A 56,538-nucleotide genomic window follows, 5' to 3' on the forward strand; every position below is an offset into this window, starting at 1 on the left:
CATCCAGGCCGGCCAAAACGCTCGCCTCGCGTTCAACCTCGATAAAACCGTCTTCTTCGATCCAAATACCCAAGCAAGAATAGCTTGAGGGGGGTGGCTGACATCGGCACCTCGGCAGCCTAGAAGATCACATTCCCCGAACGAGACCGGCGCTGCGTCCAGCAGCCGGTCTCACGCGCGATGTCTATGGCGCCGACCTCCACGATTGGCGACGGCTTTCATGCATGGCCTTTCGAGGCACCGGTGAACGGCAGGTACAGAGGCGTACCATCTATCGGATGAGGAAAGACCATCGCCTCGATGCCGAAGACCGTTTGGATGAGATCAGGGGTGAGCAGACGAGTGGGGCTGCCCACGGCATGGATGCCACCATCGGCGACCGCGACCAGATGGTCCGCATATTGGGCGGCATGATTGAGATCATGGATCACCATGACGATCGTGCGGCCCTGATCGGCGTTGAGCTTCCTAGCTCTGTCCGCGCGCATGAAGGACACCCATATTGTTTTGCGCCGAAGAATGCCCTTGTTCAGCCTCAGCGCGCCATATGGCCAATGCCTGGTCATAACGGCCCTTCTCATAGAGGTCGTCCGTGCCCGGGGCTGCTCCCTTGGCAATCAGGAGCCAGGTCATCTTCGCGCCGTCTTCGGCTGAACTACCCGTCCTTCGCAGGCCTCCGCTTGAAACAACCATGGCTGATCGGCCCAGTTGCGAGCCATTTTCTCATGAGCGCGGGCGCACGAGGATCTTCGCTCCAGGAACGGACAGCCGATCCTTCACGAACCCCAAAACCTTCATCTGCGGCCCATCGTCTATCGTCAGGCGACCGTCCGTGACCGGTTGCCTTATCCAGGGTTCCATGACGACATTGTCGTTGATCACTATCTGCACCTGCCGACCAATCGCCGCCTGGGTGAACGCCCGAAACTTCTCTGCGCTCTCCGGCGTGAGCACGATATTCAGTGCAAACCCGTAGGGATTGGAAGCAGAGACCACCTCGGCGCTCTTCACCTCAAGCCAGATCGGCGTAATCGACTTGGCCTGATCGTTGCTGGTCACGACCGCCGTGTCTTGCTCTGCCGGCGCCTCGGATGTTGAAAGCTCATCGAGGACACCCGGCCCGGCATTGACCGGCGGCAGCGGTTCGACATGCAGGTTCGGCGTCGGCTGGACCGCCGCCGTCAGGATCGGCGGCACCTGCAGGCTGGCTGGCACGTCTTCGCGTCGCATGTAGGTGTAGGTGCGCAATGTCGTGCCCGCCATCGCGATCGTTACGACTTCCGACGCCTCAACCACGGAACCATCGTTCAGCGACACCACGAACTTCGCAATCCGCTTCTTGTCGGCGCGCCTGACGGAAGCCAGCTGATCGGCCGTAAGGCTCTTCACCTGCTCGTCAAAGGCAGCCATGAGCTTGGCGATCACCTCCTGCTGCGACTGGCTGAGTACCGCCGGATCATATGCATCCGTCACCGAAAGGGTCGCTGTGCGCGCCGCCGCGTCAGTGGAGTCCAGCACCCAGGTCGATGTTACCGGGACACTCACGCCGCCATAATCCTCGTTGCGCGATGCCGCCAAGGCCTGCCCGACTTCCATAGCCTCATCCTGATAGGATTGCCCGGAGGCCAGCAATTGCGCTTCCGGCACCAGGGCGGTGACAATGAGAACGGGGTTTTGCTCTATTCTGTCGATGATGTTGTCGACACTGCTTTCCGGCACGGCGACCGCTCCGCCCGGTCCATTTGCCGCCATCTGCCGCATATGCGCCAATATCTGATCAGCGCCGGGCAGGCTGCGCGGATAGCCGTTCAAATCCGTTTCGAGTTCGAGCGCGCTAACGCCATAGGCAGTGAGAGAATTGCGATAAAGCAAGTTCATTTGATAGGTATCGGCAGCACCTCCGATGCCATTCGGCAGGTCGGCGCTGAGCGACCAGCGAACTCGCATGCCCTGTTCGTCTCGCGACAGAACGGTCATCTTCTGGCGAAAATCCCCGCGTGTGATCAGCGGCGTGGCGCCTGATTTGTCGAACCAGAACGACATGTCGTTCTCGGTCGCCTTTTGGACGCGATAGCTGTGCTCAACCCCGGTTGCCGGTGCATAGCCGGGGACCGTAACGCTCTCATTGGACCGGGCAGCGCTCGACAAGGCGGTGAAAACGCCAAGGCAGACGAGCGTTGCTCTCAGGCGCGCTGCCCTCATTGCGATCTCCGCGGCCCGACAATTGTCGCCACTCCGAACGGGTTGAACTTATATTCGGTCTCCTCGTAGCGAGTATCGTCCGATAGGGTGACATGACGCTTCGCCAGGGCTGCTTCAACGCCGTCGCGCGTCATTTCCTCGGCCACTTCATCAATCAGCGCGGCGATCTTCAGCTGTTCTTCATTGGTGGACGGCGACTGACCATCCTTACGGTCAAGCTTGACCAGCACGTCAGGCAAGCCAACCAGATGAAACCCGACGCTGGCCATTCCCTCAGCATCGTCTCCAATCGGTCGGCGGGCGAAGGCGAGACGGCAAGCCTTTGCAAGTGCCAGTGAATCGCCGGAAGCGGCGGCATCACGCGCCTGCTCGAAAAGCTCCCTCCATCGTCGCGCGCCATGTGCTACGCCCGCGCTTTCGCCTTTTGCCGCAATCGCATCGTGATCGAGCATGTATTGCACGAACATCAGGGCCTTTGCCGTTGTCGCTACGGTTGTCTCCGGCTCCATCGGCGGGCCGAGGACGTAGAGAACCGATCCGTGAACGGCGACAGCATCCTCGTCGGCTTCCTCATAGGCGTCGGGGTCGACGCGGTCCCAGCAGATATTGAATGACCGCACCATCCGATCATCGGGCTCATCCCGCGAAAATTCCTCGTCGACGGTAAAGATATCGCCGAACATGCCGATGGCGGCGCGCGCACTCACCTGCAAGGCCGCAAGCCGATTCTCCTTGCCGAGAAAGCAAAGGATGTGGCGGGGGGTGTAACTGGAGCGCGATGTGGCAAATGCCGGCGTTTTGCTCGCCGGGCTGCCGAAAGATGGTTTTGCCAGTATGAGACCCCCCAAGAACGCAAGAACGCGACGACGCACTGAGTTCATTCCCCGTTTCCCCATGGTTTCCAATCGATGGAACTGAATGTCGTCACCCACACGCTATCCAGGCCGCGCCACAGCTTCTACCCTATTTACGCTACAACTTGATTTCAACTTATCACAGCCGATTGGTTGTATTCCGCGCCCGCAATCCAACTAACGCCCAGGGCCTTGATCCCTTGCCGCAGGAAGGTCGTCATGAGCACATCCTCGCTCAATGGGATATCTGACGCCGTCACACCGAGCATGCTATTGATACCGCCGACACGAGCCGCTGCGGTCAGGCGGCGCATATGTTCGCAGAGCAATGCCGCCAGCAGTCGGGATATTGGAGAATCGGCTGGATGCGGCACCTCATCGACCACTGGCCATCATGTTGAAAGAAAGTAGCGCGCGCGATCAGAAGGCAATGCTGAGCCCCGCGGATTGAACGCTGAGACCATCATGAACGATACGAGCGCCACCCAGGTCCGGAAAATCATCCATGTGGACATGGATGCGTTCTACGCATCGGTCGAACAGCGGGATCATCCCGAACTCCGCGGCAAGCCACTGGCCGTCGGCGGATCCGCAGCGCGCGGCGTGGTGGCCGCTGCGAGCTACGAGGCCCGCGCCTTCGGCGTTCACTCCGCCATGCCTTCGGTGACTGCAAAGCGCAAATGCCCGGATCTGATTTTTGTGCCGCCTCGCTTCGACGTCTACAGGGCGGTATCGCAACAGATCCGCGAGATCTTCGCCGAATACACGCCCTTGATCGAACCGCTCTCGCTTGACGAGGCCTATCTCGACGTCACCCAGAACCTCAAGGGCATGGACATTGCCACCGAGATCGCTCTGGAGATCAGGGCGAAGATCAAGCACGTCACCGGGCTCAATGCCTCTGCAGGCATTTCCTACAACAAGTTCCTCGCCAAGATGGCAAGCGACCTGAACAAGCCCAACGGCCAGGCCGTGATCACGCCGAAGAATGGACCGGCGTTTGTCGAGGCTCTTCCGGTCAACAAATTCCATGGCGTCGGGCCGGCAACCGCCGAGCGTATGCGCTCATACGGGATCGAGACCGGGCTCGATCTGAAATCGAAATCTCTTGCCTTCCTGCAGGAACATTTTGGAAAATCGGGGCCGTATTTCTACGGCATCGCCCGCGGCATCGACGAACGCCAGGTAAGGCCCAACCGGATTCGGAAATCCATCGGTGCCGAAGACACCTTCGTCGAGGATATCGACGATCTCGAGCTGGCAACGGCGGAGTTGCTCCCCCTGGCCGAGAAGGTCTGGCGCTACTGTGAGACGGGTGGCATCAGCGGCAAGACGGTGACCGTGAAGATCAAATATGCGGACTTCACTCAGGCAACACGCAGCCGGACCAGCCCGCTTCCGGTTGCAAACGTGAGTGACGTCCTTGAGGCGGCATCCGCGCTTCTGGCAACCGTCTACCCGTTCAGGCGTCCCGTCCGCCTGCTCGGCATTACCCTTTCGTCTCTGACGAATGAGGAAGCCGATGAAGCTGAGCCGCAGTCCCAGCTCAATCTCGACATCTGAAGATCGGCAATCAAGTGCAAAGGCCTGCACCGAGAAGGGGCCGCGTTGCTCCTATCCCTTTATTCCAGCCGACAGCATGATGGCCCGCGTGATCTGCCTTTGGAAGACAAGGTAGAGAATGGCGACGGGAAGACCGGCCAGCACCGCAGCGGCCATGTCCTTGGCAAAACGCACGCCGAAGACATCCTTTACCTGGGTGATGCCGACGGGAATGGTGATCGTCGCGTCCGAAGTCGCGACCAGGAATGGCCACAGGAAGTTGTTCCATGCCGCGATAAAGGTGGTGATGCCAAGGGCGGTGATTACGCCCCAATTCATCGGCACGTAGATCTTCCACAGCGTCCTCAAATGGCCGGCATTATCGAGCATCGCGGCCTCGCGGAACTCCCTGGGGATCTGGTCGAAGAACTGTTTGAGGATGATGATGACCGAAGGCACCACCAGCTGCGGCAGGATGATGCCGCCCCAGCTGTTGATGAGCCCGAATGAGTTCATCAATACGAAATGATTGATGATGAGCGCCTCCGCCGGAACCATGACCGAGGCGATCAACGCACCATAGATCAACCGGCGGCCGGGAAACTGAATCTGGCTCAGCGCATAGGCGCAGCAGACGCTGATCACCAAGACCACCAAGGCGATGATCGTCGATGTGCCGACCGAGTTGACATACCATTGCACGATGCTGGAGCGACCGATCACGTAGAGATAGGGCTCGATCGTTGGTGCCTTCGGCAAGAGCCCCGGCGTCGGGCTTACCACCTCGGTGTCGGACTTCAGCGACGTCACGATCGCCCAGTAAAGCGGGAAGAACCAGATCAATGCCCCGACCACGGTTAGCGTGGTCAGCGCTCGGCTGCTCCACCTGCCCGCCGCGATGCCACCGCTTGCCCGTTCCGGGCTCGCCTGCCGATCGGGTGTCGAAACGCTCACTTTTCACCTCGCGCACGCAGGAACTGATATTGGAAGACCGAGGCAATCAGGATGATGGCGAAAAGAATGGTGGCGACGGCTGCGCCCTCGCCGCCCTTGTTCTGCTTGAAGGCGAGATCGTAGATCACGGACATGACCACGGATTGCGCGTCAGCCGGCGTATGGGCGAAGTAGCCAAGCAGGTAGGGCTGCGCAAAAATCTTGAATTGAGCAATCAGCTGCAGCGTCAGCACCAGCGCCGTGACCGGCCAGATCAGCGGCCAGGTTATTTTTGAGAAGACCCGCCAGCGGCTGGCATTGTCGAGCGCCGCTGCCTCGTAGATGTCGGGCGAAATGCTGCGCAGGGCGGCGAGAAAGAGCAGAATGTTGAAGCCGATCGTCCACCAGATGGTGACGACGGCGACGGAAGGCATGAAATAGGCTGGTGAACGCAAGAGCGGCAGCGGCCGGCCACCAGTAAACAGCCCGACGACATCCTGGATGACGCCGTATTGCATGTTCGCGATCCAGGTCCAGATCTGCGTCACCACGGACACCGGCAGAATGGACGGTAGGAAGAAGCAGGCGAGGACAAACATCTGTATGCGTCCGGCGAGGCGATTGACGCCCATGGCGATGAACAGCGCGAGAAATGTGCCCGGGATGACGGTCAGGACGATGAAGTACAGCGTGTTCAGAAGCGCCTTTTGCAGCTGAGGCGAGAAGAGCTGGCGCGCATAATTGTCGAACCCGACCCACTCGCCGGGGCCGATCAATGGCGCATTGGTGAAGCTCATCGCCACCATGCGCCATGTCGGATAGGCGAAGATCACCATAAACGCGATGACGGCCGGAGCGACCAGCAGCGCTGCAATCAGGCTATCCTGCTTCTTGTTGCTCACCGCACCCATCCGTCACCCGCCTTGCTTATGCGCTCCCGGAGCCCGAGCAGCCCCGGAAGCTGTTGAACGGAACCGATCACTGAGCGTTCATGTGATCGCGGAACTTTTCCAGCGTCTCCTTCAGGTCGCCTTCGCCGTTCAGCGGCCCGGACGCCATGTTCTGCCAGTCATCGTCAAATTTGGAGGCAGCACCGGTCAGCGGCGTCTTCGGCATGTAGAAGGCGTTGAGCGCCATGGCGGCATAGTCGGCCTGCGGCTTGAGCGCCTTGTACGCGTCCGATGTGCTGACCGGCAGATAGGCCGGGATATGGCCGGCGGCAGCCCATTCCAGCGAATTCACATTCATCCACCGGATGACCTCGAGAACCGCGGCGCGCTTTTCCGGGGACATGGTGACGCCGACATTGTTGGGGATCACGAAGGAATGCGAGTCCGACCAGTTGGCGGGCTTGCCCATCCAGGCCGGAATGTTGACCATGCCGTAGCTGAAGCCATTGCCTTTCGCCACTTCGGTTTCCATGGTCGGCAATTCCCAATTGCCATTCAGGAAGAAGGCGGATTGGCCGGCCAGAAAGGTCGGCGTGATGGTTTCAGAATCGACATAGGGCTGCGCCCAGCCTTGCTTCACCCAATCCGTGACCTCGGCATAGGCCTTCTCCATCTTGTCGAAGTTGTCGCCCTGCAGGAACTTGCCGTCCGCGGTCAATTGGCCGCCCAACTGACCGAACAAGGTATAGATGTCGCGCAAATCGCCGCTGGATGATGCGATGACGACGCCGTTCTTGCCGGCCTCCTTGGCCTTGGCCAACAGCGCGCGCCAGCCTTCCAGCGTATCGATGCCGGTCGGCTTGCCGTCCGGGCCCAGCGCCCCCAGCTCCTTCAGCACATTCTTGTTGTAGTAGAGGACCTCGCCATGCACGTCGAAGGGAACGGCGTAGCGCACATTGTCGACCGTCGAGGCGGCAATCGCATTCGGCGGATAGTCGCCGTCTTTCAGGCCAACCGCCTCAAGCTCCTTCGGATCGATCGGCGATACGGTCTTGGCCGAAACAGCAGCCGCCAGGCGCGACAGGTGGTAGGTCGCAATGTCCGGTCCCTGGCCGACGGCCGCCGATGTCTGCAGCTTGGTGTAATAGGGAATGCCCCATTCAAGAGTCGTACCCTTGATCTGGATCTTGTCCTTGTGCTCATCGTTGAAACGCTGGATCAGCGCCTTCATTCGCACGCCGTCGCCTCCCGACAGGAAGTCCCACCAGACCACATTTTCGACCGCGAATGCGGGGAAGGCAACCATGACGGCTAGCGCCGCAATCGATGTTCTCAACAGGTTACGCATTTTCACTCCTCCAGAATGATCGGTTTTCCTGCCGGGGCCTCCCGGCCTTCTTGTCTTGCGTCGCAGCGTGGGAAGCAGATGAGCTCCCATCTGTCTTGGCCACCTGGACCTCCTCCCGGTCACACGGCGGCTTCACTCCATTGGCTGCCTAGGAGGCGGCCGTTTCAATAACTCCATCCAGCAAGGCTGCCGCCACCGGATCGGCGCCAGCAGGTTCGCGCATCAGGCCAAAGGTCGTGGCGACGATGCGGCCTGCGCCGACCCGTCGCTCGGCAATGGTCGCGCAGGGCTTGTGAATCCAGCCCGCCATCGTGCCGGCATGGACGAGGCCATCGAAATGGATCGGCCGGAAGCCGGTGATGACGCGGTTGGGATTGACGCCGACGAAGGAAAGGTCGGTGAGCGGCCCCCCCGGCAGCCGTGCAAATACCCCGGAACGCTTCACCCAGCTAAAGCCGGTGACCCAGTTGCCTTTCCAGATGGTGCCGTTGCGCTCGGTGACGCGCATCTGCGGCATCGGCTGCCCGCGATCGCCTCCGGTCGGATAATTCCAGTTCGGCTGGTCATTGCGCAGGTTGCCAAACGGTGCGGGCGCGATATCGGCAAGCGACACGTAGCGGGCGCCGTGCTCCATGGCGTCGATATCGGCCTGGCTCAGCGTCGATGCAACCCGCACATCCGCCTCGTCGGCACCGACGACCTCATAGCCGAGCGCGGCCAGATAGGCTGCAATCTCGGGCTCACCAGAGAAAACGGAAAGCGCGGGCTTGGACCTTTGGGCGTAGACGCTGATGTCGAGACTGTTGCGCGCAAGCTCCTTGCCACCGGCGGTGAGCGTGAACTGGACGCTGATCTGCTTGCCGGCCTTTTCCGCCCCAAAAGACAGATTGAGCGCTGGCAGGCGGTGCACGGACGTTGCGTCCGCTGCTGCGACCGCCATCCTGCCCGTATCTGCGCCATCGATGCTCCAGCTCAGCTCGGTGGCGGGCAGCGCCTTGCCGCCGGTTGAGATTTCAAGCTCGATGCCGGCCGTGTCACCGGCCCAGACCGCATAGCGCTGCATGCGCGGCACGATGACGACATCGGTGTTAATCTCGTGGAAGCGGCTGTGATAGGCACGCGTATTGCGCTCCATGTCCATGAGGCCATTGGCCTCCCAGTGCAGATCGGTCAGCTCGGTGATGACATAGCCCTGGATCGAGGCATGCCGGCGCATTTCCTCGATCTCGAACTTCAGCGCATTGAACTGATGCCATTGCGCATCCTCGATAAAAGTATCGAAGGACGAAAAGACCTTGTCGAACTGGTAGGTGCGGAAGCGCTGCTGGACGCCATGCGGATAGGTCGCGCCTTCGCTATCCCATTCCAGGCCATTGATGAACCAGAACGGCTCCTTGCCGTCCTGCAGCAGCTTGTCGGGATGCGGCAGCCCCCAGACGCCGAATTCGGAGACGACGAGCGGTTCGTCGCCGCGCCGCTTCGCATCGCCGTTCGGCGAATAGGACCAGTCGGGCCGCTTGGCGAAGGCCGAGACCCAATCGGCCCATTCACGCGCCATTTCCGGCACCGAGGCGTAGTAATGGTAGTCATCGATGTCGGAGACGATGTGGAAGTTCGGAACGCAGGCCGAATTGTCGACCACGAGCCGGGTCGGGTCCTTCTTCTTCAGCCAATGATAGGCGCTATACAACCACGAGCGCTGATCGGCGCTTTCGACAAGGCGCGTGCCCCAGTCTTCGTTGATGATGGTCCAGATGACGATGGAGGGGTGGTTGCCGTCGCGGCGCAGGATGCCTTCCATCGTGTCGAGCAGGCGCTTGGCCGAGGCCTCTGTGAATGTCTGAATATTGGGAATTTCCGTCCAGACCAGCAGGCCGAAGCGATCAGCCACATCATAATAGCGGGGATCGGGAACCTTGATATGGCAGCGCAACAGGTTGAGCCCGAGTTCCTTCGACTTACGCGCCTGATCCTCCAGAAACTCCAGCGACGGCGGCGTGTAGATGCCTTCCGGGTAATAATCCTGATCGAGCGCGCCGCGCATGTAGAATGGCTGGCCGTTCAGGAAGAATTTTCCGTCTCTCGCCTCGAAGCTGCGAAAACCGAAATTCTCGGCCACGGCATCGATGACGGCGCCACCCTCGGAAAGTTCAACCACAGCCCGGTAAAGCGCTGGATCATCTGGCGACCAGGCCTTGACCTTGGCAACTTTGAGCGTGACTGAAGCTTGGGTCGCGACATCGAGGGCAAGCTCTTGCGACGCTGCCACCGCACCGTTGCGATCCAGAAGCGTGATGTTCAAAGCACCGGTAAAGGCCGAGGCCAGCTCGACATCGACAGTCACATCCCCAGTGGCGAGATCGGCGCGAATGGACTGGTGCGCGACATGCGCCTCGCTGCGGCATTCGAGCCAGACCGACTGCCAGATACCGCCCAGCATGCCGTACCAGCTCTGCTTGCCGTGCGGGATTTCGTCGAACGGAAAGTCGGGGAAAGCCTTGGCATCGGCACTCGGCAGGGTGACCCTTACTTCAAGACGCAATTCGCTACTTAGCACATCCGCAGGGATGACAAATTCAAACGGCAGGTAGCCGCCCTCATGAGAGCCGAGGCGGCGGCCATTGACCGAAACTTCGGCGAAATAGTTCACCGCGCCAAAATGCACGACCACCTGACGTCCCAGCCACTCCTCCGGCACGACCAGCGAGCGCGAATAAGTCGCCACGCCGGCGGCGGCGCGCAGATCCGGAAAATGCGCCTGCCAGGGGGCCGGCACCGCAATCGTCGTCTGCCTTTGCCCCTCCAGCTGAAAATCCCAGATCCCATCAAGTGACAGGCTTGCACGCGGCCCGGAATGGGTGTCGGCGAAACGGCGGGAGGCGATGGTCATGGGCCGCAAGCTTTCCAGTTGGATTTAGTCACAAAATAAGTTACATACAAGTTTCGTAACTTAAAAATGTAACACTCGCAAGACCTGCCGCTTCACATTGTCCGCCAGATTTTCTAACGTGCCGGCCAGTTGCCTCAGAAAGAAACCGCGTGAACGACAAGATAACGAAACGACCGACAATGTCCGATATCGCTGCAAAGGTCGGCGTTTCGCATGCGACGGTTTCACTCGTATTGAACGAGGCGCCCGGCAAGCGGGTTTCGGAGGAGATGCGCAATCGTGTGCTGGCCGTGGCCGAGGAGCTTGGCTACCAAAAGGCCACGCCTGCCAATCACTCGCTCGGCGGCATCATCGTACTCCTCATCGATGATCTGATGGCTTCGCATCACGCCGCGCCGCTGATCGAAGGCGTGCGCGAGGCGGCCGAAGAGCGCGGCTTGGCGGCGGTGACCGTGGTGACCGGCGGACAGGTCGAGTTCGCGGAAACCATTCTCGACTATATGGGCCGGCGGCAGATCGTCGGCGTCATTTACGCCACGCTCATCACCCAATTGGCGCCGGTGCTGCCGTCCAAACTTTCCAACTATCCAACCGTACTCCTCAACTGCCATCAGCAGCGCGCCGAGTTCTCCTCCATCATCCCCGGCGATCTTGCCGGCGGCTTTGCGGCGACGGAGGCGCTGATAAAGGCCGGGCATCGCCGCATCGCCATGATCGACGCGGGCAAGGATCGACTGGAAGCGGCCCGCGATCGCCTGAGCGGTTACCGTCAGGCGCTTACCACCTATGACATGGCCGTCGATCCGGAATTGATCGTCTCCGGTGCCTGGTCACTCGATCTTGGCCGCGAGAAGATGCTGCAGCTGCTTGATCTACCATTACCGCCGACGGCGGTGTTCTGTTTTTCAGACCGGGTGGCGATGGGCGCCTATGACGCCATCAGGATGCGCGGCCTGAAGATCCCCGACGATATTTCCGTCGTCGGCTTCGATGACGAAAGCCTTGCCCGAAAGATTCTGCCGCCGCTCACCACCTTGAAGCTGCCGCATGAGGATATGGGCCAATGGGCAGTGGCTGAGCTTCTGGAAAAGATAGCGCAGCCAAAGAAGCCGCCCGTGCGGCTGAAGATGGAATGCCGGCTAATCTTGCGCGCTTCCATCGCCCCGCCCCGTTGAAGCCCGCAGGCAAACAAGGACAAGATGATTGTCCGAACAGGAATGAAAAGCTCCGAACGTCGAGGCGGCGGCGGGCTGTCCCTGTAGCTCGCCGCCGCCTGTATGAATCCCGATGGATCGGAGACTTGTGAGCCCTGCCTCACGAGAACGGATAGGGTGTATAATCGGCGTTGTAGCCGAAATAGCGCGGTCCGACGAGTGCGATACCGGCGGGCGTCAGCCACTGCGGATTGCACGGAAAGGCCAGAGCCACCAGCCGAAGCCCATAGCGAAGCGAGTCCGCGGTAACGGGATTGCCGCTTTCCGCCTCGAGCAACGTGATCAGATCCGGTGTGGAGCAGATCATCTCTCCGTCGCGCTCGGCCATCAGGAATTCGTTCTGGAAGTCGAGCTTGAAGCTATGCCCCTTCCAGGTCTCCAGGCCGTCGAAACGGGCGCTGCCACGTGCAAACCCGCCAACGGTGCGGCGATCGATATCCCTGACGCGGCCGTTGAAAATGATACTGGCTCCAAGCATCTTCGTGATCGCCGTGACCGGATCGGCATGGGCCGCCCGGGTTTCACGCAGTGTCCGGCCAAGATTGGCGCAGAGTGAGAGCGTGCCGCGGACCACCGCCTTCTTCGCGATGTCTCCGCTCATCGGGTAGAATGCCAGCAGCGCCGAACCACCCATTTCGACGGTTGCGGCGCGTGCCAGCCGCTCGGTCCAGCCATTGCTGACTGTTTCAAGAACCAGCGAATTGCCCTTGTCGTCGCAGAGCACCATCGGGGTCGCCGACACGCCATGCATCGTGAAGGTCACCATCTGCAGCTCGGGATAGGCGCGCCCCATGCCGTCGCCATCGACAAGCGGCAGGCCGGTTGCGGCCGCGACCACAAAGGGCGTCGTCGAATTGACGCCGCCGGCCTCGCCGCACAGAACCGCGTCGATCTTGCGACCGAGGAGCTGTTCGAGCTTGCGGAAGGCGGTGACCAGCTCGTCGCCCTGCGGCAGCTTCTCCGTCATCACCGTCGGCGCGCCCATCATGCAGACGGGCACGACGAGAGCATCGTCGGGCAAGTCCTCGACATCGACAAGTTTGACCGGCCCGTGCTTGCGGATCGCTTCCTGTGCCATAAGCTTGCCGACATAGGGGTCGCCACCGCCGCCGGTACCAAGAATGGCGCCGCCGATTGCGATGTCTTCAAGATCCTCGGCATAGATCGTTCTGAGAATTTTCATGGCCGCCCCTATTCCGCTGCCTGACGAACCAGCAAAGGCTCAAACGTCAATTCCGGAAAGCCAAAGGCTTTCGGCCCGACGATTTCGAGCGCCCGCGGCGTTTTCAAAAGGTCATGGGCCGGCAGGCCGATAACGGCGACGCGCTGGCCGTAGCGCAGCATCTCCGTGGTGATGGGCTCGCCGGTGTCTATTTCAAGGTTCATGATCAGGTCCGGCACCATGACGGCAGGCTGCTCATCGATCCAAAGGACGAGGTTTTCGTTCTGGATGGCGATGCGTGCTTGTGAACCCGTCCAGTCCCCCGTGCCTGCTATGATCGCATGCCCGCGCGCAAAGCCGCCGGTGAGTTCGCGACGAATGTCAACGATCTTGCCGGTGAAGAACAGCTTGGCCCCGGTGGTCTCGACGACGCGCTCGACGACATTCTGACGCTTGGCGCGTGCATCGAGCACGGTACGGCCGATGGCCAGAGCCTGGGACACCGTGCCGGGGACCGCGGTGCGCTTGACGAAATCGCCGCGCATGGGCGCAACCGCAAATCCGGCCCCTGCCCCCATCGCGACCGCGACGTCGCGGGCGAAACGTTCCAGCCAGAACATGTCGATGATGTCCTTGAAGACAACGACATTGCCTTTTTCGTCAGCGATTGCAGCGGGCGAGACGTCAGCACCGTAGATCATGTAGGTCGTCATCTGCACTTCCGGGAAGGCACGGCCCATGCCATCGCCATCGACAACCGGCAGCCCCGCCATCGCCGCCGCGATGATCGGCTCGATGGAATTCGAGCCGCCGATCTCAGCCGAGATGACGGCAGACACTTTGACGCCCGCCGTCTCCTCGACGGCCCGCATGGCGCGGTAGCACTCGCCGCCCTCTTCGATCTTCTCGACGCCGACGACTGGAGCACCGATGCCGCCGACTTCTGCGACCCAATCGCCATCCTCTAGCGCATCAAGCGGAATGATACGGACTTCGGCGCCCTTGCGGATCAGTTCGCGGGCACGCAGCATGCCCACATAAGGATTGCCGCCACCGCCGGTCCCCAGCAATGCTGCCCCGATCGAAAGCGGCAGCAGGTCTTCTTCCTTGAGCAGATAACCTTCAGCGGCCATTGAGCTCTCCTACGGCTTTGACGCGGATACGCGTGGCGTTGCCCGGCAAATAAGCGAGCGGCACATCCTCGACATCGACGATTTCGATCGATTCCGGCGATGCGCCTGCAGCAATTGCGGCCTGGATCGCACGGTTCTTGGCATCTTCGAGCGACTTCTCGCGGCCAAGCTCAGCCAAAGCATAGACGCGGTCGACTTCGCCCGAGACCTGGGCGATCGCCGCACCCACGGCGTTGGCGACGCCGAAGTGAGACGGCTTGATCACCTCAAGACCGGCAAGGGGACGGGTGACGAGAATCGACCCACCGCCAACGACGATAACAGGCAGAGGATCGGGCGAGAGCCGCGAACGCTCGACGCAATCCTCAAGCATCTCGTGGATCTTGTCCTCGGCGCGCTCAAGCAGATCCCTGGAGAGGTGCGACACCTTGGAGGCATCTCCGAGTTCGGCATGACGGGCAGCAACGGAAACATCGGTCGTGGTCAACGTCTGGCCGCCGAAGACCAGGGCTTCCGTCTTGATACGGTAGCCGACCGAAACCGGACCGATCCTGAGACCCTGATCCGTTTCCACGACATGCGAACCTCCGCCAAGACCGATCGAGAAGACATCGGGCATGCGGAAATTGGTGCGCACGCCGCCGACTTCGACGGCAACCGTTGCCTGGCGTGGAAAGCCCTTATGCAGCGAGCCGACGTCGGATGTCGTGCCGCCGATGTCGACGACGATGGCGTCGGCAACGCCGGAGAGGAAGGCTGCACCGCGCATGGAGTTGGTGGGACCGGAGGCAAAGGTCAGAACCGGGAACTTCTCGGCAAAGGACGCATCCATCAGCGTGCCGTCGTTCTGGGTGAGGAAGAACTTACCCTTGATGCCGGCTTCGCTGATCGCCTTGCGGAAGGCATCGATGACATGCGCGGAGAGATCGCGCAGGCAGGCGTTCATGATCGCCGCATTCTCGCGCTCGAGCAGGCCGATCCGACCGATTTCACTGGACATGGTGATGTGCGCACCGGGGATCGCCTTCGCGAAGATCTCGGCCGCCCGCTTTTCGAAATCGGCGCTGACGGGGGAAAATACCGAGGTGATGGCGATCGTGCTGATGCCCTTGGCCTTAATGTCGTCGGCAATCTTCAAGAGCTCGTCTTCGTCGAGCGGCGAGATCACGCGGCCATCGAATTCGTTGCCGCCATGGGCGAGATAGGCGTGGTTGCCGATCGACTGCTTCAGATCCTCCGGCCAGTCGACCATCGGCGGCAGCGAGGCGGTTGCCGGCAGGCCGAGGCGAACGGCTGCCGTCTGTGCGAGATCGCGGCGCTGGACTACCGCGTTGGTGAAGTGCGTCGTGCCGATCATGACGAAATCGACGGCGGACGCTTCCATCTTGGACGCTGCGAGAACATCGCGCAACGCGTTGACGACACCGCTCATGACATCCGCCGTGGTTGCGGACTTCACGCCGGCAATAACCTCCGGCCCATTCATGATGACGGCGTCCGTATTGGTGCCGCCGACGTCAATACCAATTCTAATCATCAGTCTTAACCTCGTTCGTGACTTGCTGTTTGACCGGCTTCCCGCAGCGCGAGCAGTTTCTCGGCTGTCGGGATTTCCCCGTCGATCAATGGAATTTTCGGGCGCATCGCCTCTTCCTCCTTCGAAATCACCGGGACGGAGGCAAGGAGGAGACGCGTGTAGTCGTGGGATGGGTTTTCGAAGACGGCGGAGACCGCCCCCGTTTCGACGATCTGGCCGCGGTAGAGCACGCCGACACTGCGGGCGAAGTTGCGCATCAGGCTGAGATCATGGGAAATGAAGAGATAGGTAAGCTCCATCCGCCGACCGAGATCGGCGAGCAGATCGATCACCCGAGCCTGAACGGAGACATCGAGCGCCGAGGTCGGCTCGTCGAGGACCAGAAGCTTGGGTTCGACGGCAAGCGCACGGGCAATCGCCACGCGCTGTTTCTGGCCGCCGGAGAGTTCGTGCGGATACCGATCTGCGAAATCGGCCGGCAGCTGGACCATTTCCAGAAGCTGCGAAACCCGCTGGCGCTTGTTACCGGCATAATCATGGGCATCGAGCGGCACCATGACCGATTGGCCGACCGTGCGGCGCGGATTAAGGGAAGAACCGGGGTTCTGGAACACCATTTGCACATGCCGGCGATGACCGCGCGATTGCCTGGATAGGCTCTCGCCATTGATCAGGATATCGCCGCTATCAGGACGCTCCAGACCCATGATCATCCGGGCGATGGTCGATTTTCCCGAACCGCTCTCGCCGGCAAGGCCATAGACTTGGCCCTTCTCGATCGAAAACGAGACCTCATCGACCGCGGCAACTGCACCGATCTGCCGCCCGAAGGCATTGCGCACGGGGAAGGACTTGCACAGCTTGCGAATTTCCAGCATGGGCGCGCTCATGGTGCCACCTCCGCGCCAAAGCGCATGCCGCCGGTGAGCCGCGGTACGGCGTTGATCAGGCTTTGGGTATAGGGATCGCGTGGCGTCTCAAAGATACCTGTGGTTTCGCCGTGCTCGACGATGATGCCCTTGTTCATGACGTAGACGTAGTTCGAGGTTTCCCTGACCACGCCGAGATTATGGGTGATCATCAAGAGTGCGAGCCCGCGTTCTTCAACCAGATCCTTCAACAGCTTGAGGATCTGGGCCTGGGTCGTCACATCGAGTGCTGTGCCCGGCTCATCGGCGATCAGCAGCTGCGGCTCACTCAGCAGCGCCATGGCGATCAACACACGTTGCCGCATCCCGCCCGATAGCTCGATCGGGTAGGACCGAGAAATCCGCCCGGGATCGCGCATCCGCACCTGATCGAGAACCTGATGGACGCGTGCCATGCGTTCCTTGGCCGTGCGCGAGCGGCCCAAACGCTTGTCGGCATATTTCAGGATCGTGCCCATCTGGTCGCCGATCGTGAAGACCGGATTGAGCGAACTCATGGGATCCTGGAACACCATGGACATGGCCGTGCCGCGCAGCCGCAGCCGCTCCTTGTCCGGCATCGTCAGCAGATCGGCGCCATCATAATAGATCTCGCCACCAAGAATGCGGGCCGGCGGCTGGCGCAGCAGTCCCATGATCGCCTTCATCGTCACCGTCTTGCCGGAGCCGCTCTCGCCGACGAGGGCGACCTGGGACCGTGCAGGAACGTCGAGGCTGACATTGTGCAGCACCCTGTTGGTGCGCCCATAGGTCGAGAATGCCACAGAGAGATTGTTGACGCGGAGAAGCGGGAAGCTCATCGGACCTCCTGGACATCGAAGAGGTCGCGCAGGCCGTCGCCGAGAAGATTGAAGCCGAGGGCGACGAAGAGAATGGCGGTACCCGGCAGCACCGATTCCCACCAGTAATCCGGCAGGAAGGCAGCACCCTGGGCAACCATTGTTCCGAGATCCGGTGTCGGCGGCTGGATGCCAAGGCCGAGGAAGGAAAGGGACGCGCCGACCAGGATGACGAAGCCGCAATCGAGCGAGGTCTTGACGGCGAGCGCGGAAACGCAGTTCGGCAGAATTTCGCGGAAGAGGATGTGGAACTTGCTCGCCCCAAGCGTCTCCGCGGCCTCGATGAACTCCTGGCTGCGGATCTGCTTGGTGATCGAATAGATCAGCCGCGTATGCCACGTCCACCAGAGCGCGGAGATTGCGAGTAGCGAGTTGATCAGATTTGGCGACAGCACGGCGGCAACGGCAAGCGCCATGACCAGCGGTGGTATGGCCAGTGCAATATCGGTGAGGCGCATGATGACGGCCTCGACCCAGCCGCCGAAATAGCCGGCAAGCATGCCAAGCACGGTGCCGACGGGGACAGCCGTGCCGAGAACCACAAGCGCCAGCAAGAGCGAGATGCGCATGCCGAAGACGACACGTGTGAAGATATCGCGGCCGACATTGTCGGTGCCGAGCCAATAGTCGGTCGATGGCGGCAGATGACGGGCTCGGAAATTCACCGCGGCACCGACATGTTCCGGATGTGGTGTGATCCAGGGCGCCAGAAGTGCGGCCAACACACAGACGATGACGATCACGGCGCCGATGACAGCCGTCGGATTGCGCGAGAAGCGATACCAATTCTGGTAGGCATTGGAGAGGCGCTCCGGCTGCACGGACGTTTCCAGCGAGGTCTCAAACATCAGCGCCTCCCTCGAATGCGAATGCGAGGATCGACCATGCCGACCAGCACATCGATGACGAGATTGACGACCACGAAGAAGACGCCGGAGACGATCACCACGCCCATGACGGCATTGAGATCCTTCTGCATGATGGTGCGCACGCCATAGGCCGCCATGCCGGGCCATGCGAAGACCAGTTCCACGACGAAGGCATTGCCGATCAACGATGCAAACTCCAGGCCGGAGATGGTGAGCGGCGGCACGAAGCTTGGCCGCAGCATGTATTTGAAAACACGCACCCGCTCCGGAATGCCGAAAGCCCGGCTGGCCTCGATATAGTCCTGGCTCGCCACGTCGATCATTGACGAGCGCGTGATGCGGGCGATCTGGCCCATGGTTGCCGCAGCAAGAGCCAGGGATGGAAGCAGAAGATGGCGAAACGCCTCGCCGAAGACGTCAAGACGCCCGCGCAGCAGCGAATCCACGCTGAGGAGACCGGTGATATCGGGGGTGAAAGCCATGTTCGGCGGCAATCGGCCGGTTGTCGGCAAGATGTGCAGGACATAGCCGGCAAGGATCTGCAGCAGGATCGCCAGAAAAAAGCTTGGGGTGACTGCTGAAAAGATGGCGATCAGGCGCACGAGATTGTCCGGCCAGCGATCCTTCCAACGCGCCGCGGCCACGCCAAGGGGGACACCGAGAACGAAGGCTATGGTGATCGTCGTCAGGACCAGCTCGAAGGTGGCGGCAAAGGTTTCACTTATATCGCTGGCGACGGGCCGTTTCGTCAGAAGCGACAGACCAAGATCGCCGCCGGCCAACCCGGAGACATAGATCCCGTACTGCTGGATCAGAGGCTTGTTGAAGCCCATGGTCTCGCGAAGCTGCGCGACCTGCTCTGCGCTGGCGCGCGGCCCAAGTGCGAGGCGAACGGGATCACCGGGCATTCCGCGGGCAATGGCGAAGATCACCACCGAAAGCCCGAAGAGGACCAGCAGTGACCAGAGCACGCGCCTGATCATGAAGAGGAGGAATTCCAATATCCAAGCCCTGTCTCGAACGAAAAGGAGAGATGGCGACGGCCCGAAGGCCGTCCTGTCTCAAGCAATCCGGACGGGAAGCCCGCCCGGAGAACATGCAAACCGCTATTTGCAGGCCCAGCTGTAGCGCGTGAACTTGTAGTCGAAAGACTGCATGGGCACGGCGTGGAAGCCTTCGAGGCACTTGTCCATGGCGTGCTGAACCGTCTGTGTCTGCAGGAAGACATCGGGTTGCAGATCGACGATCTTATGCTGCAATTCCTTGTAGATATCGGCCTGCTGTTTGGCGTCTGCCGTTTCGCGCGCCTTGTCGATGAGCGCGTCGATGGCCGGGTCCTGCAGCCATTCTGCCGAGGCCCAGGTACCGGCCGCCTTCGAATGATACTGCGTGAAGAACATCGAGTCCGGCGACGGATAGGTCGGGCCGAAGAATATCTGGCTGACGGCAGGTGTCGTGTCGACCTTGTTGGAAATCTCAGTAATGCGGTTCCACGGATCGGCCTGCTGCGTCACCTTGAAGCCGAGTTGCTCCAGGTTCGATTGCATCAGCAGGCTGATTTCTTCCTCGAACTTGGTGCCGGCGACATAGCCGAGCGTGATCGGGATGTCCTGTCCGGCATATTTCGACTGGGCGATCTCGGCCTTGGCCGCATCCATATCGAACTTCGGTGCCTGAAGGTCATTGGCATAAAAATCGGCGAAGCCGGGAGGCAGCGGGCCATTCAACTGACCGCCCGGCACGATGACGTTGCGCACCGTGTCGTAGTCGGTGGCGTAGGCGAGTGCCTTGCGGATATGGATATCATCCGTGGGCGGCACCTTGGTATTGAGCTTCAGGTAGAAACCGATCGTCGTATCGCTGCTGACGATGTTGAAACGGCCCATCTCCTTCAATGCCTTGTAGGTATCGGGTGACTGGTACTGGCTGCTCATCGTCAACTCGCCCGATGCGGCAAGCGAGCGGACGGTCGCCTCGTCATTGGTGATGATCCAGCGGACCTCGTCGATCGGACCTTCACCAAAACCCTTGTAGTACTTCGGATCACGCTCGATCGTCATGGAGGCACCGCGATCCCAGGCTTTCAGCGTGTAGGGACCGGCACCGGCAGCGTTCGTGGCGAGATAGGTCTGGCCATCGTCGCTGCCGGCGTTTTTCTGGACGACGTCAGCGTTGAGGATGAAGACCGCAGGCACGGTGCTGAGGAACGGCGCGAAGGCCTTGGAGAGCGTAAACTTCACGGTATGCGCGTCAACGGCAGTGACGGAACCAGGCTTCAGCACATCGGCAAAAAGGTTGGCGGGACCCTGGTTGATCTTCAGCAGGCGCTCGAAGGAGTAAACGACGTCGGACGCTTTGACAGGCGAACCATCGGTGAAATGGGCGTCGGCGCGAAGCTTGAAGGTCACTTCCTTCGCATCGGGAGAGACCGTCCAGCTCTCGGCGAGTTCGGGCTGCAGATTGCCCGTCGAATCGACGGTGATCAGACCATCGTAGAGGTTCACTGCTGCCATATAGTCGGTGTAGTCGGAGATCTTGGCCGGATCGATCGTGCCGAAAATCTGAACGGTATTCATCGTCACGACCGTCTTGGCCGCAGCCGTTCCCGCAATACCTGCGACAAGGGCGGCAAGTGCAGTCGACGCAATCAATCTAAGCTTGCTCATGCAATCTCCCGGTTCGGTTCAAGGTTCCCTGCGAGCTTTTGCCCGCTTATGTCTAGAATTCGCTCCGGCGTCTTCGTGCGCCTATGGAGTGGAGCGTCAATCATGCGGGACGATGCTCGACGGCATCCGGCGCTTGGGTCGCCGGCAGCGTGAGTACGCATCCGGGCTCCTTCGCTCATCAAAGCTCTGGAAGCCGTATGGAAAAGATTGCATAGGCAACCCGGCGCGCCAACACGAACCGAGTCTAGGTTTTTGATTAAATGGTATAGGTTTTATCGTCTTGTGACAGGTATAACCTCGCCATCATCGAGGCGTCAGCTGACCATGCCCAGTGCGCGCGCAGTCCCGATCGCTTCCTGCCGATTGCGGCAGCCGAGCTTGCGGTAGACATTTCCGAGATGAAACTTCACCGTCGCCTCGCTGAGCCCGAGCGTATGGGCGATGTATTTGTTGGCCGCACCTTCCGATATCATCAGCAGGATCTTGCTTTCACGGCGCGAGAGATTGCTACGCTCGCCGGGACCGGTCGACAGTCGACCGCTGTCGCGCAATTTGCGGATGATCTGCTTTGCCGCAAGCGATGTGGACAGGAAGCCGCCGATGCGTTCATTGCTGATCAATTCGTCCAGTAGAACCCGCTCTTCCGACAAAGGCGCGATCGCCCCCAGCCGCGCGCAATCCTCGAATGTCTTCTGGAGAATGGAACGCGCGCGGGTGAGATTTCGCTGCCGCTTGGCGATGTAGGCAAGCCAGATTTCCAGGCTGATCCGCTGGCGATCGGTAATGTTGAGATTACAAATGAGACCGGCGATCAAATCATCGAGACCCTCCCATGTGGGCTGCTCGTAGACCATCTGCCGCATCCACGCCAACACCAGAGCCATCTCGTCTCTGTTGTCCATGCGCTCCAGCACCTGATTGGAACCGAGCACCCAGTTCCGGTCGATGCGCGAGTCAATCGCGTTCAGGCGCTCCGCGGCTTCCTGCCAGCGATTGGCATTTTGCAGGACGGCGACCTCGCGGATTTCGATCATGACCTGGAATTGCCGGTTCGACACCTGGTAGACGCGCCAGCGGTCGAGGAAGCTTCTTGCCGCGATTGTCGAAAAATGGCTTCCAAGCGCCTGGCTGCCGTAGTGCAGTGCCAGTTCAAGCAGGCTCGGCCAGATTTCACCGTGCGAAAAATCGTCCATCTCCAGACTGAGAAAACGGGATAGCGGCTCCGCCCGTCCGGACTCGTACTCGATACAGGCTTCGAGGAGCACCTGAAGGCGCGCATCATTTGGACTTTCGAACGGAACTTCGGCCAGGCTCTTGGCGGAGAGTGCCGCGTGCTTGCGCGCAGCCAGCGCATCGCCCATCAGCAGCCGGATCAACGCCCTGTGCAGGCTGATATAGAAGGCGAGCATTGGCGATTTGGCGCATTCATAGTGATACATGGCGCGCTGCGCCACATCCTCGGCCTCTGCAAAACGGCGATTGCGAATGTAGAATTCGAGGATCGAATTGTAGAAGCTGCCCCGGAAGAGATGATCATCGATCGGAAATTCGGCCACGAGCGCAAAGCAGCGATCCAGCAGTTCCTCCGAGAAGAAATAGTCGTCATAGATCAGCATCAGCAGCCGAAATGCCCGAAACTCCCTGGAAAAGACCGAACGGGGGGAAAACACCGCTTCAGGATCATTGGCAAGATCGCCAAAACGATCGGCGAGCAGGCGTCGCGCCCGCGACACATCGCCTTTCTTCAGCGCCTGCAAGGCAAGCGACAGTACCAGCGCCTCGGTCTGCAATGCGAAACTGCGCGGAAAGCCTGAAAGAACGCGCTCGAATGCATCCGGCCCGTGAAAATAGAGGAAGAAATCGCCGTGCTCATCGTTGAAAACACGCAATGCACTATCGAAGAAGCCTGCACGCTGAAAGGTCAGGATAGCATCGACCGGGCGTCCGCTTTCGACAAAGGCCTCGGCAATCGCCTTTGCCTCGGCAGCAACGCTCAGGCGCTCCTCGATGACGACATCCAGTGCCGCGCCAAGCTCTCCTGCAACGGCCGGTGTATTGATGCCGCCATCTCTTTCAAATGGGATCAGCGGGTATTCGGATTTCGAGCGCGTGCCGCGCCGATCAAGCAGCGTACGCAGATCGACAAGCGCTGTTGCCGGCATCGGGCGAAGCATTTCGTTGGCAAGAAAATCGATCAGCGCAGTGCCGGCAAGTTTGGATCTGAACGCGGCGAGAGGCCAGCCGCCCGAACTCTTGCGGACCGCTTCGGCTCCGTCACCGAAAATATCTGCAAGTTCAGCATCGCTTAACAGCAAGTGGTTCGGATCGATCACATGAGCATTGCCATAGACCAGCGCGCGCGACAGGCCGGGCAGAACCACATCCGGCCGCTTCGCAATGAAGATGCGCGCCGCGCCGGCGGCAAAAGCATCTACAAGCGGCTCCGGTTTAGCGTAGGGCGGGATATCCCAGACCTTTACCGCCCCTGGCGTCACCTCGGCCGGCAACGCTGGCCCGCGCTCGACCTCGACGCCAAAATGACGGGCAACATGATGCAACATGAATGACTTGCCCATGCCGGCTGGCGCCTCCAGCACGACGATGGGCTCCGGCCGCGAGAGCAATTCCGCCAGGAGGACGGAGCGGATGATCGGATCGTGCATGAACATTCGCCTTGGCGCGCAGTGTCAAGTTCGCAGGCGGGTATGTGCCTTGCCACACCGGCGTCCCACTTCGATTATCGTGACACTTTGCGCGAAATCGAGCCGACCGCAAGCTTCGCGGCCGTGACGGTCGAACTATACTCCGCGCCAGCCGAAATTTCAGACATAGACGTCGGTGTAAAGTTCGGTTGGGTCGGGCAACGGGCTGGCCTTGGCGAAGTCGACTGCCTCGGCAACGATATCCTTGATTTCCTTTTCGATCAGCTTGATGTCGTCCTCGCTCGCATGGCCATCCTCGAGAATGCGCGCACGCGACCGGTCGATCGGATCGCTCTCGTTTCTGACCTTTTGTACCTCCTCGCGGGAACGATACTTAGCCGGGTCAGACATCGAATGGCCGCGATAGCGGTAGGTCAGCATTTCGAGGATGAAGGGCCCCTTGCCAGCCCGGGCGTGTTCGACAGCCCTGATGCCCGCGGCTCGCACGGCGCGGACATCCATTGCGTCGACCTGTTCGCCCGGGATGTTCAAGGACAGGCCGCGCTCGGAAAGGTTGAGGTTCGCCGAAGCACGCTCGATGCTGGTTCCCATGCCGTAATGATTGTTTTCGATGACGTAAACCACCGGCAGATCCCAGATCTTTGCCATGTTGAAGCTCTCGTAAACTTGGCCCTGGTTTGACGCGCCATCGCCGAAATAGGTGAGGCAAACGTGGTCGTTGCCGCGATATTTATTGGCGAAGGCGAGGCCGGTGCCGAGGGATGCCTGTGCACCGACGATGCCATGCCCGCCATAAAAGCCGCGGTCAGGAGCAAACATGTGCATGGAGCCGCCTTTGCCCTTCGACACACCCGACATGCGGCCAGTCAACTCGGCCAGCACCGCCTTGGGATCCATGCCCGACATCAGCGCGTGACCGTGGTCGCGATAGGCCGTGATGACCTGATCGCCTTCGCCGATCGTCATCTGCATACCGACGACCACGGCCTCCTGGCCGATATAGAGATGGCAGAAGCCGGCAATCAGGCCCTCGCCGTACATTTGCCCGCAGCGCTCCTCAAAGCGGCGGATCAACAGCATGTCGCGAAAAGCCTTCAATTCCTCGTCCCTGGAGAAAACGAAATTCGGGTCGGCATTCAGCTTGGTCATGATATTTCCTTCGTCTTGGGATGAGCAGCGGCAGCAAGCTTCAGCTGCTCGAGAGCTTGAGACCGACGATGCCGCTGAGGGTGACGGCGATCCAGAAGAGGCGGATGAAGGTCGCGGGTTCGCGAAAGATCACGATGCCCAGAACGATAGATCCGATCGCGCCGATACCGGTCCAGACGGCATAGGCCGTGCCGAGCGGCAGGACCTGAAGCGACTTGCCGAGGGCGTAGATGAAAGCGGCAAGCAGGAAGAAGGACAGGATGGACCAGGCCAAACGACTATAGCCATCGGCCATCTTCACGCTGATCGCCCAGGCAACATCGAGAAGACCGGACAGGATCAACAATCCCCATGCCATGCCCGTTCCCATATGCGTCTCCATCATTGTGTTGACTCGCAGCCTTGCGGACGCGGACCGTGTCGGCAAAAGCATGAGCCCGGATGATAGGAGTGCGGAGCGCGCAACGCCCGTTGTGGTTTTGCAAGCCGATATTTCCGCCTGACAACCGAGAGGCTGCAACGGTTCGGCTTTGACCTCGGCGGCTTACAGCTTGCCGTTCGGAAAGTCTGGCTTGCATCTTTGCAATGCAAACCGCGCCGTTTGGAACTTATACTGGGACGGGAAGAGACATCGATGCTCGGACGCCGTTCGACAACACGCTTTCCGATTTGCAATGCATTATGTCCGGATGCAGATCCAATTTGCGAGGTAGCAAGAACATGACAGACTGGAACGAATTCAGGATTGTGCTGGCGATTGGGCGGGCTGGGTCGCTTGTCGGCGCGGCAAAGGATCTGGGCCACGACCATTCGACGGTCTTTCGTTGGCTGAATGCCCTGGAGAAGCGCCGAGGCGTGCAGTTGTTTGATCGCACATCGAGCCAATATGTGCCGACCGAAGCCGGCTTGCAGATGGTCATGGCTGCCGAGCGGCTGGAGACGGAGATTCTTGCGATCGATCGTTCGATCACGGGCCGAGACACCCGACTGTCCGGCAAGCTCAAGATCACCTCGTCGGAGACCTTGGCCTACCGCATTCTCAACGAAGTGCTTGCGGGCTTTCGTCGCGAACATGACGGTATCGAGCTGGAGCTGCTTGTCGATAACAGGCAGCTCGATCTCCTGAGGCGCGAAGCCGATATTGCCATCCGAGCCACCCGCCCACATGAGGGCGAGCTGTTCGGCCGCAAGATCGCGTCAACGCCCTGGACCTTTTATGGCAGCAACGCCTATCTTGCCGATCGCGAGCGTCCCACCGACATTGCCTCGCTTTCGAGCCATGCGGTGATCGGCTGGGACAGTGGCGCTGTCGCTGCGGCAGCGAGATGGTTGACGGAGAATATTTCGCCCCGCGCCTTCGCATATCGCTCCAGCAGTCTCATCAATCAGCTCATGGCGGTGAAAGCAGGCTTGGGCTTGGCGCTCCTGCCTTGCTACCTTGGCGATCTGGAGCCCGATATCGAGCGGGTTCAGGACCCGCTCGACGAACTCACCCGGGAACTGTGGCTGATCACGCATAAGGATCTGCGCAACACGGCACGCGTACGAGCTTTCTTTGATCATGTCGGCGGCGGCCTGCTCGCACGGCGGGCGCTGCTGGAGGGAGACCGCGTTGGTGCTTTCAGCGTCGCCGGTTGAGCGAACTCGGCACTCATCCGCGCGCCTGCTATTTCCGCAGACCTTCGGCAACAAGCGTCATGCGCACGCCTGGGCGCTCGGCGATCTCAGATAGATACCGTATCAGACTTGGCCATGCCCCAAGATCGATACGAAGCCCCCTGGACCAATTCATGATGGTGAAGCAATAGGCATCGGCGATGCTGAAACGGCCTCCGACCAGATAATCCTGCGTCGCCAGATGAGCCTCCAGAATGTCGAAGCGCTGCCGTAGCCTTTCCTTGGCAACCTCGGCAGCCTGCGCGCCATATTCGGGATGGAACAGCCAGGGGCTGAAGGTCTTGTGCAGCTCGGAGCTGATGAAGGTGAGCCATTCCTGGAGACGATAGCGCTCAAAGCTGCCCTGTTCAGGCGTCAGCATTGCGTCCGGCTTTTTGTCAGCCAGATAGAGCAGGATCGCGACGCCTTCAGTGAGGATCTCGCCATTGTCGAGCTCCAGCACCGGCACCACACCCTTTGCACTGACCGCCTTCAGATCACGGCCATCCTCGACGCGATGAGGCTCGCTGCGAATGTCCACCTTTACCAGATCGAGAGTGAGCCCGGCCTCGACGGCAACGATGTGGGCGGCCATCGAACAGACGCCCGGCGCATAATAGAGTTTCATCTGGAGTTTCTCCTGTGTGTTTTTCGCAGCTACAGGATAGGCGCTTTGGGAGCGAAACACCGGTTGGAAGCTGGCAAGCGCGCGTTGCCGACAGGCAAGCACCGAGCCTCCTGCACCTGCTTGCAGGATCGCAAGCCGGCATTGCCCTATGGCAAGGCGTCCATGCGAGACGTAGGGTAAGATCATCCGTTAGACAGGGTCTGCCCCGTGGTGCGGAACAGGACAATGATCGTTCGCAGCATCGCAATTCAATACATTCAATTCACAGAATGGACCGATCCAATGACAATTCAGCTCTACAGCTTCTGGCGCTCGAATGCGGCGTTCCGCGTCCGGGTCGCCCTGGCGTTGAAGAAGCTTGCCTTCGAGGAAATCGAAATCGATATTCTATCCGGCCGTCAGTTCGATGCCGACTATGCCGAAGTGAACGCTGAGCGCGTCGTGCCCACGCTCGTCCACGACGGCCATCGCATTTTCCAGTCGCTTGCGATCATGGAATATCTCGACGACATCGAGCCGGAACCGCGCCTGATGCCGGCCGACGCCAAGGAGCGCGCCTATGCCCGGTCGCTGGCGCTGGTTTCGATCGCCGACGCTCATCCCTTGATCGTGCCGCGCGTTCGCAAGCACCTGGGCGAGACGTTCGGTGCCGATGCCGACGCAATCGAGTTATGGTGCAAACATTGGACCGTGGAAGGACTTGCGACCTATGAGCGGCTGCTGACACGGCGTCCCCCTGCTCCATTTGCATTGGGAACCACACCGGGGATCGCCGACATCTGCATTGCCGGCCAGATCGTCATGGCCAATCTTTACAAATTGGATCTCGCAGAATTTCCCACGGTAGCAGCCCTCGGGCGGCAATGCTTCGAGCTTCCGGAATTCGCCGAGGCACATCCGTTCCAGCAAGCCGGCTACCGGACCGGCAAAGCGCAGCACTAGCAGGGCGGCACGGTTCACTGTCCTACAGAACCTCCGGCACCATCTCGCGCAGGATTTTTCGCAGAAGCGGCCGCACGGCCGTCGTTGCCGGCGAAAGCGTGCGCTCTCGTGCGGTTATGATACTCACCTGGCGCGTGATCGCCGGGCCAATCAACGGGCGCGCGGCAATGCTGCGCCCGTTCAGCGCCGCAAAGGCATAGGTCGGCAGCACCGCGACACCGGCGCCGCTTTCGACAAGCGAAAGCGCCGTGTGTATCTGATGCACTTCCAAATGCGGACGAAGGGGCAGGCCGGCTGTTTCGAAACCGATTTCGGTCAGCAGGCGGATATTGCTCTCCCGCGTCAGAGTGATGACACGCTGATCCGCCAACGCCTTCCAATCCACTTCCTCGAGTGATTTGAAAGGGTGATTCATTTCGATGAAAACCATCAGCCGGTCGCTCAGCACATGCTGGCGGTCGATCCCTTCCTCATCGGCATTGAAGGTGCCGATGCCGATCTCGTAGAGGCCGTTGCGGACGCGCGGCACGATCAGGTCGGTTCCCACATCCTCGATCCGCAGCCGCAGGCTCGGATGAAGCTTGGCGACCTCCTGCAGAAGCCTCGGAAGGACGGTGGCGCCCAAAAGCGGCGGCGCTGCAATGCGCACCAATCCTGTCCGCAACTCGCTGAGGTCACGCACGGATTCCACGGCGCGTTCGATTTCAGCGAGCCCCGGCAGCACGCCGGCGGCGAAGATCTGGCCCGCCTCGGTCAATTCCACGCGCCGCGTCGTGCGGTCGAAAAGGCGCGTGCCCAGCAACGCCTCGAGATCATGAATTGCATGCGAGACACCCGCCTGGCTCGTGCGCAATCGCTCGGCTGCCCGGGAGAAATTGCCAAGCTCGACGACGGCTTGGAAACATTTGATCTGACGTAAATTGATCATCGGTCGATCCATACTGGAATTAACATGAATATATGCAGTTTCCGCCAGTTCTTGAATAAAAAAATCTGCTGCTTAATGGTTCGGGAGATAGAACTTTGCCAAACACGCCGGCCTTAAGGATCGGCAATCGGAATGCACGGAAACGCTGGAGGAATGGTCGCGTCAGCCGCATCTCAGTGGCCACGTTACCGATACGCCCCTCCTGGCGCCCATGCCCCGAACATTCCGACGATCAAGGAGGATCCATGAAATACGACCGCAAGAACGCCAAGGCCCATTCGCGCGCGACGATGCGCGGCATCTGGGCTGCGGCCAACACGCCCTTCCATCAGGATGGTGCCATCGACGAGGATGGCTTCCGGCGGAATGTCGATCATTGGATCGGCGATCTTGCCATCGACGGCCTCTTCATCGCCGGCAAGCAGGGCGAGTTCTTTGCCATGTCGCTGGACGAGCGCAAGCGCCTGTTCGACCTCTCGGTCGAGGCGACCGCCGGCCGGGCGCAGACGATCATGTCCTGTTCCGACCAGAACATGGATGTCGTCATAGAGCTTGCCAAACATGCGCAGACCTGCGGCGCCGACTATATCGTCGTCCATGCGCCGATCCTGCATTTTTTCAAGGCGCAGGACGAAACGCTGCTGCGCTATTACGAAACGATCGCGTCCAAGGTCGATATCGGCATGGCGCTATGGTCGCATCCCGATAGCGGCTATCTGATGAGCCCCGAGCTTTGCAACCGCCTCGCCGATATCGAGACGGTGGTTGCCATCAAATATTCAGTCCCGCGCGACATGTACAAGGAGCTGACCGCGCTCGCCGGTGACCGCATTCTCGTTTCCACCGCGTCGGAAGAAGAGTGGCTTGATAATGTGCTGGAACTCGGCTGGCAGCTCTATCTCTGCTCGTCGCCGCCTTACACTCTGCAGACCAAGGTCGATCGGCGCATGCGCGACTATACCGACCTAGCTTTCGCCGGAAAGGCGGCCGAGGCGAAGGCCGTGAGCGCAAGCCTCCAGCAGGCTCGCGATGCCTTCAAACGCTCGCGCCCTGCCGAAAAGCCGCATGCTCACCAGAAATACTGGCAGGAACTGCTAGGGCAGGCCGGCGGCCCCGTGCGAGCGCTGCTGCTGGAGTTGACGGAAGCAGAGAAACGCCTGACCCGCGACGCCTTCGAACAAAGCGGATTAAAACTCGGCTGAATAAGAGAAGAGAGGAACGACGATGACCAGATTGAGCGCATTCAACCTTCAGAAATGGATCGACGAACATCGCCATCTGCTGCAGCCGCCCGTCGGCAATCAGCAGATCTGGAAGGACGGCAACCTGATGGTGACGATCGTCGGCGGCCCGAACCGGCGCACCGACTACCATGACGACCCGTCCGAAGAATTCTTCTACCAGCTCAAGGGCGACATGGTGCTCAAGCTCTATGACGGCAAGGAATTCTATGACGTTCCGATCCGCGAAGGCGACGTCTTCCTGTTGCCCGCCCATGTCCGCCACTCGCCTCAGCGGCCTCAGGAAGGCTCGATCGGCCTCGTGATCGAAGCGGTCCGCGAGGAAGGCGCTCTTGACGCCGTTGAGTGGTATTGCTTCGAATGCACAACTTTAGTGCACAGAGCCGAGGTCGATCTGGAATCTATCGTTGACGACCTGCCCCCGCTATATGCAAAATTCTACGCAGACGAGAAACTTCGCACTTGCCCGAAATGCGGGACGATCCATCCCGGCAAGATACCGCCGGAAGGCTGGGTGAAGCTGCAATAACCTCCGCCCTGGGAGAGGCGGAAGGAACCTTAAGAACAAATGCAATAACGACATAATGGGGAACCCAATGAAACTCAGGAACACGCTTTTTGCGCTGACCGTTGCGCTTGCCAGCGCGACGGCTGCACTCGCGGCCGATCCGGTCAAGATCGGCGTCATCACCACCCTGTCCGGCCCCGGCGGCTATCTCGGCCAGGACGTTCGCGACGGCATGAAGCTCGCGATCGACATGGAGGGCGGCAAGCTCGGTGGCGTGCCGGTCGAACTCGTCGTGGAAGACGACGCGAACAAGCCGGCTAACGGTCGGCAGATCGCCGAAAAAATGATGAGCGACGAAAAGATCAAGCTTTTGACGGGCATCATCTTTTCGAACATCGCGGGCGCCGTGGTGCCAGACGTCGTCGACGGTGGCGCGATCTACATCAGCGCCAATGCCGCGCCTTCGAATCTGGCCGGCCCGGACTGCAATGCCAATTATTTCGTTGTCCCCTGGCAGAACGACTCTCTGCACGAAGCCTCCGGCATTGCCGCGAAGGAACTTGGCTACAAGCGCGCCTTTGTCCTGGCACCGAATTATCAGGCCGGTAAGGACGCCCTGAACGGTTTCAAACGCACCTTTGGCGGCGAGATCGTCGGTGAGGTCTATACCCAGCTCGATCAGACCGACTACTCCGCCGAAATGGCGCAGATCCGCGCCGCCAAGCCGGATGTCGTCTTTCAGTTCCATCCTGGTGGCCTCGGCATTGCCTTCCTTCGCCAATATCAGCAGGCAGGCCTTCTCGGTCAGATCCCGATGGTGCTCTCGGAGCCGTCCAGCGACGCCGTCGTGCTGAAGAGCCTCGGCGACGCGGCCGTCGGCCTGAAAGTGACCTCGCATTGGAGCCCGGACTTTGACAACGCCGCCAGCAAAGAGCTGGTCGCGAAGTGGAAGGCGACCTATCCGGATCGGCCTCTGACCACCTACGGCACGCAAGGCTACGACGTGGCCCGCCTGATCGCATCCGCGCTCAAGGCAACCGGCGGCGTCGACGACATCGACGCCTTCCGGGCCGCAGTGAAGAAGGCCGATTTCCAATCGGTGCGCGGCAAGTTCAGCTTCGGCTCGAACCAGCATCCTGTACAGGACTGGTATCTGCTCGAAGTCGTGAAGGGCGCCGACGGCGTGCCGACCACGAAGACGCTGCGCAAGCTTGTCGAAAACTACGGCGATATCCACGCCAAGGATTGCAAGCTTTAATCCGGACACAATGGCCCGGGCGACGCCTCGCGCGCCCGGGCCATTGCGCTTTGGCTTCGATTCACGCCCGACGGAAGGTCGCTGGACCGCGCAATGACCCTTATCCTTGAACAATTGCTCAACGGCCTGCTCTACGGCGTCATGCTGTTTTTGATGGCCGCCGGGCTGACCCTCATCTTCGGCATCATGGGCGTCATCAATCTTGCCCATGGCTCGCTCTATATGGTCGGCGCTTTTGCCGGTGCCTGGGTGGCGAATGCCACCGGCAATTTCTGGCTGGGCCTGCCTGCCGCACTGGTCGCTTCGACGATTGTCGGCATCGTCGTCGAGCTTGGCGTGATGCGGCGCCTTTATGAAAGAGACCATCTCGATCAGGTCCTGGCCACCTTCGCCCTCATCCTCATCTTCAATGAACTGACGGTGCTGCTGTTTGGTCGGCAGCCGGTCTTTCTGCAGCTTCCCGAGATGCTGTCGCAACCGATCGAACTGCTGCCGGGGCTTCTCTATCCGCCCTTTCGCCTGCTGATCATCCTCGTCGGTCTGCTCGTGGCGCTCGGCCTCTATCTGTTGATCAACCGCACCCGCATAGGGATGCTGGTCCGCGCCGGCTCGACCAACCGCGACATGGTGCGAGCCCTCGGCGTCGATATCAAGCTGCTCTACACCCTGATCTTCGGACTGGGGTCGATGCTGGCCGGTCTTGCCGGTTTCATGATGGCCCCGATCGTCAGCGTTCAGGTCGGCATGGGTGAACAGATCCTGCTTGCCACTTTCGTCGTGGTCGTCATCGGCGGCGTCGGCTCCGTCAAGGGTGCTTTCGTGGCCGGCATCACGCTCGGCGTGCTGGACACGGGGCTTAGAGCCTTCATGCCGGGATTGTTGCGTCACCTTATGGCTGGTCCGGATGCGGATGCGCTCGGTGCGGGCATCTCCTCCATGGGCATATACCTTTTGATGGCTATCGTGCTGCTCGTCCAGCCGAAGGGCCTCTTTCCGACGAAAGGTTGACCATGCGCCGCCTCTTTCTCTATCTCGTACTGATCGCCTGTCTCGCGGCCCTGCCATACGTGGCGCCCGCTCTCGGCCAGCCGGCGCTTCCAAGCCTTGTTGCCCGCGTGATGATCTATGCCATTGCTGCCGCAAGCCTCAACCTGGCGCTCGGCTCGGGCGGCATGGTGTCCTTCGGTCACGCCGCCTTCTTCGGCATCGGCAATTATGTCGTCGGCATTCTCTACTATCATCATGCAGAGGGCGTGCCGCTCTTCGGCTTCATTCCGGGCACCGACCAACTGCTGATCACCATACCTGTCGCCATTCTCGTCTCCGGCCTGCTGGCGCTCGTTGTCGGCGCGCTGGCGCTGAGGACAGGCGGCGTGCAGTTCATCATGATCACTCTCGCCTTCGCCCAGATGCTGTTCTCCTTCTTCGTCTCGCTCAAAACCTATGGCGGCGACGACGGCATCATCGTGCGCAATGCCAATACGCTGTTCGGGATCGGGCTGCGCGACAAGACGGCTGTTTATTTCGTGATCCTCGCCGTTGCCGTCCTCTACTTCGTCTGGCTGAACCGTGTGATCGGCTCGTCCTTCGGCACCATGCTCGTCGGCATCCGGCAAAACGAGAAGCGCATGATCTCGCTTGGCATCGAGCCGTTCCGCTACAAGCTCTTCGCCTTCGTGCTGTCAGGCATGGGCGCAGGACTCGCCGGCGCGCTGATGGCGGTCTTCATGCGTTTCGTCAGCCCCGACACGCTCGCCTGGACCAAATCCGGCGAGCTGATGATCATGATCATCCTCGGTGGCGTCGGCACCTTCGTCGGCCCGATCTTCGGAGCAACCGCCTTCATTTTCCTGCAGACCTATCTGGCAAGCTGGACGGAACATTGGCAGCTCATTCTCGGCATCCTCCTGCTGGTCGTGGTGCTCGGCAGCAAGGGCGGCATCAATGGCGTCCTTGCCCGCTTTCGCAGGAGGGCGGCATGACGGTGATCCTCGAAACACAAGGCCTGGTGAAGCGTTTCGCCGGGCTGACGGCAACCGACAATGTCAGCTTCACACTCGAAGAGGGGCATATCCATGCCCTGATCGGCCCGAACGGCGCCGGGAAATCGACGCTCATTCACCAGCTCTGCGGCAACCTCTTGCCGAGCGAAGGCCGGATCCTCTTCGCCGGTCAGGATGTAACAAGACTGGCACCCGCCGCGCGCGTCGCCCTTGGGCTCGGGCGCACATTCCAGGTTACGAGCCTGCTCGGCGAATTCACCGTGCGGCAGAACATGGCCGTCGCTGTCCAGGCAAGGCTCGGCGGCAATTTACGCATCTTTGATCGCATGACGGGGCGCCGCGAGGTCTGGGAAGAGACCGACGAACTGCTCGGCAAAAGCCCCCTCGGCAAGCGTGCTGACATCATTGTCGACGACCTCTCTCAGGGAGAGCGAAAGCAACTTGAGCTTCTGGTTTCGCTCGCCGGCCGGCCAAAGGTCCTGCTGCTGGACGAGCCGATGGCCGGTCTCGGCCATGCCGAAAGCCTTGATATGATCGAGGTGCTAAAGGGCCTGCGCGGCACGGTGACGATCCTGCTCGTCGAACACGATATGGATGCCGTCTTCGCGCTTGCCGATCGCATTTCGGTGCTTGTGTACGGGCGGATCATCATGACGGGAAGTGCCGAGGAAATCGCTGACAGCGCGGAGGTGCGCGAGGCCTATCTCGGAAACGAGGACGAACTATGCTGAGCGTCGAGGGACTTCAAGCCGGCTACGGCCACAGCCAGGTGCTGTTCGATATTTCACTCGAGGTCGCCAAGGGCGAATGCGTGACGCTCATGGGCCGCAACGGCATGGGCAAGACCACCTCGATCAAGACGATCATGGGCCTCGTTCCCGCCCGCGGTGGCAGGGTAACGATTGGTGGCCATCCGATGACCGGGCAGCCGCCGGAGCGTGTTGCCCGGCTCGGAGTAGGCCTCGTCCCCGAGGGACGGCAAATCTTTTCAACCTTGACCGTGCGGGAAAATCTGGTGGCGACCGCGGCCAACCGCAAGAAATACGCCGATGGCTGGACGCTGGAGCGGGTGTATGAGCTGTTTCCGCGCATGCGCGAGCGCGCCGAACAGGTCGCCGGAACGCTCTCTGGAGGTGAGCAGCAGATGCTGGCCATCGGCCGCGCTCTGATGACCAATCCATGGCTGCTCATTCTCGATGAGGCAACCGAGGGGCTGGCGCCCGTCATCCGCGCGGAGATCTGGAACGTGATTGGAAAGTTGCGGGCAGCTGGCCAATCGATCCTTCTCGTCGACAAGAATCTCGCCGTGCTGAAGCGGCTCGCCGACCGGCACTATATCATCGAGAAGGGGCGAAGCGTCTGGTCTGGCAATGGCGCCGATCTCGATCGGGATTACGAGCGGGTGCAAGCATATGTCGGAATCTGAAGCTATCTGTCTTGTCGGCTGGGGTGCGATCAACCAGCGTGTGGCAGCACTTCTGGCCGAGCGTAACTCTCCTGTTGCCATCGTCGCCGTGGCCGTCCGCGATCCCGAACGCAAACGTGTCGACCTGCCCGCCGGAGCGCGGCTCATAGCAGAACCGGGCGATCTTGCCGCGACGGGCGCGACGCTGGCCGTGGAGGCGGCTGGACGAGACAGCGTGTTGCCCTTCGGCCGTGCAGCCTTCGCCGCCGGCATGGACTTTGCCGTCTCCTCAACTTCGGGCCTCATCGATGAAGCAGCGTTTTCCGAGCTGGTAACGCTTGCGGAAACCAAGGGACGGAAATTACTTGTGCCTCCGGGCGCGATCGGCGGCGTCGATGCGCTGGCAGCAGCGTCCAGACTCAATCTCATGGATGTCGAACACCGCATCATCAAGCCGCCAAAGGCCTGGCTCGGGACCGCAGCCGAGACGCTCTGCGATCTCGACGCGCTACGGGAGCCGCTCTCTTTCTTCGAGGGATCGGCGCGCGACGCGGCCGACCGCTTTCCGCAGAACGCCAATGTCGCCGTCATCACCTCGCTTGCCGGCATCGGCCTCGATCGGACGCGCGTGACGCTGATTGCCGACCCGAACGCTCGCTTCAATGCCCACGAAATCCGCGCCGAGGGCGATTTCGGCCTGCTCGAAATCCGCCTGCAGAACCGGCCTCTGGCGACCAACCCGAAGTCCTCGGAAATGACCGCGCTCAATATTGTCAGAATGATCGAAAACCGGGCCTCCGGCCTCGTTCTTTGAGATAGCTTCAGGAGAAGATGATGAACCGTTTCGCCAGCGCGCTGATATCAGAGGGGACCTGGCCGCGAGAACGGCTTGACGTCGACTACAATGCGCGTGCCACCGTCGGTGACAACTTCCCAGAGGAGATGCATGCCTATCGCGCGGCCTCGGACGAGGTACGCGGTGAGTGGCTCCGCTTTGCCGATATCGTCTACGATCATGAGAGCAGCCAGACGCTCGATATTTTCGGACCCGAGACTGTCGACGGGCTACGCCCCGTTTTCCTCTTCGTTCATGGTGGCTACTGGCGGGCACTATCCAAGCACGATTCCGCGATGATGGCCGGGATGCTCGCCAAGGCCGGCGTCATGACGGCCGTCGTCGATTATCGTCTTGCGCCGACCGTCAGCCTCTCCGAGATCGTTCGTGAGGTGCGCGCCGCTCTCGCCTTCCTCTGGCAGAACGCCGGCCGCTACGGCATCGATCGTGAGCGCATCCATATCGGCGGCAGCTCGGCCGGCGGCCACCTCACGGGCATGCTGCTCGCAGGCGGATGGCATAAAGACTTCGACTTGCCAGAAAACGCCATTAAGTCCGCCCTGCCGATGAGCGGCCTGTTCGAGCTCGCACCGCTCGCCGCCAGCTTTCCGCAGGAATGGCTTTCGCTCGATGCGCAGCAGGTGGATAGTTTGAGCCCCATTCGACGTCTGCCATCACTTGGATGCCCGATACTGGTGGCCTGGGCGGAGAAGGAAGCTCCGGGCTTCAAGCGCCAATCAACCGCATTCGCCGAGGCTTGGAGCGAACTTGGCTATCCGCTGCAAACGCTCGAAATATCCGGCCGCAATCACTTCGATATCCTAATGGAATTGCGAAGCGAGGAGACGGTTCTTTCCCAAACGCTGCTGGCGATGATCAAAGGGCGCTGACCGCCATGCGCTCTCCCCCATCGGCGTCCCGCTAGCACGTGCCGATGGAAGAGACGCGCGCTCACTCTATGAGATGCGAGATGTTCTTGACGATCATATAGTGGAGGATGCCCTCGCTTCCGCCCTCGCGGCCAAGGCCGCTTTCCTTGACGCCGCCGAACGGCGTTTCGGCACGGGATGCTTCAAGTGTGTTGATCGAGACATTGCCGGCTTCAAGGCCCGTCACGATCCTGTCGACATTGGCGGCCGAGCGGGTAAATCCGTAGGCTGCAAGGCCAAAAGGCAATGAATTTGCCTTTTCAAGCGCCTCGTCGATGGAGCGGACCGGGTTGATCAGCGCCAACGGACCAAAGGGTTCTTCGCGCATCGCGCGGGCATCATCGGGCAGCTCCGCTAACGCCGTCGGCGCAAAGAAATAGCCGCGTCTTTCCAGCCTGTGGCCGCCACAAAGGATCTTCGCTCCTTTCGCCCGGCCGTCATCGACCAGCGCCTGCAGCGCCTCGATGCGGCGGCCGTTGGCGACGGGGCCCATCTGCGTTGCCGGGTCAAGACCGTCACCGACTTTGACCGACTGAGCCTTTTCCACGAAAGCTTGGGTAAAGCGCTCATAGATGCCCTCATGGACGAAGAAGCGCGTCGGCGAGGTGCAGACCTGGCCGGAATTGCGGTATTTGCGGCTGGCGCAGAGGATACCGGCCGCGACAGGATCGGTGTCGTCGCAGACAATCACGGGAGCGTGGCCGCCGAGTTCCATCAGCGCCGGTTTCATATGGCGGGCAGCAATCTCGGTCAGGTGTTTGCCGACGGCCGTGGAGCCGGTAAAGGCGATCATCCGGATCTCATGGCGGGGAATGAGGAATTCGGATATTTGCGCGGGAATGCCGAAGACGAGGTTCAACACGCCTGCCGGCAGGCCGGCATCTTGAAAGGCCTTGGCAATATGCATGACCCCGCTCGGCGTTTCCTCCGAAGCCTTCATGATGACCGAGCAGCCCGAGGCAAGGGCACCGGCAATTTTGCGCGCCGGCTGGCTCATCGGGAAGTTCCACGGTGAAAAAGCCGCGACAGGGCCGATCGGTTCGTGCACGACGGTATAACGGATGCCCGGCTCACTCGGGATGACGCGACCATAAAGCCTGACGCATTCGCCGGCGTCCCATTCGAAGAACTCGCAGCCGCGAATGACCTCGAGCCGCGCTTCGGAAAGCGACTTGCCGTTTTCAACCGTGATTGATCGCGCGATATCCTCGATGCGCTCGCGCATGAGAGCACAGGCCTTCAGGATAATTTCGGACCGCTTCCATGGTGAGGTGCGGCTCCAGCTACGAAACCCATCGGCTGCAGCGGCCAGCGCATCCTCAAGATCCTGCGGGCCGGCAATGGCAACGGTTCCGATAATCTCCTCGGTTGCCGGATTGATGATCGGCAAGGTCTCCGCAGTCCTCCGCCAGCTGCCGCCGATGTAAAGTGGAACGTCGGCATTCATCGTCATCTGGGCACCTCCCCGCACGCGAAAAGAAACGAACTTTCAAGCCTGCCGGCTGGATGCCCCATGGATGCAATTCATTCGGTCATATAACAATCCACATAAATCGAATGAATTCATGCTAATTCTGGATAAATTCCGCGACGCCTTGATGCAGAGGTGAAGATACACTCGCCTCTGAATTCAATTCTCCTGCGATGCGTATTTCGTTCGGTTGCGCAGCAACGAAAGACCGAGAAGCGTGCCGAAGGCGAAGATCGAGATAGCCAGCGCCAGCCATAGGGCGGCGTGGGGATCCCAGTATGTCATGATGGCGGTGAAGAGAGGCGGAGCAGCGGCAAAGGAGAGATTGAGCGGCACCGCCAGCTGTGTCGATGCGCGAGCATAGGTATCGCTGGGGAAAATCTGCAACGGCAGCGTGGCGCGGGTAACGGCGGTGACGCCGCTGGCAATGCCGTAGAGCAATGCGAAGAGCATGGCGCCGGCAAAGCTGCTGGTCAGGAGAAGGACGGCGAAGCTCAGCGGAAACAGGGCAGAGGCGACAAGGCCGGTCAGGAAGCCGGACCAGCGCCGGCCACCGAGAAAATCGACCCCGCGCCCGGCCCATCGCGCAATGCCAATGAAGGCTGCGGCCGTCAGCGCACTGGCATGATCGAGACCTGCTGCCTCGAACAGGATGATGATGGTGAGGGCAAATCCCCAGGTTATAAAGCCATTGCCGGCGAAGCTCATGGCCAGCAGGAGGAAACTCGGCCTGTCGATGGGTGCGGGCTCGCTTGTCGCCTTGGCTGCCGATTGCTCCCGGGGCCGGCGTGCAAGCGTGAACCAATGCAGTGGCATGCAGACAAACAGCATGGCTGCGGCATAGATCAGTGTCGTCGTGCGCCAGCCCCATTGATCCTGCAAAAGTCCTGTCAGTGGCCAGACGATGGTGGAGGTCAGCCCGCCCGCCAGAATCAGCACGCCAAGCGCCTGGCGTGTTTTCTCACCGGCGATCTCGGTTACCGCGATCTGCGCCGGCGTGGTTAGCATGCAGGTGCCGGCCAGGCCGAGAATGATCCACGACAGGATATAGGACACGGGGCCATAGGCCAGGCCCATGATCAAGAGGCCGACGGCGCCAAGGGGAGACCCGAAAGCCATGATCGGGCGTGCGCCGTGGCGCTCGAAGATGGCGCTCAGCGGCCAGGACACGATGGCCATGACGACAAGCATGACCGTCGGCCCTGCCATGATCATGGGGAGCGCCATGCCCAGCTCTCCAGCCATAGCCGGGCCGGTGACCGCCGGCAGGTAGAAGGTCGCACCCCAACCGATGAGTTGGGTGAGCGACAGTGCCGCAACGGCACGGGCTGTCGGCGAGCGGAACGGCATCCGGGCAATCGGTGCGGAAGACAGGATCAAGTCGCGATAGCGATGTGGAAGGGGAGGCATCAGGAACCTTTGGAAACGAGTAGTTTTTTGTTTCCGCCAAAACAAGGAAAAGGCGGTGTCTTCCTCAATCGCCAAGAATAAAGAAACTAATGCTGCCTCGGCCGCCACTCATGCTATGGCTCTGGCATTGGCGCGGCTCTTCTTGAGCAAATTTCTTATTCTGAGAGGCTTTATGCGCCAGCTTGTGCTTGATTTTCGGACGGCACTCAAACGAGGAATTTGAGGGGAGATTGAGAAAAATTCATGCTCGAAAAGCACCGCATCTCCCTTAATGCCATCAGGGTATTCGCGATCGTGGCCCGCACCGGCAGCCTGACGGCCGCGGGCGCCGAACTTGGTGTTACATCCGGCGCGGTCAGCCACCAGCTCAAGAAGCTCGAGGACGAGCTCGGGGTGAACTTCTTCCACCGGGGCAACAACACCGTTTCCCTAACCGACCTGGGACGGAGGTTCTACCAGGAGGTGGCGCCGGCGATCGGGCTCATCGAGCGTTCGGCGGATGCCCTTTACCGCGATGAAAACGAGATCAGTGTCCACGCGACCACATCGCTCGCGCTGCGCTGGCTCATCCCGTCGCTTGATCGTTTCCGCACGCTCTGCCCCCAGGTGCGCGTTCGGGTGGAGACGAGTTCGGCACGGGGTTTTCCGATCGTTCCCGACTCCGATGTCAGCATCCGCTATTTCCGGGCGACGGAAGCAGCCGAGGGCTGGAACTTTCTTGCAAGCGACCTGCGCCGTCCCGTCATTTCTCCGAGCCTGCTGGCAAAGGCTGCCAACCGTCAGGAAATCGCCGTTTCGGACATACCGGCGCTTCAATGCTCCGTTGGAAATTGGGACTGGAAGCTCTGGTGCGAGGCATCTGACATTACGCTGTCGAGCCTTTCCCTCGCCCATGCTTTCGACACGGACGATGCGGCGCTGCATGCTTGCGTTGCCGGTCTCGGGACGGTGCTGGCACCGACGATTCTCACAGGCCGGGAAATGAAATCGGGCGCGCTTGTCATCCTGCCCGGATATAAGCCGGTCGAGACCGGGACATATCGCTACCGGCGCCGCTCTGAATCGAGAGCCGTCCGGCAATTCTGCAGCTGGATGGATGCCGAAATGCGGAGCCTCGAAAGCAGCACCTAGAGCCCTTTCGCTTTTCTTCGAATCGTGAAAGGGCTCTATCTCTTTGTTTTTACGCATTTCCGGACGGAAAACCGCTGCGCACTTTTCCTGGAAATGCTTTAAGCGGGATCGCCGATCCAGTCTTCATGTCCATGGCGTATTCTGATGACGAGAATGGCGCCGCTTTCTTCGATCCGGTAGACGACCAGATGGGCTTTGAATGGGTGGATTCTGACCGGCGGCGAAATCTCTTCTCGCTCGCGTGCCATTCGCGGACTGGCGGCAATCAGGTCCAGCACGGCGAAAAGCTCGTCATGGTACCGCCTGGCCTGAGCCAATCCAAACATGCGGACACCTTGCTCGGCGATCGCAATGATGTCCTCTTCCGCTGCGGCAGAAAGGATGAAGGCCATTATTTGCTGTCGCGCGTCGTTTCCGCACGCGTAATCGCCGCGGCAAAGAGCTCGTCCTTCGACCGGCTGCCGACACCGCTGTTCAGACCATCGTCGACGAAGCGTTGCATGGCGGCAACCTTGTCACTGCGCGCCTGGTCCCGGCGAATGAGATCGCGCACATAGTCGCTGGCATTGGAATATCGCCCGGTCCTGGCTTGCGCCTCGACCCAATCCTTCATCGGATCCGGCAGGGATACGTTCATCGTGGCCATTCGAACCTCCATATTGCCCCCAAGCTAGCTGATTTTGGCAAAGTTTGTCAAACTCGCTTTGCCTGAGATGCACGGACGCAAATCGGGCCTCTGGCTGCTTGCAGGCGATCGCGGCCTAGTCCGACAGTTCCTTTGGCTTGGCAGCACGCAGGGCGTCGCTAAGCTCCATCCTGGCCGTTCCGATCAACTGCTCCATGGCGAAGCGAGCAGCGTCGGGGCGGCGCATGCGGATGGCATCGAGAACATCCTGATGCCGGGCGATCGCATATTCATGCGACTGGCTGGCCCGGTTGGTCAGACGGAAACTTGCAAGCAGGGCTGCGCGGATGGCGGTGGCAAATTGACGGAAAACCCAATTGCCGCTGGCATTGATGATGGCGGTGTGAAACTCCAGATCCGCCTGGCTCCATGCCTCGTTGTCGCGGGCATTGGCGGCGACCATATCCTCGAACGCCTCGGCGATCTGCGCGAGCTGCTTTGCGGTGGCATTGGCGGCCGCCTGTGCAGCGGCGGCGGGCTCGAGCACTTGCCGGGCGTCAAGCAGGGAATCGTAGAAGCTGCGATCATTACTGAGTGCCAGGGTCGCATCGAGAACCAGCGGATCCAGGTAATTCCAGTTCTCTCGAGGAAGCACCGTGGTGCCGGCCCGCGTGCGAGAGCGGACGATTCCCAGCGCCGACAGATATTGCATGGCCTCGCGCAGGCTGGTGCGGCTAACGCCGTAGACCTCGGAAAGCTCGGCTTCATTGGGAAGGATCGAGCCCTCCGCCAGAGCGCCCGAGACAATCTGCCCGATGAGTTTCTTCAGCAGTTCCTCGCGCACGCTGCGCTTTCCCTGCTCGGGCGCGCCGCCGCCCTGTGTCGTCCGCAACGACTCCAAACGCGTACTCATCACTTGCACTCCCTTCCGCTGACCCGGTGACGATCATGAGGCACGCCACGCCCAGGCATCAATGCGCAACAGCAAGTCCGCCAAGCTTCTCCCGGAGAATCTGATCCTGACTAGCGGGCGCGATGCCCTGCCGCCGACGAGCGCAGATTGTCAAGCAGAACGGCAATCAGCAGAATGCAGCCGCGCACCAGATATTGGTAGAAGGCCTGGATGTTGAGCAGGTTCATGACGTTTTCGGCGATGCCCATGATGAGAACGCCGACGATTACACCGGTCATCGCCGCGCGGCCGCCGGCAAGAGATACGCCGCCGAGCACACAGGCTGAGATGACCGAGAGTTCGAGCCCCGTTGCCGCATTTGGCTGACCCGAGGTGATGCGCGAGGCAAGCAGGATACCGGCAATGGCGCAAACAAGGCCCTGCAATGCAAAGATCCAGATTCGCATGTTGACGACATTGACGCCGGCAAGCCGTGAGGCCTCGGGATTGCCGCCAATCGCCAGTGTATTCTTGCCGAAGACGGTGCGGTTCAACACGAAGCCGAAGACGATGAACAGCAGCACCATGATCCAGATCGGCGTCGGCACGGTCAGGAAGCGCGACAGCGCCAGCTGGTAGAAGGCCGGGTCGTTGATGCCGACGGCGCGGCCATCCGAGGCAATCAGCGCAAGCCCGCGAACGATCTGCATCGTCGCCAGCGTGGTGATCAGCGCGTTGATGCGGAATTTGGCAATCACCACGCCATTGATGACGCCGACGAAGCCGCCGCAGATCAGCGCGGCCAGTAGGCCAAGGGGGATGGAGCCAGTCGCATTCGACACCATGACGGCGACCATACCGGAAAAGGCGACGGTCGAGCCGACCGACAGATCGAAATCGCGCGAGGCCAGGCAGAACATCATCGTGCAGGCGACGATGCCGATCGTGACAACCGACTGCAGCAGGCCGAGCATGTTGCGTTCCGTCAGGAAGCTCGGAACGAAGAGCGAGACGATCACGAAGGCGATCGCAAAGATCACCACCAGACCCTGTTCGCCGAGAAGAATTTTTTTCACCGAGTTCATCATATCGTTCCTGAATTATAGTGTGCCGGCGGCATTCTTGTCGGGCAGCGCCGCGGTCAGAATGCTGCGCTCGTCGAAATCGGCCCGTGGGACATTGGCGGCGATGCGACCCTGGCACATGACCATGATGCGATCGGAAATACCCATGACCTCGGGAAGCTCGCTGGAGATGACGACGATCGCCATTCCGCCGGCCGCCAGCTCGTAGAGGATCTCATAGATCTCCGACTTGGCGCCGACATCGATGCCTCGCGTCGGCTCATCGATGACGAGCACCTTCACACCCTGCTCCGAAAGCCACCGGCCGAGAATGACCTTTTGCTGGTTGCCGCCCGAAAGATTGACGACGTCCTGCTTGCGGGAGGGTGTGCGGACCCTGAGCTTGGCAATGAACTGGTCGGCGACCGAAGCTTCTTTCCTGGCGTTCAACAGGCCGAAGGGCGAGAAATGCCGCCTTGAAGAGATTGCGATGTTCTCTTCGATCGATCGCCCCTGAATGATACCGTCAAACTTGCGGTCTTCCGGGCAGAGAACCATGCCGGCGCTGATGGCAGCCTTCGGATTGTTGGGTGAAACCGCAACGCCATCGATGGTCACCGTGCCCTGATGGCGATGGTCTGCGCCATAGAGAAGGCGCGCCATCTCGCTTCGACCGGCACCGATGAGACCGAAGAAGCCGAGAATTTCACCCTTGCGAACGGAAAAGCTGATCGGGTTGCGCAATTTGGAACCGGAGAGCGTTCGGACATCGAGACGAATGTCGCCCAACGGCCGGTCGCGCCAACCCCAGATGTTGCTGATCTCGCGGCCAACCATCTGCGCGATGATTTGCTCGCGCGTCGTCTTCGCAATGTCAGGATGATGCGCCGCAAGCTTGCCGTCGCGGAGGACGGTCAGGCTGTCGCAGAGCCGGAAGATCTCATCCAGGCGATGCGAAACATAGATGATGACGGTGCCCTTGGTTCTCAGCCTGTCGATCAGGGAAAAGAGGATTTCGCTTTCGCGTGAAGACAGCGACGAGGTGGGTTCATCGAGCGCGATCACCCGCGCATCGACCATGACGGCCTTGGCGATCTCCACCATCTGGCGGGCGCCGATCGAAAGCGAGGAAACCTTGGCCGCGGGATCGACGTCGATGCCGATTTCCTTAAGCCTGGTGCGAACCGTCTCGACCAGGGTCTTGCCGTCGATGACGCCGGCCTTGCCGGGAAAACGCCCGAGCCAAAGGTTCTCGGCGACTGTCAGCTCCGGCACCAGCTGGAGTTCCTGGTGAATGACGATGACGCCGGCATGAAAAGCATCGCGGACGGAACTATAGTTCTGCTCCACGCCATCAATGACGATGCTGCCCGTATCCGCCGCCTGATCGCCGGAAAGCACGCGGATCAGCGTGGATTTGCCGGCGCCGTTTTCGCCCATCAATCCGTGTACCGCACCCTTCTTCACGCCGAAGGAGACGTCGGACAATGCCTGGACCCCAGGATAGCCCTTGGAGATGCTCTTGAATTCGAGGAAATCCATCTTCGCTCCATCGAAAAGATACCCCGGCGGCACATGCGCCGCCGGGACGATAATCATCTTCACCAGATGATCATTCGATGCCGAGGTCCTTGCGAACCTTTTCATAATCGCCGCGCAAGGCAAGCGAGCCGGAGGTCAGCGTCAGCTTCGGTGGCTCTTTGCTATTGGCGATCCAGTCATACATATTCAGCGCGGTTTCATAGCCGTGGCGCTTCGGTGAAATGATGACCGTGCCGAAGAAGCCGGTGGCGGAAGGCTTCTTGAACTCATTGATTGCCGAATCCGCGCCGCCAATGCCGACCGCGACCATATTGGCGGCCGGAATGCCAACGGACTCCGACGCACGCACCGCGCCCAGGGCAGCTTCATCGTTGAGGCCGAAAGCGACCCAGTACTTGATGTCGGCATGCTTGTTGAGGACCGTGGTGGCGGCGTTGAGCGCAGCTTCCGTGTCGGTCTTTGCCTGCGGAGCATCATAGATGTTGGCAGCCGGGAAGCCCGCGGCCTTCAATACCGAGATCGCACCCTCGACGCGGTCGACCGCCGTCGGCAACTGATCATAGGAGACGCGGATCGCGCCGACATTCTTCATGTCCCAGCCGCGCTTCTTGACTTCGTCGACAATCGCCTGCCCGACGGTTTCACCGATCTTCGTGGCGGAGATGCCCATATGCGGAACATCTTCCAGCGGCTTGCCCTGGGCGTCGACAAGACGATCGTCCACCGTCATCAGCTTCAGCTGATTGGCTGCTGCCTTGGCGACGATGCCCGGCCCAAGCTTGACGTCCGGCGTGCAGACGATGAAGCCCTGAGCGCCCTGCGCACCGAGATTGTCGATCGCCGACTGGACCTTCTCACCATCTTCCGCGCCGATCTTGACGAGCGTAAAGCCCTTTTCCTTGGCGGCCTGGTCAGCGAATTTCCATTCGTCCTGGAACCATGGCTCCTCGGGCTGCTTCACGATGAAACCGATCTTGACGTCCTCCGCAAAAGCGGAGCCGGCAGCCAGAACGGCAAAGGTGCCGGCAAGGATTGCCGCTTTGAAAAAGCGCATGATCTCTCTCCCTTTGTTTGCGCGTCCCCATCCATCTCCTGAGGAACCGCTCGACTTCCCTAAGTTATATTGTAATACGAGTCAATTATTTGTATAACAATTAAGCCGTATCTTCAGTCCACTGGACCGAAGGCCTTGAATATGAAAAAACATCATACCAGTCAATATTTGTGTATGATTTTTATATCGCCACCACAGCTCATATCTATCGAACATCATTGCTAATGCGCTATTCGCAAAACAATTTGGATAAAATCCATGAGAAATTGGCGGAATTGGAAAAATAAATCATATATATCTACGCCAAATGGGACGGATATCGAGTGTCGATCCATTCGGCAACAATCTTGATCGCGCGAGAAAAGTGACCGCTTCATGACCATTATCGATTTGCAGAACGACGCGCTTTCAGTGCGCATCTCGACTTCCGGCGGCGTGCTGCTTGATTATTCCTGGATGATGGATGGCGGCACGATCGCTCTATTGCGGCCTGCTCCAGACGGTGCCGATGCATTTTCCTCCGCCTGCTATCCCCTCGTTCCCTTCGGCAACCGCATAAGAAACAATCGTTTCGTATTTGAGGGGCGAGACTATCAGTTCCGACCGAACACGGCCTCGGATCCCCATTATCTGCACGGCGATGGCTGGCAGGGAGAGTGGTCCATCCTCTCACGCAGCGTAAACGAATTGCAGATCGGCTTTCGTCATCCGGAGGGCGATACGCCATATGGCTACGAGGCAAAACAGACCATCACCCTCTCATCCCACGGGTTGGCGCTTCATATGAGCGTCAAGAATACCGGCAAGGACACACTGCCCTTCGGGCTGGGCTGGCATCCCTATTTCCCGCTCACCCCTGAAACGACCCTGCTTGCGCCAGCGCAACGATTCTGGACGGAGACCGAAGGCTGGCTGCCGGGCGAACGCGCCGACATCCCCGCCGATCTCGATTTCTCCCAGCCTTCACCGCTGCCGCGTCGCTGGGTCAACAACGGTTTCGAGGGATGGAGCGGCAAGGCGGAGATCATCTGGCCGGAGAGACATGCCAGCCTGCGACTGACTGCCGACACATCGGTCAGGCATGCATTCATCTTCATCCCCGACACGAGCTTCAACCCGAGTTTTCGCCAGGATTATTTCTGTTTCGAGCCGATGACCCATATCGCAAACGGTCATAACCTTCCCGACCTGGGAGACTTGAAGATCCTGCGACCGGGGGAAACCCTTGCGGGATCGATCCACCTGCAGCCGCAAAGATATCCGGAATAGTTCGCGACCAGATCACCACCCGGATTGCCGGGCCAAATTGAAAGAGGAATGCCGAATGCCAAATCGCCTTTCTGGAAAACGCGTCTTCATTACCGGAGCCGCCCAGGGAATCGGGTTAGCCATCGCCGAGGCTTGTGCAGCCGAGGATGCCAGCATCTTCCTCATCGATCGCGACGAGACCCTTCTGCAACATGCAGCAGGCAAGCTGAAGGAAAGCGGCGCCAGGCTTGGCTACCAGGCCGCCGACATCACCGATGCCGAAGCGGTGCGCGCAGCCGTGGCCAGAGCCACCGGCGAGATCGGCAGCATCAACGCGCTGGTCAACAATGCCGGCGTCAACGTCTTTGCCGAACCGTTGCAGACGACGGATGAGGACTGGCAGCGTTGCTTCGACATCAACCTCAAGGGCGCCTGGAATTGCTGCCGGTCCGTCCTGCCTGACATGATCGCTCGCGGCGGCGGTGTCATCCTCAATATCGCCTCGACCCATGCCTTCACGATCATTCCGCACACCTTCCCCTACCCGCTCGCCAAGCACGCGCTTCTGGGCATGACCAAGTCACTGGGGATCGAATATGCGCCGAAGAATGTGCGCGTGAACGCGCTCGCGCCCGGCTATGTCGCCACGCAGAAGGCCGTCGATTATTGGAACAGCTTTCCCGATCCGGAGAAAGCCAAGGCGGAAACGATGAAGTTGCATCCGGGCGGTCGCATCGCCACGCCCCAGGAGATCGCGCTTGCCGCAGTTTTCATGATCTCGGACGAATGCCCGTTCATGAATGCCACGAGCCTGACCGTGGATGGTGGCCTGAGCGTGCTGCATCATCAATGACCGCATAGGGAAAGCTTCAGCCTGTCCACGTCATTGCGGACAGGTGATTGAGCAAGGCGACCGGGTCGGCGAAGAGCAGGTTCGGGCGGCACCTGCGAGCGCTTTCATCCCAGTGTCGAATTGAAGGCGCCGCCGTCAAGTAGAAGGTTCTGTCCGACAATAAAGCCCGAATACTGGCTGCAGAGGAACGCGGCGGCAGCCCCGAACTCCTCCTTTGTGCCGAACCGCCCTGTCGGGTTGGCGGCATGGGCCTCAGTGCGGGCCTGCTCGATGGAAATACCCTTGGTTTCCGAGGTCTTTTCCAACAGTCCCCTGATCCGGTCGGTCTCATGCGAGCCCGGCAGCAGGTTGTTGATGATCACGCCGTGGCGCGCCACCTGCCGCGCCGTTCCGGCCACGAAACCGGTGAGACCGCCGCGAGCGGCATTCGACAATCCGAGCTGCGGAATGGGCGACTTGACCGAGCCGGAGGTGATATTGACCACGCGGCCCCATTGACGTTCGATCATGCCGGGCAGGATCGCGTTCATCAGATAGATCGGCGTCAGCATATTGGCATTGACCGCGCTCAGCCACTCCTCCTCGCCCCAATCCGACCAGAGGCCCGCGGGCGGGCCACCGGCATTGTTGACCAGGATATCCGGTTGCGGTTCGGCGGCCAGAAGCTCCTTGCGGCCTTCCTCCGTCGTGACATCCGTCGCAACGATCTGCACCTTGACGCCATAAGTATCGGCGATCTCCCTTGCCGTTGCGCGCAACGCGGATTCCGTGCGCGCATTCAACGTCAGGTCGACGCCTGCTTCCGCCAGCTTCTCGGCAACGCCGCGACCGAGCCCCTTCGAGCTCGCACAGACGATTGCCCGCTTGCCTCTGATTCCCAGATCCATCCTGTCTTCACCTGTCCCTTGTTCCGTCAAGCCGCCTGCTGCGCGAGAGCAGCAACATTGTCGCAAAGACGGTCGATTTCATCCGTTGTATTCAGATAGCTCACCGACGCACGCGCAATCTCGGTGAGGCCGCGCGCGGTCATATCAAGCGGAGTGTAAGGTATGCCATTTGCCGCGATTGCAATCTGTTTTTCCGCAAGCTTGCTGCGAATAGTCTGCGGCGCAACGCCGGCCACGGTAAATGAGACCAATCCCGATTTCTCTGTCCCGAGATCCTGGACCATGACACCGGGAATAGAGCCGAGCTGATCCCGCAATTGCCCGGAAAGATCCTTGATCCTCTGGCGGATGACATCGACGCCAAGATGGCGCGCCTGCTTCAGCGCCGCTCCCAGCCCCAACAGCAAGGCAATGGGCTTTTCGCTTGTCTCGAAGCGCTGTGCATCCGTCCGCACATTGGGTCCGTCCTCTCCCCATGATGACGAAAGGACATCAAGATAGGCAGGGTCCAGTTTTTCCAGGAATGCCTTGCGCAGATAGAGAATTGCAACGCCGCGCGGCCCGCGCAGAAACTTCCGGCCCGAGCCCTTGAGCATGTCGCAGCCAATGGCGCCAACATCCACGGGAAGCTGGCCGAGCGCCTGCGCCGCATCGATGAAATAGGGAACGCCAGCCGCTCTCGTCACCTTGCCGATGGCAGCCGCATCGTTGATGAGCCCGCCATTCGCCGGAAGCCACGTCAGCGCAACAAGGCGAACGCGATCATCGATCATGTCGGCGAGGGCACTGGCATCCACGCTGCCGTCTTCGTTGGCGGGAATGGTCTCGATGCGGGCGCCTGCCCGTTTGGCCGCCGCCTGCATGGTCGACAGATTGCCGCCCCATTCCTGACGGCCAACCAGAATGCGATCGCCCGCAACAAGCTGAGGCAGAGCAGCAAAGGCCAGACCCCATGCGGCGGAACCGCTGCTGGCAAAGGCAATCTCGGCTGATGTTGCACCCACCAGGCCGGCGGCATCGGCCCTCACCTCATCGATGAGACCCGCAGCATTAGCCGCAGCTTCCATGGGGCCATGGAGCGACTCCCGCCGCAGATGTTCCGTCAAGGCCGCCAGCACGGTATTCGAGGCCAGTGAGGAGCCGGCATGATTGAAATGCGTGCCGGTGGCGCAGCCCGGTGTTTCCGCGCGCAGCTGTTCGATGTCGAGCGTTTTAGCCACCGTCAGTCCTCCAGTTCGACAAGCGCGTCGACTTCGACCGCGACACCGCGCGGCAATGAGCTGACGCCGACGGCGGCGCGGCTGTGGCGCCCGGCATCCCCGAACACGGCAACCATCAGATCCGATGCACCATTGGCGACTTGCGGATGCTGGGCAAAATCAGGTGCAGCAGCCACGAACACACCCAGGCGAATGATGCGGCGCACGCTTGCGAGCGCTCCGTCTGTTGCGGCAGCGATCTGGGACAGTACGTTGATTGCCGCGATCTCTGCGGCCCTGCGGCCCTCCTCAAGAGAGACAGACGCACCGACGATACCGAGCACGGCATTCTCGTCATCGATACGGCTGATCTGTCCCGATATGCTCAACAGGTTGCCCGTGCGGACAAACGACACGTAATTGGCAACCGGCACCGATGCGATCGGTAGTGTGTGGCCAAGGGTTGCAAGCTTCTCCGCTATGGTGGCTGACATCATCATCTCCTGCTGACTCTCTGCCGGTATTATCGGCCGCGCGGCCCTGAGATATCCAATTCAAAACAGCGGCCTCACTGATCGATCTGGCTAATGTCTGAACAAGTCGATAGACTGATGACCGACCCAATTGCACGCCCGCGAGAGCATGAGACCGAATGCGTTCCTCCACCACCTTGCCGCCATTGCAGGCGCTCCGAGTCTTTGAGGCCGTCGCGCGGCTGATGAGCTTTCGGCGGGCCGGCGAGGAACTGCTCATCACGCAAAGCGCAGTCAGCCATCACATCCGCCAGCTGGAAGAATTCCTCGGTCTGCCGCTGTTCGTGCGCAAGGCACGCAGCATCGCTCTGACCGCCGAGGGCGAAGAATATCGCACACGAACCACCGATGCGTTAGGCCTGATCACGGCCGCCACCTCGGACCTGCGCAGCAGGAGCGGGCGCAATGTGGTCCGCATCAGCCTCCTGCCTTCCTTCGCCGCAAATTGGCTCGTATCGCGCCTGCACAGATTTCAATCGCATCATCCGCACATCGATCTCGAACTCGACCCCTCGCTGCGCGTTGCCAATGTCGCAGCCGGCGAGACCGATATCGCCATCCGCTATGGCGACGGAAGCTGGGCCGGGGTCGATGCACGGTTGCTCATGGCCGAACAACTCAGCCCCGTGGTCAGCCCGATGCTCCTGCAGTCGGGTGGGGCCATCGTCACGCCGCAGGATTTGCTGCGCCATACCTTGCTGTTCGCCAAGAAACCTGTCGACTGGCAGGTCTGGGCCTCTGCCGTGGGGCTGGATCTCTCCCAAGCCCGCAGCATTCAACTCACCGATTACAACATCACCCTGCAGGCGGCGCTCGATGGTCAAGGCATCGCGATAGGACGCATGCTGCTCATCCCCGATCACTTGCGGACCGGACGTCTGGTACAGCCGTTTCCGCAGACGATCACCTCCACCAGAACAGCGCATTGGCTCGTGACGCAAAAAGACCGCAAGATCGCTCCTGCTACCCAAGCCTTCATCGATTGGCTGATCTCTGAAACCGAAGCCGCGGTTAACCAGAAAAATGCAGCGACCGGCGATGATATCGCATTGCCCTGACCCGCCAGCACCTTCGCAGCCGCAAGCATGGCCTCAACCTCAGCCAGCATCAAGGCACGGATAAAATCTCTGGCTATATCTCAAGCGCTTAGATCTGTCCGAGACCACTCAACCCGATCAACGCTCCCGCTCCCAGAACGAACAGGGGATGTATGCTGGTCTTTGTCAGGACGATGGCGCACACGGCCGCGACTGCCGCGAGGACGAGATTGGGCGCCGAGGCCTCAGTGATGACTGCGGCGCTCGCCGTCACCAGGCCTGCGGTCATCGGTACCAGCCCGGATTGGACGATCCTGCGCCACGGTCGATCCTTGAATCGGGTCCAGACATGCAGCGCGATGCCAGTGACGATCGACGAAGGGCCGAACTTCGCCGCAGAGCTCACCAGCACGCCAGCCCATCCGGCGACATGCCAGCCGACCAGCGGAACCACCATCAAGTTTGGGCCGGGAGCCGCCTGAGCCAAGGCAAAGAGGGCGCCGAACTCCTCGGCTGTCATCCAGTGATGGATGTCGACGACCTCGCGGTGCATTTCCGGAAGAATGGAATTTCCGCCGCCGAAGGCGAGAAGCGAGAGCTGGGTGAAAATGGTAGCCAGATCAATCAGGTCGGATGTCATGCTTCCAACCTCCAGGTTGCCAGGATGCTGACGGGAGACAGCACCAGCATGGTCGGCAGCAGAGGAAGCTTGAGGACGGCGATCGCGATGAAACACAACATGGCGACCGCGATCGCCACAGGCCGCTTGCGAAGCGGCATGACGATCTTGATGGCCATGGAAATCAGAAGCCCCGCGGCCGCGGCCGCCAGGCCCGCGAACATATGTGTGACGTATGGATTATCGTGAAACTGGTCGTAAAAGATGCCCATGGCGATGACGACCGCCGTCGGGGCCGCGATGAGACCGAAGAGAGCAGCGAGCGCGCCGGCAACGCCTTGAAACCGCAGGCCGATGGCAACCGACATGTTGATGATGTTACCGCCGGGCAGGAACTGACAGAGCCCGAGCAGTTCGGAGAATTCCTCACCTGAAAGCCAGTGGCGTTTCTCGACAACCATTCTTCGGGCAAGTGGCAGAACGCCGCCAAAACCCGTGAGGCCGAGAGTAAAAAATCCCCAAAACAGATCGGTCACGGTGGGAGAGAGACGCTGGCTTTGGTGTGGGAGAGAAAGAGTATCCATGGATCGGCCTGTCTTTAGGTCACTGCGGTACGGAGAATTTAAACTTCTCTCGCCCGCATGTCTAATATATGGATAGTGATAATTGCATACTTTTAGGATATGACATGATTGAGCTTCGACATCTTCGTTACGCCGTGACTGTCGCGGATGAGGGTCATATCACGCGTGCCGCCGAGAGGCTGGGCATCCAACAGCCGCCGCTTAGCCAGCAAATCCGAAATCTGGAGGATCTGGTCGGGGCGACGCTCTTCCAACGATTGCCGCGCGGAGTGGCATTGACCGAGGCAGGACGCACATTCGTCGACCGCGCGCGTATCATTCTGCAAGAGGTCGATCTTGCCGTGGAGGCAACGCGCCGCAATGCGCGCGGCGAGGAAGGCAGCCTGGCCATTGGCTTCACCAGCTCTGCCGCCTTCCATCCGCTGGTGACGACGGCGGTGCGTTCGCTTGGCGAGATCTCTCCAGGCGTGCGGATCAAGCTCGAGGAATCCAGCACCAGCGATCTCATCGACGCGCTGCGTGCCCAGCTGATCGACGTTGCATTCGTCCGCTCGCCAGTCGAGCAGTCGAAAGGACTGACCGTGTCCAAAATCCTCGACGAGGAAATGTTCGTCGCATTGCCCGACAGTCATCGGCTTGTCGCCAAGGGAGCGCGACGCACGTCGCCGATCCAGCTGTCCGACCTGGCAGACGAGTCCTTCATCCTGTACCGACGCCCGTCCGGACCGGGATTTTACGATGCGATCATAGCGGCCTGTGGCCGCGCGGGATTCAGTCCGCAGGTCAAGCACGAAGCACCGCGCCTCATGTCGACCCTCAGCCTCGTGGCAGCGGGCCTCGGCATTTCGATCATTCCGAATTCGATGACGCGGCTTGAGACCAACGGCATCGCCTATCTGCCGCTTGATCGAAGGACACAGCTCGTAGCGCCCCTTCATCTTGCCCACAGGAATGAGCCTTCGGGAGGCGCGCTAAAGCTCTTTATCGAGATCGTCAGCCGCGCCGTGCCAGAGCTGGGATGACAATCGAAGGGCTGAATATGGGCCGACTTCGTCAGCTTGGCGCTTCCTGGCTGGCTCGTTGACAGCGCCCGTCTTGCTCAGGGTGTTATACAAGCCAATAGCAATTCGCGTGGGATGGGGGCAAACGTCAGTGCCCCCACGATACAAAGCAGCCGCGACCCGCAGATCCTGTCTGTTCCAGCGCTCGCGGCGATGGCCGCCGGCCTATTGGTCCGCGGTCACTTCCAGCTGCTATAGTCGGAAGCGGTGCACCCAAACGGCGCCCGCTGATCGCCGAAGCGCTTCTTCAGCTGGTCGCAACCCCAGCGGTTGACGGATTCCGGCATCATATTGTTGATGTCCATGGCGGGAGACGTAAATTGCGACGTTGCGCTGGTCACATACCAAAGCCAGTAGCCGAAAATACCGCCGATGATCAGCAGTATGACGAGAAGGGCCGCTGCGAGCCGCGCCTTGATGGACCACCCCTTCTTTCCCTGCACGACGAGCCCCGGCCGAGAATCGCCCAACTCGGCAGCCAGCGGTGCGAGTGCCGCCGTGCGCTCCTCCGGCGTCATCTCGATCCGCTCCAGCCGCTCATCCAGCAGCACCGGGAGCGCCGTATTTCCATGCCAGACGGCAAGCCCGACTGCCTTGCCGCCATTTTCGCCGACGATCAGAGGCTCCTGCCCCGGCTCGAAATGCGTATGGGCTGCTCGCCCGGTCTTTCTTCCACCTATCTTGTCCGCATAGGTCACCGACAAGCGCTTGCGCCGCCGATCGAATCCCGTGATTTCCACCGGCACCGGCTCGAGCCGGGCTGGCTGGCGCAATTGCCCGCGAACACGCCAGACGCGCAGGATCAGGAAAATCATCGCAAGGCAGGTGCCGCCAAGAAGAGCGACGAACACGGCGAGCGTTATGATCCGGTTCCAGAGCATGTCCAGCCCGAGACTCAGGGTGGCCAAATCCGGGTGATCACCGGAAATGACGAGATTCGTGTCATAATCTCCGGAATGGATGTCGACGAACATGATCTCGACATTCTTGTCATAGCTCTGACCCTTATAGGTATAGTTGAGATGGGCAGAGCAGTTGGTGAAGAAGCCCTTTCTCGTCGAGCATTTTCCATCGCGAATATCGCCGCTATCAAGCACGACGGGATTCTGGTTGATCGTCCAATCCCTCAAGATGCCCGGCGTTTCGGAGATCGCCATGAAAGCAGTGAGGGCGATGAGGACCGGCAACGAGAAAAAGCTGGCTTTCGGCGCGGAGATGACGCCCTGAGAAAGCATGAGAGCTCTCTGCGGAAGCTGTATATTGGGGAATGTCATTGTCTGCCTGAGACTCCGAGTGGTTGCGGTAGGCGTCCGCGGAGCAAGGGGCGAAGCCTGAGCCTCGCAAGATCCTGGGGGTTCAACGTCGCGCCCGTGTTTACAGCGGCGAAAATAGCGGCGCTGCCTCAAGGTTCAATACCCGGTTGCAGAAGATCCACCAACTTCGCGCTACGGCAATCGCCTCCAGAGCGCCACGCTTTATCCTTCAACAGGCCCTCTTGCGCTTCATCATCGCTTTCAGCGTCTCGACGCCTGCATCGTCAATGGGCATGTAGACGATCATCCGCTCGTCATTGCTCGGGCTTGCCCACCAATTGTTGGATTGGAGCGCAAGGATCGTACCGTCCGCCAGACGGAAGCGCTTCACCACATTCTCGATGGCCTTGAGCTGGTAGCGGTCCCACACGATGCGGAATTGATCGGAAACGCTCATGTAGCGCTCCAGCTGCAGCTCCCATGACGGATCGTCGCGATGCTCGGCCATCGATGCCCGGAAAAGCGCGGCCATGCTTGCCAGCACTTCGTCTGGATCAGCCTGGCTCGCGCGCCAGGCGGGGTTGACGAGCGACAGATAGATGCAGTTGCGATCCTCCAGCGGGAGGGCATTGAGGTCAACGCCAACGAGCCGGCGGTAGGCCTCGTTGAAGCCGCGAATATTGTAACGTTTCGTCTGGATGACGGCAGGATAGGGACAGAGCTGGTCAAGAATGCGCTGGCTTGCCGGGGTGAGTGGTTCACAGACCCGCGGATTATCAAGCCGGGCCGGAACAGGCAGGCCGGCCAGCCTGAACAGGTGCTCCGTCTCGAATTCGTTGAATTCCAACGCATGGGCAACCGCGAAGAGGACGCGCGGCGATACGCGGATCTCTCGGCCCTGTTCGAGCTTCGTATACCAGGT

54 protein-coding genes (1 of these 54 only partly in view) are annotated in these 56,538 nt (G+C 60.3%); 18 read left to right on the forward strand and 36 right to left on the reverse strand.

The window, feature by feature from the left end; translation table 11 throughout:
• Window positions 1-218: 218 nt before the first annotated feature.
• The 4 genes from ACQZ6F_RS31215 to ACQZ6F_RS31230 all read right to left on the reverse strand — a co-directional run bounded on the left by ACQZ6F_RS31215 (window position 219) and on the right by ACQZ6F_RS31230 (window position 3,442).
• Window positions 219-488: an ATP-binding cassette domain-containing protein gene (locus tag ACQZ6F_RS31215; RefSeq protein ID WP_205910614.1), complete on the reverse strand. Its 270-nt coding sequence runs from the start codon at window positions 486-488 to the stop codon at window positions 219-221.
• Window positions 489-723: 235 nt separating this feature from the next.
• Entirely contained in the window at window positions 724-2,202 is a 1,479-nt protein-coding gene (locus tag ACQZ6F_RS31220) for a SecDF P1 head subdomain-containing protein (protein ID WP_449095894.1), read from the reverse strand.
• Window positions 2,199-3,083, reverse strand: a complete 885-nt coding sequence (locus ACQZ6F_RS31225; protein ID WP_449095895.1) for a hypothetical protein — start codon at window positions 3,081-3,083, stop codon at window positions 2,199-2,201. The genes ACQZ6F_RS31220 and ACQZ6F_RS31225 overlap by 4 nt, the downstream gene beginning before the upstream one ends.
• 104 nt (window positions 3,084-3,187) lie before the next feature.
• Complete coding sequence (locus tag ACQZ6F_RS31230; RefSeq protein ID WP_449095896.1) at window positions 3,188-3,442, reverse strand: hypothetical protein; 255 nt, start codon at window positions 3,440-3,442, stop codon at window positions 3,188-3,190.
• A gap of 79 nt (window positions 3,443-3,521) precedes the next feature.
• Here ACQZ6F_RS31230 and dinB point away from each other — a divergent pair, with 79 nt between their 5' ends.
• The gene (dinB, locus tag ACQZ6F_RS31235) at window positions 3,522-4,619 is read left to right on the forward strand and encodes a DNA polymerase IV (protein ID WP_449095897.1); all 1,098 of its coding nucleotides are present in this window, start codon (window positions 3,522-3,524) and stop codon (window positions 4,617-4,619) included.
• Between the two features lie 51 nt (window positions 4,620-4,670).
• Here dinB and ACQZ6F_RS31240 read toward each other — a convergent pair whose 3' ends face one another.
• From ACQZ6F_RS31240 to ACQZ6F_RS31255, 4 genes are all read right to left on the reverse strand, one after another.
• Window positions 4,671-5,453: a carbohydrate ABC transporter permease gene (locus ACQZ6F_RS31240; RefSeq protein WP_449095987.1), complete on the reverse strand. Its 783-nt coding sequence runs from the start codon at window positions 5,451-5,453 to the stop codon at window positions 4,671-4,673.
• Window positions 5,454-5,548: 95 nt separating this feature from the next.
• Entirely contained in the window at window positions 5,549-6,442 is an 894-nt protein-coding gene (locus ACQZ6F_RS31245; RefSeq protein ID WP_449095898.1) for a carbohydrate ABC transporter permease, read from the reverse strand.
• Between the two features lie 67 nt (window positions 6,443-6,509).
• Complete coding sequence (locus ACQZ6F_RS31250) at window positions 6,510-7,769, reverse strand: hypothetical protein (RefSeq protein WP_449095899.1); 1,260 nt, start codon at window positions 7,767-7,769, stop codon at window positions 6,510-6,512.
• A 148-nt stretch (window positions 7,770-7,917) separates the two neighbouring features.
• Complete coding sequence (locus tag ACQZ6F_RS31255) at window positions 7,918-10,659, reverse strand: glycoside hydrolase family 2 protein (RefSeq protein WP_449095900.1); 2,742 nt, start codon at window positions 10,657-10,659, stop codon at window positions 7,918-7,920.
• A 149-nt stretch (window positions 10,660-10,808) separates the two neighbouring features.
• On the opposite strand from ACQZ6F_RS31255, the gene ACQZ6F_RS31260 reads away from it, so the two are divergent.
• A complete protein-coding gene (locus ACQZ6F_RS31260; RefSeq protein ID WP_449095901.1) occupies window positions 10,809-11,834 on the forward strand; it encodes a LacI family DNA-binding transcriptional regulator in 1,026 nt (341 codons plus the stop codon).
• A 139-nt stretch (window positions 11,835-11,973) separates the two neighbouring features.
• Here ACQZ6F_RS31260 and ACQZ6F_RS31265 read toward each other — a convergent pair whose 3' ends face one another.
• The 11 genes from ACQZ6F_RS31265 to ACQZ6F_RS31315 form a co-directional block, all read right to left on the reverse strand.
• Complete coding sequence (locus ACQZ6F_RS31265; RefSeq protein ID WP_267554981.1) at window positions 11,974-13,056, reverse strand: DUF917 domain-containing protein; 1,083 nt, start codon at window positions 13,054-13,056, stop codon at window positions 11,974-11,976.
• A gap of 8 nt (window positions 13,057-13,064) precedes the next feature.
• Complete coding sequence (locus ACQZ6F_RS31270; protein ID WP_449095902.1) at window positions 13,065-14,168, reverse strand: DUF917 domain-containing protein; 1,104 nt, start codon at window positions 14,166-14,168, stop codon at window positions 13,065-13,067.
• A complete protein-coding gene (locus ACQZ6F_RS31275; RefSeq protein ID WP_449095903.1) occupies window positions 14,158-15,705 on the reverse strand; it encodes a hydantoinase/oxoprolinase N-terminal domain-containing protein in 1,548 nt (515 codons plus the stop codon). Before ACQZ6F_RS31275 ends, ACQZ6F_RS31270 begins: the two co-directional genes overlap by 11 nt.
• Window positions 15,706-15,710: 5 nt before the next feature.
• A complete protein-coding gene (locus ACQZ6F_RS31280; RefSeq protein ID WP_449095904.1) occupies window positions 15,711-16,595 on the reverse strand; it encodes an oligopeptide/dipeptide ABC transporter ATP-binding protein in 885 nt (294 codons plus the stop codon).
• On the reverse strand, window positions 16,592-17,434 hold the full coding sequence (locus ACQZ6F_RS31285) for an ABC transporter ATP-binding protein (RefSeq protein WP_449095905.1): 843 nt from the start codon (window positions 17,432-17,434) through the stop codon (window positions 16,592-16,594). Before ACQZ6F_RS31285 ends, ACQZ6F_RS31280 begins: the two co-directional genes overlap by 4 nt.
• Window positions 17,431-18,321, reverse strand: coding sequence for an ABC transporter permease (locus tag ACQZ6F_RS31290; RefSeq protein ID WP_449095906.1), 891 nt, complete (start codon window positions 18,319-18,321; stop codon window positions 17,431-17,433). Before ACQZ6F_RS31290 ends, ACQZ6F_RS31285 begins: the two co-directional genes overlap by 4 nt.
• The gene (locus ACQZ6F_RS31295; protein ID WP_068394418.1) at window positions 18,321-19,325 is read right to left on the reverse strand and encodes an ABC transporter permease; all 1,005 of its coding nucleotides are present in this window, start codon (window positions 19,323-19,325) and stop codon (window positions 18,321-18,323) included. Before ACQZ6F_RS31295 ends, ACQZ6F_RS31290 begins: the two co-directional genes overlap by 1 nt.
• Window positions 19,326-19,448: 123 nt before the next feature.
• Entirely contained in the window at window positions 19,449-21,008 is a 1,560-nt protein-coding gene (locus tag ACQZ6F_RS31300; RefSeq protein WP_449095907.1) for an ABC transporter substrate-binding protein, read from the reverse strand.
• A gap of 314 nt (window positions 21,009-21,322) precedes the next feature.
• Entirely contained in the window at window positions 21,323-23,671 is a 2,349-nt protein-coding gene (locus tag ACQZ6F_RS31305; RefSeq protein WP_449095908.1) for a response regulator transcription factor, read from the reverse strand.
• A 159-nt stretch (window positions 23,672-23,830) separates the two neighbouring features.
• Window positions 23,831-24,820: a pyruvate dehydrogenase (acetyl-transferring) E1 component subunit alpha gene (gene pdhA / locus ACQZ6F_RS31310; RefSeq protein WP_449095909.1), complete on the reverse strand. Its 990-nt coding sequence runs from the start codon at window positions 24,818-24,820 to the stop codon at window positions 23,831-23,833.
• Between the two features lie 40 nt (window positions 24,821-24,860).
• Complete coding sequence (locus tag ACQZ6F_RS31315; protein WP_449095910.1) at window positions 24,861-25,205, reverse strand: DMT family transporter; 345 nt, start codon at window positions 25,203-25,205, stop codon at window positions 24,861-24,863.
• A gap of 335 nt (window positions 25,206-25,540) precedes the next feature.
• On the opposite strand from ACQZ6F_RS31315, the gene ACQZ6F_RS31320 reads away from it, so the two are divergent.
• Window positions 25,541-26,458, forward strand: coding sequence for a LysR family transcriptional regulator (locus tag ACQZ6F_RS31320; protein ID WP_449095911.1), 918 nt, complete (start codon window positions 25,541-25,543; stop codon window positions 26,456-26,458).
• Between the two features lie 28 nt (window positions 26,459-26,486).
• On the opposite strand, the gene gstA is transcribed toward ACQZ6F_RS31320, so the two are convergent.
• Window positions 26,487-27,104, reverse strand: a complete 618-nt coding sequence (gene gstA, locus ACQZ6F_RS31325; RefSeq protein WP_449095912.1) for a glutathione transferase GstA — start codon at window positions 27,102-27,104, stop codon at window positions 26,487-26,489.
• Between the two features lie 282 nt (window positions 27,105-27,386).
• Here gstA and maiA point away from each other — a divergent pair, with 282 nt between their 5' ends.
• Window positions 27,387-28,046 carry a maleylacetoacetate isomerase gene (gene maiA / locus ACQZ6F_RS31330; RefSeq protein ID WP_449095913.1) on the forward strand — a complete coding sequence of 220 codons (660 nt, stop codon included), beginning with the start codon at window positions 27,387-27,389 and terminating at the stop codon, window positions 28,044-28,046.
• Window positions 28,047-28,068: 22 nt separating this feature from the next.
• Here maiA and ACQZ6F_RS31335 read toward each other — a convergent pair whose 3' ends face one another.
• On the reverse strand, window positions 28,069-28,974 hold the full coding sequence (locus tag ACQZ6F_RS31335; RefSeq protein WP_449095914.1) for a LysR family transcriptional regulator: 906 nt from the start codon (window positions 28,972-28,974) through the stop codon (window positions 28,069-28,071).
• A gap of 245 nt (window positions 28,975-29,219) precedes the next feature.
• Here ACQZ6F_RS31335 and ACQZ6F_RS31340 point away from each other — a divergent pair, with 245 nt between their 5' ends.
• The 9 genes from ACQZ6F_RS31340 to ACQZ6F_RS31380 all read left to right on the forward strand — a co-directional run bounded on the left by ACQZ6F_RS31340 (window position 29,220) and on the right by ACQZ6F_RS31380 (window position 37,114).
• A complete protein-coding gene (locus tag ACQZ6F_RS31340; RefSeq protein ID WP_449095915.1) occupies window positions 29,220-30,176 on the forward strand; it encodes a dihydrodipicolinate synthase family protein in 957 nt (318 codons plus the stop codon).
• A 22-nt stretch (window positions 30,177-30,198) separates the two neighbouring features.
• Entirely contained in the window at window positions 30,199-30,744 is a 546-nt protein-coding gene (locus ACQZ6F_RS31345) for a 3-hydroxyanthranilate 3,4-dioxygenase (protein WP_449095916.1), read from the forward strand.
• A 67-nt stretch (window positions 30,745-30,811) separates the two neighbouring features.
• A complete protein-coding gene (locus tag ACQZ6F_RS31350; protein WP_449095917.1) occupies window positions 30,812-31,981 on the forward strand; it encodes an ABC transporter substrate-binding protein in 1,170 nt (389 codons plus the stop codon).
• Window positions 31,982-32,074: 93 nt separating this feature from the next.
• Window positions 32,075-32,989 (forward strand): branched-chain amino acid ABC transporter permease, encoded by a 915-nt coding sequence (locus tag ACQZ6F_RS31355; RefSeq protein WP_449095918.1) that lies wholly within the window; start codon window positions 32,075-32,077, stop codon window positions 32,987-32,989.
• Window positions 32,990-32,991: 2 nt separating this feature from the next.
• The gene (locus ACQZ6F_RS31360; RefSeq protein ID WP_449095919.1) at window positions 32,992-33,963 is read left to right on the forward strand and encodes a branched-chain amino acid ABC transporter permease; all 972 of its coding nucleotides are present in this window, start codon (window positions 32,992-32,994) and stop codon (window positions 33,961-33,963) included.
• Window positions 33,960-34,715 (forward strand): ABC transporter ATP-binding protein, encoded by a 756-nt coding sequence (locus tag ACQZ6F_RS31365; protein ID WP_449095920.1) that lies wholly within the window; start codon window positions 33,960-33,962, stop codon window positions 34,713-34,715. The genes ACQZ6F_RS31360 and ACQZ6F_RS31365 overlap by 4 nt, the downstream gene beginning before the upstream one ends.
• Window positions 34,709-35,410, forward strand: coding sequence for an ABC transporter ATP-binding protein (locus ACQZ6F_RS31370; RefSeq protein ID WP_449095921.1), 702 nt, complete (start codon window positions 34,709-34,711; stop codon window positions 35,408-35,410). The genes ACQZ6F_RS31365 and ACQZ6F_RS31370 overlap by 7 nt, the downstream gene beginning before the upstream one ends.
• A complete protein-coding gene (locus ACQZ6F_RS31375; RefSeq protein WP_449095922.1) occupies window positions 35,397-36,203 on the forward strand; it encodes an aspartate dehydrogenase in 807 nt (268 codons plus the stop codon). Before ACQZ6F_RS31370 ends, ACQZ6F_RS31375 begins: the two co-directional genes overlap by 14 nt.
• A gap of 20 nt (window positions 36,204-36,223) precedes the next feature.
• Window positions 36,224-37,114, forward strand: coding sequence for an alpha/beta hydrolase (locus ACQZ6F_RS31380; protein ID WP_449095923.1), 891 nt, complete (start codon window positions 36,224-36,226; stop codon window positions 37,112-37,114).
• Between the two features lie 61 nt (window positions 37,115-37,175).
• Here ACQZ6F_RS31380 and ACQZ6F_RS31385 read toward each other — a convergent pair whose 3' ends face one another.
• Complete coding sequence (locus tag ACQZ6F_RS31385; protein ID WP_449095988.1) at window positions 37,176-38,600, reverse strand: NAD-dependent succinate-semialdehyde dehydrogenase; 1,425 nt, start codon at window positions 38,598-38,600, stop codon at window positions 37,176-37,178.
• A 183-nt stretch (window positions 38,601-38,783) separates the two neighbouring features.
• The gene (locus ACQZ6F_RS31390; RefSeq protein ID WP_449095924.1) at window positions 38,784-40,034 is read right to left on the reverse strand and encodes an MFS transporter; all 1,251 of its coding nucleotides are present in this window, start codon (window positions 40,032-40,034) and stop codon (window positions 38,784-38,786) included.
• A gap of 243 nt (window positions 40,035-40,277) precedes the next feature.
• Between ACQZ6F_RS31390 and ACQZ6F_RS31395 the strand changes: the two genes are divergently transcribed.
• On the forward strand, window positions 40,278-41,165 hold the full coding sequence (locus tag ACQZ6F_RS31395; protein WP_449095925.1) for a LysR family transcriptional regulator: 888 nt from the start codon (window positions 40,278-40,280) through the stop codon (window positions 41,163-41,165).
• A gap of 98 nt (window positions 41,166-41,263) precedes the next feature.
• On the opposite strand, the gene ACQZ6F_RS31400 is transcribed toward ACQZ6F_RS31395, so the two are convergent.
• The 6 genes from ACQZ6F_RS31400 to ACQZ6F_RS31425 form a co-directional block, all read right to left on the reverse strand.
• Window positions 41,264-41,557, reverse strand: coding sequence for a type II toxin-antitoxin system RelE/ParE family toxin (locus tag ACQZ6F_RS31400; protein ID WP_449095926.1), 294 nt, complete (start codon window positions 41,555-41,557; stop codon window positions 41,264-41,266).
• The gene (locus ACQZ6F_RS31405; protein ID WP_449095927.1) at window positions 41,557-41,811 is read right to left on the reverse strand and encodes a type II toxin-antitoxin system ParD family antitoxin; all 255 of its coding nucleotides are present in this window, start codon (window positions 41,809-41,811) and stop codon (window positions 41,557-41,559) included. Before ACQZ6F_RS31405 ends, ACQZ6F_RS31400 begins: the two co-directional genes overlap by 1 nt.
• Window positions 41,812-41,926: 115 nt before the next feature.
• Window positions 41,927-42,703 (reverse strand): FadR/GntR family transcriptional regulator, encoded by a 777-nt coding sequence (locus ACQZ6F_RS31410; RefSeq protein ID WP_068394329.1) that lies wholly within the window; start codon window positions 42,701-42,703, stop codon window positions 41,927-41,929.
• Between the two features lie 110 nt (window positions 42,704-42,813).
• Window positions 42,814-43,767 (reverse strand): L-arabinose ABC transporter permease AraH, encoded by a 954-nt coding sequence (araH, locus tag ACQZ6F_RS31415; protein WP_077472076.1) that lies wholly within the window; start codon window positions 43,765-43,767, stop codon window positions 42,814-42,816.
• Window positions 43,768-43,782: 15 nt separating this feature from the next.
• Window positions 43,783-45,288, reverse strand: coding sequence for an L-arabinose ABC transporter ATP-binding protein AraG (gene araG, locus ACQZ6F_RS31420; protein WP_449095989.1), 1,506 nt, complete (start codon window positions 45,286-45,288; stop codon window positions 43,783-43,785).
• Window positions 45,289-45,358: 70 nt separating this feature from the next.
• On the reverse strand, window positions 45,359-46,342 hold the full coding sequence (locus ACQZ6F_RS31425; RefSeq protein ID WP_077472077.1) for an arabinose ABC transporter substrate-binding protein: 984 nt from the start codon (window positions 46,340-46,342) through the stop codon (window positions 45,359-45,361).
• A 375-nt stretch (window positions 46,343-46,717) separates the two neighbouring features.
• Between ACQZ6F_RS31425 and ACQZ6F_RS31430 the strand changes: the two genes are divergently transcribed.
• Both ACQZ6F_RS31430 and ACQZ6F_RS31435 read left to right on the forward strand, forming a co-directional pair.
• Window positions 46,718-47,611 (forward strand): aldose 1-epimerase, encoded by an 894-nt coding sequence (locus ACQZ6F_RS31430; protein WP_449095928.1) that lies wholly within the window; start codon window positions 46,718-46,720, stop codon window positions 47,609-47,611.
• Window positions 47,612-47,666: 55 nt separating this feature from the next.
• On the forward strand, window positions 47,667-48,443 hold the full coding sequence (locus ACQZ6F_RS31435) for an SDR family oxidoreductase (protein WP_449095929.1): 777 nt from the start codon (window positions 47,667-47,669) through the stop codon (window positions 48,441-48,443).
• A 104-nt stretch (window positions 48,444-48,547) separates the two neighbouring features.
• On the opposite strand, the gene ACQZ6F_RS31440 is transcribed toward ACQZ6F_RS31435, so the two are convergent.
• The 3 genes from ACQZ6F_RS31440 to ACQZ6F_RS31450 are packed head-to-tail and all read right to left on the reverse strand — an operon-like array spanning window position 48,548 to window position 51,023.
• A complete protein-coding gene (locus ACQZ6F_RS31440) occupies window positions 48,548-49,330 on the reverse strand; it encodes an SDR family oxidoreductase (RefSeq protein WP_449095930.1) in 783 nt (260 codons plus the stop codon).
• Window positions 49,331-49,356: 26 nt separating this feature from the next.
• Complete coding sequence (locus ACQZ6F_RS31445) at window positions 49,357-50,550, reverse strand: aminotransferase class V-fold PLP-dependent enzyme (RefSeq protein WP_449095931.1); 1,194 nt, start codon at window positions 50,548-50,550, stop codon at window positions 49,357-49,359.
• 2 nt (window positions 50,551-50,552) lie between these two features.
• Window positions 50,553-51,023: a RidA family protein gene (locus ACQZ6F_RS31450; RefSeq protein WP_449095932.1), complete on the reverse strand. Its 471-nt coding sequence runs from the start codon at window positions 51,021-51,023 to the stop codon at window positions 50,553-50,555.
• A 158-nt stretch (window positions 51,024-51,181) separates the two neighbouring features.
• Between ACQZ6F_RS31450 and gcvA the strand changes: the two genes are divergently transcribed.
• Complete coding sequence (gene gcvA, locus ACQZ6F_RS31455) at window positions 51,182-52,120, forward strand: transcriptional regulator GcvA (protein ID WP_449095933.1); 939 nt, start codon at window positions 51,182-51,184, stop codon at window positions 52,118-52,120.
• An 88-nt stretch (window positions 52,121-52,208) separates the two neighbouring features.
• Here gcvA and ACQZ6F_RS31460 read toward each other — a convergent pair whose 3' ends face one another.
• Entirely contained in the window at window positions 52,209-52,739 is a 531-nt protein-coding gene (locus ACQZ6F_RS31460; protein WP_068394306.1) for a chromate transporter, read from the reverse strand.
• The gene (locus ACQZ6F_RS31465; protein ID WP_449095934.1) at window positions 52,736-53,302 is read right to left on the reverse strand and encodes a chromate transporter; all 567 of its coding nucleotides are present in this window, start codon (window positions 53,300-53,302) and stop codon (window positions 52,736-52,738) included. Before ACQZ6F_RS31465 ends, ACQZ6F_RS31460 begins: the two co-directional genes overlap by 4 nt.
• A gap of 104 nt (window positions 53,303-53,406) precedes the next feature.
• On the opposite strand from ACQZ6F_RS31465, the gene ACQZ6F_RS31470 reads away from it, so the two are divergent.
• On the forward strand, window positions 53,407-54,324 hold the full coding sequence (locus ACQZ6F_RS31470; protein WP_449095935.1) for a LysR family transcriptional regulator: 918 nt from the start codon (window positions 53,407-53,409) through the stop codon (window positions 54,322-54,324).
• A gap of 218 nt (window positions 54,325-54,542) precedes the next feature.
• Here the strand turns inward: ACQZ6F_RS31470 and ACQZ6F_RS31475 are convergent, their stop codons facing one another.
• Both ACQZ6F_RS31475 and ACQZ6F_RS31480 read right to left on the reverse strand, forming a co-directional pair.
• A complete protein-coding gene (locus tag ACQZ6F_RS31475) occupies window positions 54,543-55,598 on the reverse strand; it encodes a hypothetical protein (protein ID WP_449095936.1) in 1,056 nt (351 codons plus the stop codon).
• Window positions 55,599-55,845: 247 nt separating this feature from the next.
• Window positions 55,846-56,538 carry the 3' portion of a helix-turn-helix transcriptional regulator gene (locus ACQZ6F_RS31480; protein ID WP_077472088.1) on the reverse strand. 183 nt of this gene lie beyond the right edge of the window, so the window shows 693 of its 876 coding nt (coding positions 184-876); the start codon falls outside the window, past its right edge — the gene reads right to left on this strand; it ends in the stop codon at window positions 55,846-55,848.

The sequence above is a fragment of the Rhizobium sp. A22-96 genome (assembly GCF_053521805.1).

Coding starts and splice junctions, on each gene's coding strand:
- ACQZ6F_RS31215 (WP_205910614.1), bottom strand. CDS start 488: ATGCGCGCGGACAGAGCTAGGAAGCTCAACGCCGATCAGGGCCGCACG.
- ACQZ6F_RS31220 (WP_449095894.1), bottom strand. CDS start 2,202: ATGAGGGCAGCGCGCCTGAGAGCAACGCTCGTCTGCCTTGGCGTTTTC.
- ACQZ6F_RS31225 (WP_449095895.1), bottom strand. CDS start 3,083: ATGAACTCAGTGCGTCGTCGCGTTCTTGCGTTCTTGGGGGGTCTCATA.
- dinB (WP_449095897.1), top strand. CDS start 3,522: ATGAACGATACGAGCGCCACCCAGGTCCGGAAAATCATCCATGTGGAC.
- ACQZ6F_RS31245 (WP_449095898.1), bottom strand. CDS start 6,442: ATGGGTGCGGTGAGCAACAAGAAGCAGGATAGCCTGATTGCAGCGCTG.
- ACQZ6F_RS31250 (WP_449095899.1), bottom strand. CDS start 7,769: ATGCGTAACCTGTTGAGAACATCGATTGCGGCGCTAGCCGTCATGGTT.
- ACQZ6F_RS31255 (WP_449095900.1), bottom strand. CDS start 10,659: ATGACCATCGCCTCCCGCCGTTTCGCCGACACCCATTCCGGGCCGCGT.
- ACQZ6F_RS31265 (WP_267554981.1), bottom strand. CDS start 13,056: ATGAAAATTCTCAGAACGATCTATGCCGAGGATCTTGAAGACATCGCA.
- ACQZ6F_RS31270 (WP_449095902.1), bottom strand. CDS start 14,168: ATGGCCGCTGAAGGTTATCTGCTCAAGGAAGAAGACCTGCTGCCGCTT.
- ACQZ6F_RS31275 (WP_449095903.1), bottom strand. CDS start 15,705: ATGATTAGAATTGGTATTGACGTCGGCGGCACCAATACGGACGCCGTC.
- ACQZ6F_RS31280 (WP_449095904.1), bottom strand. CDS start 16,595: ATGAGCGCGCCCATGCTGGAAATTCGCAAGCTGTGCAAGTCCTTCCCC.
- ACQZ6F_RS31285 (WP_449095905.1), bottom strand. CDS start 17,434: ATGAGCTTCCCGCTTCTCCGCGTCAACAATCTCTCTGTGGCATTCTCG.
- ACQZ6F_RS31290 (WP_449095906.1), bottom strand. CDS start 18,321: ATGTTTGAGACCTCGCTGGAAACGTCCGTGCAGCCGGAGCGCCTCTCC.
- ACQZ6F_RS31295 (WP_068394418.1), bottom strand. CDS start 19,325: ATGATCAGGCGCGTGCTCTGGTCACTGCTGGTCCTCTTCGGGCTTTCG.
- ACQZ6F_RS31300 (WP_449095907.1), bottom strand. CDS start 21,008: ATGAGCAAGCTTAGATTGATTGCGTCGACTGCACTTGCCGCCCTTGTC.
- ACQZ6F_RS31305 (WP_449095908.1), bottom strand. CDS start 23,671: ATGCACGATCCGATCATCCGCTCCGTCCTCCTGGCGGAATTGCTCTCG.
- pdhA (WP_449095909.1), bottom strand. CDS start 24,820: ATGACCAAGCTGAATGCCGACCCGAATTTCGTTTTCTCCAGGGACGAG.
- ACQZ6F_RS31315 (WP_449095910.1), bottom strand. CDS start 25,205: ATGATGGAGACGCATATGGGAACGGGCATGGCATGGGGATTGTTGATC.
- ACQZ6F_RS31320 (WP_449095911.1), top strand. CDS start 25,541: ATGACAGACTGGAACGAATTCAGGATTGTGCTGGCGATTGGGCGGGCT.
- gstA (WP_449095912.1), bottom strand. CDS start 27,104: ATGAAACTCTATTATGCGCCGGGCGTCTGTTCGATGGCCGCCCACATC.
- maiA (WP_449095913.1), top strand. CDS start 27,387: ATGACAATTCAGCTCTACAGCTTCTGGCGCTCGAATGCGGCGTTCCGC.
- ACQZ6F_RS31335 (WP_449095914.1), bottom strand. CDS start 28,974: ATGATCAATTTACGTCAGATCAAATGTTTCCAAGCCGTCGTCGAGCTT.
- ACQZ6F_RS31340 (WP_449095915.1), top strand. CDS start 29,220: ATGAAATACGACCGCAAGAACGCCAAGGCCCATTCGCGCGCGACGATG.
- ACQZ6F_RS31345 (WP_449095916.1), top strand. CDS start 30,199: ATGACCAGATTGAGCGCATTCAACCTTCAGAAATGGATCGACGAACAT.
- ACQZ6F_RS31350 (WP_449095917.1), top strand. CDS start 30,812: ATGAAACTCAGGAACACGCTTTTTGCGCTGACCGTTGCGCTTGCCAGC.
- ACQZ6F_RS31355 (WP_449095918.1), top strand. CDS start 32,075: ATGACCCTTATCCTTGAACAATTGCTCAACGGCCTGCTCTACGGCGTC.
- ACQZ6F_RS31360 (WP_449095919.1), top strand. CDS start 32,992: ATGCGCCGCCTCTTTCTCTATCTCGTACTGATCGCCTGTCTCGCGGCC.
- ACQZ6F_RS31365 (WP_449095920.1), top strand. CDS start 33,960: ATGACGGTGATCCTCGAAACACAAGGCCTGGTGAAGCGTTTCGCCGGG.
- ACQZ6F_RS31370 (WP_449095921.1), top strand. CDS start 34,709: ATGCTGAGCGTCGAGGGACTTCAAGCCGGCTACGGCCACAGCCAGGTG.
- ACQZ6F_RS31375 (WP_449095922.1), top strand. CDS start 35,397: ATGTCGGAATCTGAAGCTATCTGTCTTGTCGGCTGGGGTGCGATCAAC.
- ACQZ6F_RS31380 (WP_449095923.1), top strand. CDS start 36,224: ATGAACCGTTTCGCCAGCGCGCTGATATCAGAGGGGACCTGGCCGCGA.
- ACQZ6F_RS31385 (WP_449095988.1), bottom strand. CDS start 38,600: ATGAATGCCGACGTTCCACTTTACATCGGCGGCAGCTGGCGGAGGACT.
- ACQZ6F_RS31390 (WP_449095924.1), bottom strand. CDS start 40,034: ATGCCTCCCCTTCCACATCGCTATCGCGACTTGATCCTGTCTTCCGCA.
- ACQZ6F_RS31395 (WP_449095925.1), top strand. CDS start 40,278: ATGCTCGAAAAGCACCGCATCTCCCTTAATGCCATCAGGGTATTCGCG.
- ACQZ6F_RS31400 (WP_449095926.1), bottom strand. CDS start 41,557: ATGGCCTTCATCCTTTCTGCCGCAGCGGAAGAGGACATCATTGCGATC.
- ACQZ6F_RS31405 (WP_449095927.1), bottom strand. CDS start 41,811: ATGGCCACGATGAACGTATCCCTGCCGGATCCGATGAAGGATTGGGTC.
- ACQZ6F_RS31410 (WP_068394329.1), bottom strand. CDS start 42,703: ATGAGTACGCGTTTGGAGTCGTTGCGGACGACACAGGGCGGCGGCGCG.
- araH (WP_077472076.1), bottom strand. CDS start 43,767: ATGAACTCGGTGAAAAAAATTCTTCTCGGCGAACAGGGTCTGGTGGTG.
- araG (WP_449095989.1), bottom strand. CDS start 45,288: ATGGATTTCCTCGAATTCAAGAGCATCTCCAAGGGCTATCCTGGGGTC.
- ACQZ6F_RS31425 (WP_077472077.1), bottom strand. CDS start 46,342: ATGCGCTTTTTCAAAGCGGCAATCCTTGCCGGCACCTTTGCCGTTCTG.
- ACQZ6F_RS31430 (WP_449095928.1), top strand. CDS start 46,718: ATGACCATTATCGATTTGCAGAACGACGCGCTTTCAGTGCGCATCTCG.
- ACQZ6F_RS31435 (WP_449095929.1), top strand. CDS start 47,667: ATGCCAAATCGCCTTTCTGGAAAACGCGTCTTCATTACCGGAGCCGCC.
- ACQZ6F_RS31440 (WP_449095930.1), bottom strand. CDS start 49,330: ATGGATCTGGGAATCAGAGGCAAGCGGGCAATCGTCTGTGCGAGCTCG.
- ACQZ6F_RS31450 (WP_449095932.1), bottom strand. CDS start 51,023: ATGTCAGCCACCATAGCGGAGAAGCTTGCAACCCTTGGCCACACACTA.
- gcvA (WP_449095933.1), top strand. CDS start 51,182: ATGCGTTCCTCCACCACCTTGCCGCCATTGCAGGCGCTCCGAGTCTTT.
- ACQZ6F_RS31460 (WP_068394306.1), bottom strand. CDS start 52,739: ATGACATCCGACCTGATTGATCTGGCTACCATTTTCACCCAGCTCTCG.
- ACQZ6F_RS31465 (WP_449095934.1), bottom strand. CDS start 53,302: ATGGATACTCTTTCTCTCCCACACCAAAGCCAGCGTCTCTCTCCCACC.
- ACQZ6F_RS31470 (WP_449095935.1), top strand. CDS start 53,407: ATGATTGAGCTTCGACATCTTCGTTACGCCGTGACTGTCGCGGATGAG.
- ACQZ6F_RS31475 (WP_449095936.1), bottom strand. CDS start 55,598: ATGCTTTCTCAGGGCGTCATCTCCGCGCCGAAAGCCAGCTTTTTCTCG.